Origin of the sequence: Bradyrhizobium sp. Arg237L (genome assembly GCF_029990105.1) — a bacterium.
GTDB lineage: Bacteria > Pseudomonadota > Alphaproteobacteria > Rhizobiales > Xanthobacteraceae > Bradyrhizobium.
Window position 1 is genome coordinate 1 of sequence record NZ_JAQMIL010000077.1, and the last position, 48,760, is coordinate 48,760.

Below are 48,760 nucleotides of genomic sequence, written 5' to 3' on the forward strand. Positions count from 1 at the left end.
CCGCGCGTTATGATGGCCGTTCGCCTTCCGCATCGGACTCGCGTGCACTCGAGGCCGACTGCTTTTGGCCCGAGGGCGAAGTCCGGATGAGCTCTAAAACGGTCTGCTTATCGGGGTAGACCGGAAATGCTCGGCCGACTTCTCGAACGGCGCTTTTGACCCATTCCGGACTTCAGGCCCCAAGAACTCCTTCCGGAACGGCAGGCTACCGTTCACGATGTCGGGGTTGCGAGGACGAGTCTAATTTTGCGTTTACACTCTCACCCTACAGGCAAGATACATTGAACGACTGTACCCGGGGCGGCAGTAGCAGAGGCCCATATTCGTCCCCCATGAGCTTCGACGATCGATCGGCAGATCGATAGTCCCATGCCCATGCCACCAGGCTTGGTAGTGTAGAATGCGTCGAACAGGCGGGCCAAACTCTCCGGGTTCAGTCCCGGGCCCGAATCCCGCACGGCGACAAGCACCCAGCCCGATGCATCTTTTCCGGTGCTGATTAGCAACTCTCGCGCCCCTTCACTGACCGCGCTCATCGCTTCGACGGCGTTGATGATCAAGTTGAGGATCACTTGTTGCAGTTGGACTCGATCTCCTTGAATGAGCGGCAAGGCCTCCGCGAGTTGTGTCTGCACCGAGACGCCGTTCTTCACAATTTCGCCGCGGGTCAGGGCAATGACCTCAAGGATTGCTCCGTTGATCTCCAAGGCATCCTTCCGTGGGGGCGCCTTCTTGATTAGGGCACGGATCCGGCCTATGACGTCGGTGGCTCGGTTGCCTGCCTCGACGGTGTTGCCGAGCGCCTGCCGGGCCCGCTCCAGATTTGGCGGCTGGGCGTTTAGCCAGCGCAAGGCAGCTCCGGCATTGGTAACTGTCGCCGCGATTGGCTGCATGACTTCATGGGCAATCGAGGCCGACAGCTCTCCCATCGTCGTGACGCGATTGACGTGTGCCAGCTGCGTCTGCGCCTCACGCAGCGCTTCCGACGCCAGCATCAGCTGGTTGGTCCGTTCTACGACACGTTGTTCGAGTTCCTCATTGAGCCCCTTGATTTCGGCCTTGGCTCGCTTGAGCGCGGCGGTTTCGACAATGTCCCAATTCCCGTGTCGCCTTGCGAGGACAAACTGGTGTGTACGCACCACATCCAGGATTTCATGAGCTCCGCACGTCGCAAGCGGGTACGTGCACAGCAGGGCAAGGCTCTGATTGCTGATAACCTCGTTGAGACTATCTTCATAGTCGCAAAAGTGTCTCCAGAAGTCCTTCTTTGCTACCCAGGTTGTATCCCCGGTCGCTCTCATGCCGGCGTACCCTCTGGCCGATACGCTAGCGAGCTTCTCATACCAAGCGTCTGTCAGTCTCTTGCCATCAAACGTGCCGCCCTGGAGAAACCAATCGCGGGCCGACGCAATTTCCATCCTGGAGTCCGCCAGGTGTCGATCAAGGTCAGGCATAGCGGCTTTCAACGCAGCTGTGGCTTCTTCGATCGTCAAAGGCTCGGCAACAACCCACAGGCAGTACTCCTCCCTTCCCAAACCCGACTTGAAGAATTCGATCAACGTGTCGAGGAGATCCTCTCTCGTCTCATAAAAGAGGCAAAAGTGGGCACCCCAGGCCACCATGTCGCCAACGACGTCGATTCCGGTCTTCCGCATCTCTGTTGTCATTGGGGTCACCTCCAATTTCCAACGTTCCGGTTGCGCAAACCAAAGTTCTACTGCGGCCGCAGCAGCAGTAGCGATTGGCGTTTTGATCATAATGGTGCTCTAGGTCAGTATCGAATTCCGACCCGAGCGGTCAGGAAGGTTAAGCCGACTTCTTGTGGTCGGCCATGAATTTCCTCGACGAACCTTTTGTTGCTGAGGCACGTCAGTGATGCTGACAGTAGATCCATCGTCTGAGACGAATCGGGGCTTTACCACGGGGCGCATCCTCGTCGGCTAAGGTCGTGGGTTGCTCATCGCCGCATCCACCAATGATCGATTAGGCGACGACATCCGCTTGTGGCCCGAATGCGAAGTCCGCGCGGGATCGGAAATGGTCTGCTTACCGGGGTAGATCGGAAGTTACTGGTCGACCTTCCAATCGGCGCTTTTGACCCCGAAGGCGACATCCAGCCTGGTCGGGTTAAGAGCCGCGGGTTCCGTTGACCTATATTGCTGGCGTAGCGGTCAATGCAGTGCACTTGGCGACAGCGGCTGAGCCTAAGCCACCCGTGGCCTATTTTCTTGACCAGAGATCGGACGCTACTGATGTGCCGATCAATCTTCCTCGCCGATGCAACGGATGTCGTCGTCGAAAAGGTGTGCTTTGTTGAAAGGCCAAGTTGGATAGGTGGCCGTCACGGCGACGGGATGACCAACGATATCCTCTTCACTCCCGTCAAAGTCATCGAGGTCAAACGGGGCCAAGTCGAAATTGGCCAAGCATTTATGTCCGAATGGGATTGCGAAATGACTATCGAGATTTTGCCTATCCGCACACGCCCGATCAACGCCGTCATCGAATGTATCCTGAGCCGCAGCGCCGAACTCTATCCGGCCGCATCGACGATCTCCGAGGGTGCTTGGCGGTTTTATGTGATGCGAGCGTAACGACAGAGCCCGGATGCGCCCAGGAAAAACTCTTGGGAACGCGTCCGGGCTTTTGGTATGTGCCGACGAGGTCAGGATCGCGCGAGATCAGCCTGATTGCAAAGGCGACGACGGTCGCGACGATCGCCACGATCCAAAAGGCGACGATGATCCAGAGGAGCGCAAAACCACGCGGCCCCGAGTCCTCACGGACGAACGCGGATGATCGTCTTCCCGCTGATCCGCTTGGTCGGATTGAAAGCGACGACGGCATCGTCGAGGGTCGCGATGCTGCCGATGTTCGTCCGCAGTCGTCCGTCCCGCACCCGCTGGACGATCTCACCCAGTTCGGCGCGATCGGACACGAGAACAAAATCGATCGCCAAACCGTCGGCAGGCCGTGCCTCGCTGGGGCCGGCGATGGTCACCAGCGTTCCTCCGGCTCGAATCAGGCCTGCGGACCGCTTCGCGATGTCGCCGCCGAAGATATCGAAAACCAGATCGACTCCGCCGACGTCTTCGAGGACGTCGTTGTCGAGGTCGACAAACTCCTGCGCGCCGAAGTCGAGCGCCGACTGACGGTGGGCGGCGCGTCCGGTACCGATGACGTAGGCGCCGGCCAATCGCGCGAGTTGCGTCACCATCGAACCGACTGCGCCGGCCGCGCCGTGCACGAGGACGCTCTGCCCCGCCTGAAGGCGACCGTGCTCGAACAGTCCCTGCCACGCGGTCAGGCCCGGCATCGCCACGCTCGCGCCCACCGTGAAGTCGACATCGCCCGGCAGCGGCGCGAGGTTGCGCGCCTCCACGGCCACATACTCGGCCAGCGTGCCGCCGCGATACGAGTCCGTGAGGCCGAACACCCGCTGTCCCACCGACAGCCCGGTCGTGCCGTAGCCGAGGGCGGTGACCACTCCGGCCAGCTCTTGCCCGGGAATCACCGGCGCCCGGTCACGACCGAGGCGATCGGTCCAGGTCGAGGGCCACGTCAACTCATCCCAGGTGAATCCCGACGCATGAACCTGAACGACAACGTCATTGATCGCTGCGTACGGCTCGGGCCGCTCCATCAGCTTCATCCCCGCCGTTCCCGCGGCCTGATCCGTTACCACAATCGCCTTCATGTGAATTGTCTCCTCGTTATTCGTGACGCCTTCATGCTGCGTAACGCGGTCTACAACAAGACCGACACGCTCAAGCCGAACCAGAAGTTGGGGCTTCCTGCGCCGCCGGTTATCACGGCGCCCGCCTAATTGAATAAACCTGCGTCCTGCGGGGCTCGTCTTGGGCCCCGCAGGATGAACGAGGATCAAATGCGAGAACATGATCCATAGGCGAGGTGCAAGCGGACCCTGCGCCTAATACTCCGATGGGTTTCACACCGTACTTTTGATAGTAGGTGCTCGGCTGGCGCATATGTCAGGCGGGCTTTCGCACCACCGTCCCTTGATTGTTATCGATTATGAACCGCCAGATTCCGTCCGCGCCGCGGCGCACGATATCGCACGCCGTGCCTTTGAGGTGCACCTCCTTGCCGTCGCGACCCGTGCCCTCGATCCACCAGTCATACACGAGCTGGGCGATATCGTCGCCGACGAACACATGGCGCATCTTAGTCACGAGCGGCACGCCGGGCCCGACAAAGCGCTCGAGTCGGACGGAGATGTCTTTGTGACCAGTGACGGTTCGCCCGTCATCCTCGACGAACGTGCACTTCGGGTCGAACAATTCAATCAACGCGCTGACCTTGCCGGAGTTAAGTCGCTCGATCAGCGACGGGACAACGTCTTCGGGTTTAGTAGGGAGTGGAAAGGACTCAGACATCATTGATCTCCTGTTCGTGCTGGTTGAAACCGTTTGGCGGGCGCTTCGATCGCGCCACCACCACACAGTACGGTCGGCGATGCAGACTTCGAGACTGGATCAGCTCAATAAGATGCCCAAAAGGATCAATCTGACACTTCTAGGTCTCGGACCACGCCCGATTGCTGGCCATTGTGCGCCAGTCGGCGCCATTCCCCTGGCGTCATCCCCATCCTTTCGGCAAACACACGCCGGAATGCCGAAACAGATTGGTACCCGACTGTCTCGGCCACAGCCTCGGTGCTGATCGCTGGCTTTTTCAACTCGTTGGCCGCCAGACTCATGCGGAGATCGGTCAACAGGTCGAGGGCGGAGCAACCTAGCCTGTCTTGAAAGTGCCTCATGAACGTTGCGCGTGACATGCCGCACAAGTCCGCCAGATCAGGCAGTTTCCAAGACCGCGTCGGATCGGCGAATATCGCTGCAATTGCTGGAGCCAGCCGCGGATGGCCGGCCAGGGCCAACAAGCCTTCGGGTGGTCTGTCGCCTTCGCTTGCCGCGCGTAATACCAACGTGAATAGGGCCGAAGAAAGTGCGTTGAGCATGGCACGTCCTCCCGCTCTGTCACTCGAGGACTCCATTCGCATCAGACTCACCAGGCTGGCGAGTTGGTTGGAGGCGGAGTCGATTCCGTCTTCTCCATGACCATTCATAGCCCGCGTCACCAGATCCGCGGGCATGTAGTTGCGGATCAGCCGATCATGTGGTGGCGCGATGAAAAATCGCCCACACATTAGATCGAGTTGCTCGCCCTCGCCCTCGTTCTCGCTCAACACCCATCCGGCAGACCCCCGGTGTTCCTGGGTACGGATAGGCGTTTGCCCACTACCGTCGTGCAGCACATGCGCCGCACCGTGAGGTAGCAGCACGATGTCTCCGCTCACCAGCTCTCGTGCTGTTCGCGTCTCTGAGTACTCGATAATGGCGCGGCCCTTGACTATGACGTGGTAGGGAATTTCGCTCGCGGCGGCTTGGCTCCAGGTAACGCGCCACGGCGCACCATAGGCGCAGCGCACCTCGAGCTGACCGGTTATGGTGACGATTTGTAGGAGATGGCTTAGCCAGTCGACTTGGGACATAAGAACTCGGGAGCTTGAAACACCTCAAGAATTTTATCACATTCGCAGGCCGTTTGAGCACCGTATGCTCGATTGAGATCGCCGGCGTGTGGACGTCCGGATACTTTTTAGATCATGACGCGAGAATTGGCTGATGTCCTGCGGGGCTCGTCTCGGGCCCCGCAGGTTGAACGAGGATCAAATGCGAGAACATGATCCATAGGCAAGGCGCAAGCGGACCCTGCGCTTATACTCCGATGGGTTTCACACCGTACTTTTGATAGTAGGTGCTCGGCTGGCGCATATGTCAGGCGGGCTTTCGCACTGCCGTCCCTTGATTGTTATCGATTATGAACCGCCAGAATCCGTCCGCACCGCGGCGCACGACGTCGCATGCCGTGCCTCCGAGGTGCACGTGCTTGCCGTCGGGCCCTGTGCCATCAATTGACCAGTCCACCACGAGCTGGGCGATCTCGTTGGCGACGAACACATGGCGCACTATGGTCTTCACCGGCAGGCCGAGCATGATATCGCGCTCGAGTTTGGCGGCGATCTCTGCGTGACCAGTGAGGGTTCGCCCGTCATTCGCGACGAACACGGCCTTTGGTTCGAACAAGGCCATTACCTCGCTGACCCTCCCGGATTTAAACCGCTCGATCAGCGACGGGACAACGCCTTCGGGCTTAGTAGGGAGTGGAAAGGACTCGGACATCATTGATCTCCTGTTCGTGCTGAAACGGTTGCTCTGTGCGTTACTCCCAACGCGACTGTGGCAACTGTTGATCATTGCGGGACGAAATTTTCCAATAGCTGGCACGTATCGTTTCGATGGCGGCCAGGAATAGTGCAGCGCATTCTTCGGCACCGACGAAGGATTCCTTCGGCGCCAACGAAGGGCTCCAGTCGTGAGGACTGTCGCGCCCTTCGTTGGTGCCGAAGAATCCCTTCGCATCGAGGCGCAGGCCGACGAGTCATTACGAATCCTTTTGAACGTTGAGCCAGCGCTTAGCGGCGCCCTCACGGTCAAAGATTTCAGACGGGCCCGTGATGCTTATCAGCAGTCAGCGCCGGATGCGAAGAATGGACCAGAATGAGATCAAGCTTGGATGCGTCTATTACTGCCGCGGCGGCTGGTATAGGCGGCCCGCAAGTCCGCTTCTGGCCCATCGGCGAAGTTGCGGTCCGCCGCTTTGAGGCCTGCTTTGTGGGGTATGGCGCACCAGAATTGCTCACGGTCAGTCCTTCCCATTTTGACCCTTACCGGACGTGGCAGCACTCTCCCTCATTCGATTATGTTATCAGCGCGCGCCTGAACCCGCGGCGGAATCCTTGGCTCAGCCGTCCCTCAGCCAGCGGCGCGACAACGGCCTTCAGCGTCGCCGCGTCGACTGCACCGGTGATCCGCATCCAAGCCCCGGCCGTAAATTCGATCTCGATGCCCCGCTGCCGGCCGACTTGCCTGGACCTACCGCCGTCTCTGAGACGGGGACCACCCGCGCTGGTCCGGAAATCGAATCTGGGCCGTGTGCACAAGTGCACAGACGCGCTGCCCGCGCTGGGCTTGGTTCGGTGGGCCGACCTCCCGACGATCATCCAACCTCCCTCAGCCTAATGATCGAACGGAGAGGAAGCGCGGCCCCGGCGCTTCTCTCCCACGAAAGTCGCGCCGGGGCAGCTCTCCTGAGACAGGAAGTGATAGACAGGAAGTGATGATGACGCCGCGCGAGAGACGCGACATGCCTTATATCGTTGGGCTCGCCTGTGTGGCGGCGGCGCTAATGGTCGCCCTTGCTGCGTTGTGGAGATAGCGTTCAGCCCGCACTCAGTCGAGCAACGTGGCAGAGCCGGTGTCGGTTCGCGCGCGACCGGCCGGCCGAAAGACGCAATCGATTTTTTCTTAGCCCTTGGTTACAAAGTGCACAGACACGCTGCATCGAGTGTGCCCTGTTTCGGCAAGCGACTCTCCCGCTGATCACCAAGGGTCCTTCAAAAGGGGCAGCCGAGAGCAAGCGACGCCCCGGCGCAAACCCTGCTGATTCCTCGGGCGCCGGGGCGGTCAAACTCCGCCTTCCTTAACGTAAGTGATTGAACTCCCCGGTGGCATGGCAGGCTGGCTCCGGCTGATGGGGATACATCTCCGTTACCCTTCAGTGTGACGATGCAGGAGCCCCCGATGGAAGCCGGGGGATCTCTTTTTATTGGGACAAGACTTGCTGCGCGGAATGCGACAGCGTCGACTGGGAAAAATAGGAACACATCATTCAGCGATCAGTTGTTGGACCTCTGCATCTTCCAACGAGGACTACAACAAATGAAGCGTACCTTACTTGCAGTGTTAGCGACTGCGGTGCTCTCAGCGAGCCCGGCGATAGGGCAAAATCCCCCTGCCCAATCTGGCCCGAACAACAGTGCTGTCAACAGCTCGGGACAAAACAATTCGAGCGCCCCCGTGGCTGGCCGCAACAGCTTCACCGAGAGCCAGGCAAAGTCGAGGATCGAGCAGGCGGGCTACTCGAATGTTACATCTCTGAAAAAGGACGACGACGGCGTGTGGCGCGCCAAAGCCAACAAAGGCGGTTCGTCGACCGATGTCAGCGTGGATTTTCAGGGCAACGTAAACTCAGCTAAGTAAGAAGGCACCTTGACATGACCGTTACAATTTCGCGCCTTTATGACAACTACGCCGATGCGCAACGGGCCGTTACCGGCCTGGAGGCGGCAGGCGTGCCTCACTCCGACATCAGCATTGTCGCCAATAATTCGGACAACTGGTACAGCGCCGATAGAAAGATAGATCGTGATGCCGACGGCGTGGATGATCGCGCCGAAGGTGCCGGTAAAGGCGCCGGGATCGGTGCTGGAGTTGGCGGTGCGGCTGGATTACTAGCGGGGCTCGGGTTGCTCGCCATTCCGGGTCTAGGACCGGTGGTTGCTGCCGGGTGGCTCGTCTCCACGGCGGCCGGCGCGGCTGCTGGCGCTGCCACCGGCGGTGTTGTTGGCGCCTTGACCCAAGCAGGGGTCTCGGCGGAAGAGGCTCCGCTGTACGCCGAGGGCGTTCGTCGCGGTGGCACGCTTGTATCAGCGCGGGTTGCTGACGCCGACCGCGGACGGCTGGAATCAATCCTCGACCAGTCCGCTGTCAATCTCCGCGACCGCAGCTCCGCTTGGCGAAAGTCGGGCTGGAAGAGCTTCGATCCGTCGAGCAAACCCTATGGAGCCGAAGAGGTACGCAAGGAGCGTGAGCTATATACTGCGAAAAGGCGATAGCGCCCGACGACCCGCTTCGGTGGGTCGTTCTTTCTTCCGCCTAAAGGGCGCTTGGTTCATTTACCTCCCTCAGCCAAATGACCTTACTATATCGAGGGCTTCCACGACTGCCATGCCGGAAGTGGCGCGATACTCAACGCCGCCCCGGTCAGGGACTGTCAGGTTATTCGGCCGCGATCGGGTGCACGGTTCCGCTCTGGCCTTGGCTCGCGAACGCAAAGCCCTCGTAGCCCTTTTCGGCGACCTCGGCGCACTTCCTGCGATAGCCGCCGACGCCTTCCGGGCCGAGATACGGCAAGAAGCGGTGCGCCTTGCCGTCGATGTTGGCGCCCATGTACCAGGAATTGGCGGTGATCATGAGGGTCGAATTCCACGCACCGCGACCACGTCCACTAACGTTCACGCAGCCAACGGAGACTATCGTGACCAAACAGAGCATCGTTTTCGCGCATGGACTCTAGGCCGATGGATCATGTTTCAGCAAATTGATCCCCTCGCTCCAAGCCGAGAGCCATGACGTGATGGCCAGTCAGCACGGCCTGGACTCCCTCGCGACCGACGTTGTCGCCGTGAAGGCGTGCCTTGCTCGGGTCGTCAGCCATGCGATCCTCGTCGGTCATTCCTATGGCGGAACACTGATCACGCACGCAGGTACCGACGCGCGAGTAGCCGCGCTCGTTTATATTGCGGCCCTCGCGCCGGATGCCGACGAAACCTCTCAGAGCCTGCTTGGTAAGTTTCCGACGACCTCCGTGTTCGACCACCTCGATGCCCCGGAAGGACGCATCTGGCTCAAGCAAAGCGGCGTCAAGCACTTCGCGGGCGATCTGCCCGAAGCGGAGCAAAAGCTGGTGTATGCGACGTAGGGTGCGCCGGTGGCGGACCTCCTCAACCAAAAGGTCGAGGGTACAGCGTGGAACGCCAAGCCGACCTGGTATGTCCTCACCACCCAGGACCAGACGGTTCATCCGGAACTGCAACACTTTGTCTCGAAACGGATGGAAGGCCGCCACGACCGAAGTCACGTCGTCTCACGTTCCCATGCTATCCAAGCCCAGACGTGGTTCTCGATGTGATCCGCAAGGCCGCGAGCGCAGTCTCAGCGTCCTGATCGCGATCGGCGATTTCGGCTGTTGGCCCCAAAGCTGGCGATTGTGCTCGGGCAGAGCATTTCCGCTCTGCCCGGGTAGTTCAGACGTCGACTTGTTCTGCTATCGCGAGCGCGTCGTCGACCTCAATTCCCAGATATCGAACCGTGCGCTCGATTTTGGTATGCCCAAGAGTAGCTGCACGGCCCGGAAATTGCCTGTGCGCCGATAGATAAGCTTGGCTTTCGTGCGACGCAGCGAATGCGTTCCGAACATGTGAGGATCCAACCCCTATGCCGGCAATCCAACCCGACAACAGCCGCGCATACTGCCGAGTGGTTAAGCTGTAATCGGATCCCCTCCGGCCGATGAACAGACGGTCGCCCGGCTCGCTGCCGCAATAGCGTAGAAGTAATTGCATCATAATTGCGCGGCGATTTAACGTTGAGCATTGCGGTGCGCGTCATCGCGTTCTCCTGTTGCCTTTATAAGAAATCGTAGCGGACAGGCGGGAAGAGTTCTCGGCGCAAACAACCGAGATGAAACCGTCTCGTTGGTCTTCATCTTAGGAGCGCCAAGTATGTCGGAATCAGGAGATGGCCATGGCCAAACGTGAACCAAGTCAGCTTGCATCATGCCCAATTCCGTTGATGTCACTTCGATCTTCAATTCACGTAGCTGTGCTTTGACGATCAGTCTAATATCTAGGCCTCGAGACTTGCATAATATGGCACAATCTATATTATTATCCCGGTGCCTAACTTGGATGCCGATCCACCCTTCGATCGTGGAGATGTCTCCTGGTGTTCCTGAGGGCGGCGTCCCAAAGAACTGAGACGGCGTGAGGCTGGATTATGTGCGTGACGAGCTATCGTGGCTTGCCGCGCCCCTTTTCGGTGCGTGACGCTTTGCGGGACATTCAAATGAACGAACCCACAAAACCGCAATCGCCCTTACCAATCGGCCGAACATATCCGATCACGGATCATACATTTGACGTGGTTGTATTGGGCGCAGGTGGGGCGGGTCTTCGGGCAGCAGTAGGCTGCGCCGAAGACGGACTTCAGACTGCGTGCATTTCCAAAGTCTTTCCCACCCGATCGCACACCGTGGCAGCTCAAGGAGGGATTTCGGCGGCATTGGGTAACATGGGCGAAGATGATTGGCGTTGGCACATGTACGACGTCGTGAAGGGCTCGGACTGGCTCGGCGATCAAGATGCTATTGAGTATCTGTGCCGCAACGCGCCTGCAGCTGTATACGAATTGGAGCATTGGGGCGTCCCCTTTTCGCGTACCTCAGAAGGGAAAATCTATCAGCGACCGTTCGGCGGTATGACGACCGAGTTCGGCAAGGGTATCGCCCAACGAACGTGTGCCGCAGCCGATAGAACTGGACATGCCATACTCCATACTCTGTACAGTCAAGCTTTGCGCCATCGCGCCCACTTCTTCGTAGAGTACTTCGCGCTCGATCTGATCATAAACAGCGAGGGCCGTTGTACTGGTGTTGTCTGCTTGAAGATGGACGACGGTACAATTCACCGTTTCAATTCAAGAATTATGATCCTCGCTACGGGAGGATATGGCAGAGCCTACTTTTCTGCAACGTCCGCTCACACCTGCACGGGGGACGGATCGGCCATGGTCTTGCGAAGCGGATTGCCGCTCCAAGATATGGAATTCGTCCAATTCCATCCAACTGGGATATATGGTGCAGGTTGTCTCATAACCGAAGGCGCGAGAGGTGAAGGAGGATACCTCACTAATTCGGAAGGGGAACGGTTCATGGAGCGCTATGCTCCAACTGCCAAGGACTTGGCATCCCGCGACCTGGTCTCTCGTGCAATGGTCTTAGAAATTCGGGAAGGCCGTGGTGTAGGTAGGCACAAAGACCACATCTTCCTTCATCTTGACCACCTAGACCCGAAAATATTGAAAGAGCGCCTACCAGGTATTTCCGAGAGTGCAAAGATTTTCGCGGGCGTAGATGTTACCAAATCTCCCATTCCCGTACTTCCTACGGTTCACTACAATATGGGGGGTATCCCCACAAACTATCACGGTGAGGTTCTGACTAAGAAGGACGCCAACCCGGATACGATAATACCTGGTCTTATGGCAGTCGGCGAAGCCGCCTGCGTTTCTGTGCACGGAGCCAACCGACTTGGATCGAATTCCCTGAACGACCTCATCGTATTCGGTCGAGCGGCTGCTCTTCGCGCGTGTGCGCTCGTGAAAGATGGAGCTCTACCCGAACCCGTATCCAATTCGGCAAGTCTTGCACTTGACCGGCTGGATCGATTTAGGTGGGCTTCTGGATCCACTCCGACTGCCCGCATACGCGAGAAAATGCAAAGAGTCATGCAGGAGCACTGTGCCGTCTACCGCACGGGCGAGCTTTTGGCCGAGGGCAGTGGTTACTTGACCAATCTGTGGAAACAGATGTCTGACATAAAAGTGTTTGATAGATCGTTAACTTGGAATTCCGATCTCATCGAGACAATGGAACTAGACAATCTCATGTGTCAAGCGATCGCGACGACGGACTCGGCTCTCAGTAGAACGGAGTCGCGTGGAGCCCACGCGCGTGAGGACTTTCCCGAAAGGGACGACGTCAATTGGATGCATCACACTCTTTGCTGGTTTAACGAAGCCGGCGGTTCAACTACAATAGATAAGCGCCCTGTTCACAGCTACACGCTCACCTCGGACGTGCAATACATTCCACCGAAGAAACGGGTGTATTAGATTTCCCAATAGATGCTTGGACGTCGACGGCATTAGCTCAATTTGATCAAATCAACTTTCGTAAGTTGGTTTATGCCTCCTCACTCTTTAAAGGCATCGACGATGAAGTTGCTAAATTCATCAGCAACAGTTGTTTTCGGTCGGGCTAGAAGGCGAATGATCCCCAGATGCCGAACTAATTTCGGGTGAACGAGTGGCCTTAGCTCAAGCCGAAGCTTGGAAAACAGATCGGTTGCGCTTGATGGAACAAGAGCGACGCCCACGCCGGACGAAGTGATTGAAGCCAAAGTGAGAAGCTGACTCGCTGTGAACGAGTGTCGAAGCGAAAACCCGGCTGTAGCAGCCGCAGAATCGACAAGCTCCCGCATTTTGGCCCCTCTCGGAAAGGAAACCAGCGATTGGCCTTTCAAGCGAGAAAACGGCACTTGCTCCAAATTCTGAAATTCATGTGGCTTGGCAAACCCGACTAAGACCTCTTCGGTAATTAGTTTCCTATTTTCGAACTCTGTTGCCGCCTTATCAATTGCGGCAATCGCGATATCAGCTTTTCCACTCCGAATGTCCTGTTCGACCTGCTCCTGGATGCCTTCCCTTACGTGAACTTCGGTGCTTGGGAATTTTTTGTGAAATTTAGCGACCGCCCGATGTAAGCCGCCAGGAACCACAGACATTAGGCACGACACGATGACCTGACTTCTCTTTTGGTTACTATAGCTGGCCATGTTATCGAGCGTGATGTCTATGTCCCCAATTATCCGTTCTGCCATCGCGATGAGGTCAATTCCTGCAGGCGTCAGCTCAACACGCCGAGTCGTTCGAATAAATAGGCTCGTGCCAAGCATCTCCTCCAGCGATTGAATCATCCTTGAAAGCGAGGACTGCGATACATGAAGTTCGTTGGCGGCAGCAACAAAGCTTGCTTGCTTAGCCACGCAAACAGCCGCTCGCAGATGAAACAGGTTTAGATTCAAGTCCGATTGCATTTTTCGTGCTAACCCAGGCGCTTTAAGTATCCGATCTCGGAGAATAATGGCACTTTCGAGCGAGGGCATCAATTAGACTCCAAATCGGACGAGTAGCTGCGCGAATTGCCGCCGCCAATTTCTGCTGAAATCGCGCGCGCGGTGCGAAGCACAATTTTCCCGAGATGCGGAAGCCGCTCCCCACCGAAACGGAGAGTTGGGCCGGACACCGATACGGGCGGCGACGGCTTCCCCGTTTTCGTCAAATACAGGTGAAGCAATGCACCGCAGACTTGCCGATAGCGGGATAATAGCGTAGATTATGCCATGTACGGCAAATATCAGGAGGCGTGACGTGTTCGGCGAAGCTGGCGAACACGCGCGAGTCGCATTCGGGGGACTCCCTTTCAATGCGCCGGTCGAGGTGCAAGTGTTTTTCGAACCTCAATGATGTAGGAGCGTGCCATGGATGAAAAATTACCAGAAGTGACGCAGCAACGCGTGTTGCCGGGTTGGACGGTCAGTCAGTGGGCGGGTGGGCTGATCGAGCACGCTGGAGTGGGTGTGACCATTCTCGACCGAGAGGGTCGGGTGATGTTCTACAATCAATGGGCCGCGAACAGGCTGGATCGTAAGCCGGAGTACATCGGCAAGGACGTTAGAAACCATCACAGAAGAAAGATCACGAATCCTCGCTTCGACGCGATGCTGAAATTGTTTGAGGAGGGTAGAACAGATCCGGTCCACTACGTGGCTCGCCCGTATGGCAAGATCACCATTCTGGTGACGGTGTCGCCGATAAAGGTCGACGGTGAACTCGTGGGCTACTCACAAATCGTTCTCATGAAGGACGAAATCCAAGAGCTCTTCAGACGCTTCGATGAAAGCGGTCGGGAATCTTTCGAGAAGGATATGCTGCCTGCTTGGCCATTCAGCGGTAACGACTGACAAGTGAAGCCTGTGCTAGCCAAGATCCTATTGGATCGCGCCAAGTACGCGGTCGTAGTGATCGCTCCGACTGGATATTCCTTCAATCTGGACGGAGCGAACATCTGCATGACCTTGGTAACACTGTTCATCGATCAAGCTGTGGCATAGAGCACAGCATAGCGCGGCAGCTAAGGACTATCGGAGTCGCTGAGCTCATGTCGAAAGTGAGCGGCGTTGCGGGAACTGGGTTTGTTGCATCGGCCGTGACCCTTTCTGCGGTCGATCCCTCACTCCTTCCCGGTATCGCTAACCTGCCCGGTATCGATAGGTTCACGAGTGAGTGTAGGAAAATCACGAATTCCATTGGTAATGGTCTCGGGCAATTGTTGTGTCGATCTAGTCGACAAAGCCTCGTGCAACCGCACGCCGGGTGAACGCTGTGTCCAACTGAGAGCCAGGGAGCGGCTGAATATGCTCACGTACTGCGGATCCGTACAGTATTGGAAATGCGATCACATAGGACATCTTAACATAACGGGCTATGGCCTATGCGAAGGTGGACAAGCCGCACGATCCGCAACAGATGAAAGAGGAGAGATCACGGTGACCGACATCCTGATCGACAGACTAATCAATTTCGAGACGGCGGCTGACGGCACTGCGGTCAGGTTGATCATCAAGGATGTTGCCGGCCAGACCGTCGGCCTCCTAATGACGATCGACACATTGTCGTCGCTTCTGATGACAATGCCGACGATAGCGTCGTCTGCAGTGAAACGAGCGCACGGCGACCCGCGAATGCGCATTACTTATCCGGCGGAAGAGTTTCAGATTGAGAAAGGCCCAGACGATCTTCGCATCCTGACGATCGGCACGCCGGATGGGTTCAATGTATCCTTTTCCCTGACCGAAGAATTCTCCTACGAACTCGGAGAGGCCCACCTATCGGGCTTCGGTCAGCACCCTCGGAGGCATTGACTGTCGCAGAAGGTCGAAAGGGATGCGAAGGTCGACGCCGAACGATTCCGTCAGGCGGTTACCCTTTAGGCGAGCACGCCAGCGCTACAGACGCAAGCCCCATGAAATACTCATTCAACAAACTTTGCAAGAATGAGAGCGCCGTAACAAGAACTGCGCTTAACGCCGCGATCAAGCCGCTCTATCTCTAGTCCGCAACAAATCAGGCACAGCAGCGTCACGGAGAACGAGGATGTGCGCCATATTCCCAGCGTCAACTGCATCGCCTAATGGAGCCGATGCGACCGTCAAGGACACCAAGCGTGGCAATGCAAGATTTGGACGATCGGACACGTGTTTCGGATCCTCGGATTGAGCTTGTCCTAGTCTTGGGGACACGACGATACTTATCGCTGGTCTCGCGGTTACGATATTCTACGCAACCGCGACGTTAAAAGGAAACAATGTCGGTCAGAACACTTTACCGCAAGATGAGAAACATTTCCGAAAGGCGCGGGTCGACAATTCCGAGCCGGCACACAATATCTGTTTCCGCGGGAGCTCCGCGACAAACCGCTTGACCATCGCCCCCGCCTGCTATCGCAACGAACTGGAACGATCCGAACCACGGCAAAACTTGCGAGTATGAGTATGCGGCTGCAGCTTTATCAGGTGCGATATTTCTTAGCCCTAGCAAGGACGCTCAATTTTACGCAGGCTGCGAAGCAATGCAATGTGACGCAGCCGGCGCTGACAAAGGCGGTACAAAAGCTGGAGGAAGATCTCGGTGGCACGTTGATTCACCGTGAACGTCACCTCACCCAGCTGACCGAGCTGGGCAAGATGATTTTGCCCACGCTGGAGAAAATATTTGCCGCCGCGGAGGCGGTACGGCTTCAGGCGCGCGGCTATCAAAAGAAGACAATCGCCCCGCTCAAGATCGGGCTGGTGCCGTCAGTCTCCGCCGCACTCCTCACGGAATTGCTCTTGGAGCTCGTCAAGATCATCCCTGACCTTCGAATTGATCTGCGCGAGGCAGACGCCAACGGGCTCGTTGCAATGCTTTTGGATGGCGAGATCAATGCCGCACTCGTCGGTGGCGCCGTGGAGCTACCTGAGCGTATCGATCGCTGGCCCCTGTTCGAGGAGCGATACGTGCTCGTCCTGTCACGGAAACATCCGATGGCGAGGCAGACCGTTATCCCACTCCAAGACTTGCATGAGGCGGTATTTCTCGAAAGGGTCGGATGCGACGTCGCAGGCCGATTCAAGCAGGCTTGTTTTGCCGACCATCCAGGCCCTAAGGTTGTGCACAGGAGCGCTGAGGAAAGGCATCTTCAGCAAATGGCATCCGCCGGTTTTGGAGCCATCCTGGCGCCAGAGCACGCTCCCAGGCTGCCGTCGCTCGCCGCTATTCCAATTGAGGGCGACCCCGTCCGGCGAGAGGTGCAGCTTTTGGCCGTGGCGGGAAGGCAGTATTCGCCAGCGCTTGACGCCTTTATCAAGGTCGCTCGCGTTCGGGACTGGACGAATGCGCTGGGCAAACTCCGCAGCGCATCTGCCACTGGCTCGAAAAAGGACAATGTTGGCAAGGCTGACGCAAAAGGTGCGGGCGCCTTGATCCAAATCACGGGCCCCGGTCCCGCCTCCTCATGCCCGAGCTCGTCACGGGCATCCAACCGTCGTTGCTGAAGTGACGCGAAGTTGTGGATGGTCGGGACAAGCCCGGCCATGACGCTGTTGCAGTCGCCTCGCGTAGCCTCTTGAATTGACTCGTCGCATTTCCGGTCAGGCTCTAAGGGCGAGGCTTAGGGCCATCCAATTCGGACAGGGCAGCAAGCACGATTTCGGTCGCCGCTCCCGTGATGGAGTCCGGCCCGACACACGCTCGACGGATGATCCCCCGTTGGTCGAGGACATAGGTGGCCGGTATTGGCAACATCCAAAAGGAGAAGCCATGGGGACCGGAGAGATCAAGGCCGCGCTGCAAGAGACGGCTCTTTATCTGCGCCGGCACCACGGAGACCAAGCCGAACGAAAGGCTCACCCCAAGATCTAGGTCGGAGAGGATTTCCAGATCCAGTCGGTGATCGCGTTTGAAATTGCGTGGCAAGTCTCCGGTCTCAGGCGTTATGGCAATTGCTCTGGCGCCGGCAGCGCGGATACTGGGGGTGGCTCCGTGAAGAGCGCGTAGTCCAGCTGCGCACAATGGGGACCAAATCCCGTAAACGAAGGTAACGATCAACGGCGCAGTTTGTCGCAATTCCAAAGATGAAACGAGCGTTCCATTTGCCTCAGGGAGAAGGAAATCGGGAGCAGGTTCGTTCGCCCTCAGGGCGCCGTCAGGAACGCACGCCTCTCGCAGCCATGATGAAAGCAGCCGGTCGGTTTGGATGTCCAGCGTGCGAAAGCCGCTCAAGGTCTCCGCGGAGGCTTCGATCGGCGTACTGGCCGGGTGCCCCTTCAAAACTTTGTCGTCCATTCTAGTGCTCCCCCCAACGGTGCCCCTCGCGGCACCTGTCCGCGTAAGTTTCTTGCATGGTGACCGTGCGTTCTGGAAAACGAAAATTCAACTTTGGAATGGTAGTCGTTGACGAATAATTGCCAGGAATAGTCGGCGGCTCCAAATATCGCGATGTGCCGCGGCGCACACGAAGCACTAAGCGCCGCGTCCGTAGAGGAGGCCGCGACCGAAGACTCTCTTATAGTCACCGCGCCCGTGCTCCCGCATACAGAGCGAGAGGATGAGGAGGCAGAAGCCAATCATGGAACTGGACGCACTGCCATGACTAATCCTCCGAACCGACGCCCATCGGGAAGTTCACGGCGAATAACTTCGAGAAGACGATAGGCACCGTAGCAAAAATGAAACGATATCGTGAAGCCGGACTGAATTCGTAGGAACTTGAATGCGGTAAGTCCAGACGTTGCTCAGTCGTTTTCCCGAGTCTGTCTGTTCCAGCTAGCCACGCCGCGTGTCAGGCACGCGCTTTTTTGCGTTACGGCACCTCCGAACGGCGACAGGCGCGCTTTCCTACCGGGAGATGTATGCGGCAGCCAAAGAACACTTCTTGGATCGAAAACTGAAGAAGGCGACAGATGAAAACTACGTTCGCCATCGGGCGTCGTCGATTAAATGGATAACTAGAAAGAATTTTGGGCCGGGTACCCAAGAACAAGCGCGACGACTTTCTCGGCCCGCATTTCGCAGGGACGCAAAGAGTCCTCGCCCGACCTCAGCCGGTAAAGGTTGAAGCTGACGACGTCGTCGCCGGCGAGCGCTCGCGCCTACAGGCTGGTCCGCTTTCCATCGCGAGGCTTCCGCACGGTGACGCGGTACCGCAGCCCATCGTGCATGCCTTCGCCGTAGCGCTCGGTACGGGGAGCGCCGATTCAAAGTTCTGTTCCAGCAGTGTCAGACCCGTCGCCTGGGCCAATGAATTGGCCCGGCAGATTGAAGCACGTCCGGTGTCGATCCGCATGGCATCGTTTCGATAGCCGGAGGTAATTGGACGGTCGACCACCCGGTGCCTATCTTCAGTGCTGAGCAAAAAGGAGTACGGCGAATGCCGGCCTACAGGAAAAACCCCGACGCGGTCTCAAAGCTGACTCCCGAGCAGTACCGCGTCACGCAGACTGACGGGACAGAGCGCCCCTTCGCCAACGAATACTGGGACAACAAAGAGCCTGGCCTCTACGTCGACGTGGTTTCCGGCGAGCCGCTCTTCGCATCCTTCGACAAGTTCGACAGCGGGACGGGATGGCCGAGTTTCACGCGGCCTCTCGAGGCCGCGAATGTCGTCGAGAACGTGGACAGCTCGCACGGCATGACACGGACCGAGGTTCGCTCCAAGCACGGCGACAGCCACCTTGGCCACGTTTTCCCGGACGGGCCGCGCGACAAGGGCGGGTTGAGGTACTGCATGAACTCGGCCTCCTTGAGGTTCATCCACCGCGACCAGTTGGAGGGCGAGGGGTACGGCGAGTACGCAAAGCTCTTCGCAAAGCAGGAGGCTTGACGATGGCAGCGACTACAGAACGCGCGATCCTGGCAGGGGGGTGCTTCTGGGGAATGCAGCAGCTGGTGCGGCGCTTGCCCGGCGTTGTCTCGACGCGGGTTGGGTACTCGGGCGGCGACGTCAAGAATGCCACGTACCGCAACCATGGCACGCACGCAGAAGCGATCGAGATCACGTTCGATCCGAGTCAGACGAGCTTCCGCGACCTGTTGGAGTTCTTCTTCCAGATCCACGACCCGACGACGCCCAACCGGCAAGGAAACGACCGAGGCATAAGCTACAGGTCGGCGATTTTCTACACGAGCGAGGAACAACGCCACGTCGCTGAGGACACCATCGCCGACGTCGAGGCCTCAGGGCTGTGGCCGGGCAAGGTGGTGACCGAGCTCGCGCCCGCTGGCGATTTCTGGGAGGCCGAGCCAGAGCACCAGGATTACCTGGAACGCTACCCGAACGGCTACACCTGCCACTTCGTCCGTCCGCAGTGGAAGTTGCCGCGGAGGAACGCCGCCTGACGGCGACCGCGGTGTCTGTGGCCTGCGGCGCGCAGCCTCACGGCGTGTGCACCGTAAATCGTTTGCCAAGTGTCCTCGCCGCCCCGGCGAAGTCGCTCACAACGCGACAAGGTGGCGAGTTTGGACGGCCCGGACACAGCTTTGAGGTTCTCGACGTGAATATATCTAATTCGGCTGCAACCACTACTCGGTCGGCCGCAATTGGATATTCGTTCGTCTTCAATCGAAGGCAACGAAGATCGAACCGATCAAGACCCCAGACCAGGTTGGAGCGTGGAAGGGCCCTTCACCCGCAGGCTGGATGTCTGCGTGAGATGGCATCGTCCCGCTGTGCCGAAGCCGAGCTGATATGGGCCTGAGCACGATAAAGGCTTCTGGACGTGGCAGGCGAGCCGTTCTGGCGTATATCGCGAAGCCCTCGACAAGTTGATGACCACCCTGGACGTCACCTTTGTCACACTGTCGGAGTGCGCGCTTGCGGCGGGTGCGCACTTGGCGGTCGCCCGCACCAACGCCTCCACCATCCACTACTGTCTTCGAGGCGCCAGGAGTCATCCTCCTGGACGACGAAACGCCCATACGCCTGATGCCGCACACGCTGGTGATCGTCCCGTCTGGGCGGACAATGACAATCGCGGCGACGGAGCACCCGACCGCACCACGGGAACACCAGCAAGCACGGCCAACGGATATCCCGTCCTGCGTCACTAGGCGGTCGCGTGCTAGGAGCTCTCCTCTGTCATGGTGCATGGACTGAACGCGATGGACGACTATCTCGACCACGCCCAAGCGCTCGAGCGGACCAAGGGGTTTGAGCCTGGGAGGATACTTGGCGAGCGGCTCGCGCCCGACATGCTGACTTTCGGAGAACAGTTCTCCGTGAGCTGCAACAAGGTCGACGCACACATGGCGAAGTTGATACAGCACGACCCGCCAGCGCCCCGTAGCACCCCGATGATGTACCCGGCATCGAGACTCGCGGCTTCCTGCGAAACGTGCAGCCGGACGAGATTGCCGGCGCGCAGTCCCACACATACGAGCTAACGCCGCCCAGCCTGCGGATGGTTCGGCGGCGACGACTACATCCGGTACCTGGTGCTGCCCGGCTTCTTCTTCCACATCTCGCTTGCGCACGCGATCCTCAGGCACCTTGGAGCGAAGATTGCGAAGCGCGACTATCTTCGTAACCTCACTCAACAGAGCGGCGGTGACTACTCGTGAGAGACGAGCGCGGGGCGCGGCACGGACCGAGCCCTTCAAGGCAGGAAAGTAAGTTTAAGGGATGCCGCTAGTGAGCGAGTTGCGAGAGATCATCGGCGCGCTGCAAAGCGAAGCGAAATTCGAGGCTGCTGTAAGCGAGTTGGGAGCCGCGGGGATCGACCGCGCTGGCGTAAGCTTCCTGACGCAGGAGGAAATTGCAGCCTCCTGCGCAGGAGCCGTCGGCTGCGAGATCACGCAGCTGCCCCGCGTCGAGATCGGCTTGAGCGACGACCGGCGGCAGGTTCGCACACTTGCGACCTCGCTTGCGGCCACCGCCTTCCTGGCGGCGACTGGCGCAGCACCCGCGTCGGCCCTGCTGGCGGGATTGGCTTCTGCGGGTAGTGTCGGTGGGCTGGCAGCCTTGTTCGGCCAGAGCCACGAAGCCCACGTGCACGAGTGGTCCGAGAGCCAGATCCTCAACGGCGGCATCGTGTTGACCGGCCACCCCGCCAGTGCGAAGCAGTTCGAGGCCGCCGCTATTATGCGCCGGCGCCACGGAGGCAACGTCTTCGCCTCGCCATCAGCCTAGCAACGAGTCTCGCCCCCGATTCATCGTGGGCGCTAGCAGACGGATCAGTTCTTCTTCTCGGCAGTCCGCGGCTTCTGGAACGTAGGGGCCGACGGCGCCGCCAGTGCACGATGTGGTGAAATGCGACCGTTCGAGCAATGGAGGTAGAGCTGAGCCATGTTCCGCGTCCATGGTAGCTTCCTCTCAAAACCGCCAACAGCCAAGTTCATCCGCAAAATGGACCCGATGCCGAAGTTGGCTTAACCGTTTCTGCCATCGTTGCGTGAATAATGCTATACGCTATATTTCGCGCATCAGGCTTTAAGGCCTAGCCTTTTTGTCACGTCCGGCTCCGTTGTTAGCCGGATTAGACAGAGGCGAAAGATCTTCCAGACCATTAATTCTAATTGAGAAAGCTCACGCGCGGTTTAGAAGGCCTGACCAGGCGCAGGAGTGAGGCCCGCGGACTTGAATCGGATACGTATGGCATCGGATCGATTGCGGATCGGCACGCGCAAAAGCGCAATGGCGATCGCCCAGACTGAGGAGATCGCACGACGCCTGAAAGCCGTCGGCACCGAGGTCGAAATCGTCAAGTTCGAGACCACGGGCGATATCGACCAGGTTGGCAAGCTCTTGCCGCATGGCGGCAAAGGTGGGGCTTTCGTGGCGCAGATTCGCGAGGCGGTGCTCAACGGAAGGCTCCATGCCGTGATGCATTCGCTTAAGGACATGCCGGGCAATGAGGACACGCCCGGGCTTGTGATCGGCGCGACGCTCTCGCGCGATCCGCCCGGCGACGTCCTGGTGCTGCGGCCGGGCACCTCGGTCGACGAGCTCAAACGCACGCGTGGCAAAGGATTCCAGATCGGCACCAACTCCGTCCGCCGCGCGGCCTATGTGCGGCGGCTGTTTCCGGAGATCAAGGTTATCCATTTCCGCGGCGCCGCCGACAGCCGCGTGCGCAAGCTTGACCAGGGCGCAAAGCAGAAGCTGCCAGATGGTGGTGCGGTGGGGCCCGCGGATGCGCTGATCATGGCGCGCTCAGGCCTCGAGCGCGTCAGGCTTACGAGCCGGATCGCGTACGAATTTTCGATTGCCGAGATGCTGCCGGCAGTGGGGCAGGGGATCGTCGCAGTCGAATGCGCCGCGCGCGATTTCGAGACGCGCCGTATCCTGTCAGCGATCGACGACGCGACGACCCACACGTGCGCCGACGCCGAGCGCGAGGTGCTGTGGGTGCTCAACGGCCATTGTAACTCGCCGATCGCGGGATTTGCGGAAGTCATGGGCACGGAGATGCAGCTCGCCGCATCCGTGCTCGATCATGCGGGCAGTCGGATCATCGAGGCGTCGCGTGTTGGCCGAGCAAGCCGACCGCGCGAACTCGGCCGCGCAGTGGGAATGGAGCTGCTCGCCAGAGGCGCTGCCGAGATCATCGAGCGCGGCCGGCCGGTCTGATAGAGCGTCATTGCGGGGAACGCAGCGACGAAGCAATCAAGAGTCACAGGTGAGGCTCAGGATTGCTTCGTTTCGCTCGCAATTACGGCCGGACAACGACGAGCGCCAACCGCGGCTGGTGGCGGAATTTGCTTGGCTAATTCTCGACTAATTGGTTCGGCGCTTTGCCATCTCAGGTTACCCGAAGGACGTAAGAGAGCAGATAGATGCTCCGCGGGGCTCGGCATCGATGAAGTCCTCCCTCCTTGCAATTCCATCCGCAGATCGGTTCGCTCGGCGCAAAATGTGATACGCGATCTACGCGCGTCCTGATGCGAACACGCTCTAACCCCGCAACAGTGACCATCGAGGGATGATCCGCGCACCGGTAGTCTAAATGAATCGCCGCCGTTCACGTGCAGAGCGCGACATTGCCCTTGTAAAAGGCAGCCGCGAGTTCAAATGCGGACGCTCCGCAAGATTTGGTGATCGGCGCGCACTGCAACCTCGCAATGATCCACGGGCAGCTGACTTCAATCGCTCTCTCGATTTCAACACTTCTCCTTAGGGCTTCGGCCGCCTCGTAACTGATCACCGCCCATAACGCTTCCACCAAGGCGATACACGTCTACCTGTACTATCTTGTTGCCATCAGCCCGGTAGCGCTAGCCTGTGTGCTTGGGCTTGGTATTGCTCACCCTGCAGCAAAATTGCTGGCCGTCGTTACGGGGGTGGCGGCGTTTATTTTCACCGTGTTCACGGATCACAAGACGGGTGTAATCCGCATTTCGCCTACTCGCTCCATCTGGCCGTCGATGCACTCGTCGGTGTGGTCTATTTATCCGCCCGGAGCCATCGACCGAAAGACTTCGTCGTGCAGATAGAAGTGGTGGAAGAGAGCCGCGGCCGCATGCACGCCGGCAACCCAGAGGATGGCGTTGCCGAGGGTGGTGTGTATTTCCATGATCAACTGCCCCAGTCCATGCGCCTTCGCGATCTGGGGGGCGATGTCGAATCCGGGAAGGGTGACGGGAATCCCCTCTAGCCAGGTACCGAGCACCGCCGTTGCTGGAATCGCGATTAGGAGCGCATAAAGCGCGAACTGGACGAGCTTCGCGGCCACTGCCATCCATCGCGGCATCGGCTGCTTCGCGGGCGTGCTGTCGATCAGTCGCCATAGCAGCCGCAGCGCGACGACAATGAAGACAAGCAGCCCGAGCGTCTCGTGAATCCTGCGGAGCCCGTCCGCGCCGGCGGAATAGAGCGAATCGGGGTCGCCCTTGCTCAGCACATAGGCGGCGAGAACCAGGATGACGGTCAGCCAATGAAAGGCCTGGGCGCCGGCGCCGTAGCGAGAGGAAGTGCTGCGCAAACCGATTGTCTCCAATCTTAAGCCCGCCGCAGCGGTTGATGAACGGTGGCGGCGCGTCGCCAGAGATTTGAGCGCTTGGTAAGTTGGCCGGTTCCCCGGGGCGCCTAACTTTACCCTGGAAGTGCATAACCAGTCCTTATCGGTAGCATTCCCAATCTTCATTTCAGCATGTGCTCGCACTCTGGGATGGTTACATCCTGGATGCGAGACACTTCGCTCTCAACGAAAAGTCCGACGAGATGGCTCGGTGACCTGGAAACTCTCATGAGTCATCTTCAGCAATGATGTGTTCCGCAAAACCTGCGAGACCAAATTGGCGATGGCGATAAGTGCACAGGGCGAAAGAGTTGAGGAAGAGCAAAAACGCGACCTTGGCTCTTCTCGGCGCGAGAAGCCGAGAAGAACTTGCAAAGGCGCTTCTCGGGATCGCTCTTCAGCGGTTACGAGCGTCAGGTGGGGCTGTGCTATTCAACGAGAACGGTCAGTTCGTACCGTTCGCCACGTCGAACTGGGCTGAGAACCCTGTGAGGGGTGTTCGGTTTTGCTCCTCCTGGTTTGCGTTGGACCTTGGGGCGCTTGAGCATGCTGCAAGAATGCCCGATCCCATTTCGATGAACGAAGTTCTTTTCAGGTTCGGTGGCATCGAGCTTTCCGTCCTGTGGATACCTCTAAGGTATCGAGGGGACAGAGTGGGTCTGATCTACCTCGAAGCGGATCGAGGCGGGAGCTTCGAAGCAACCTCCATCGAAAGCTTCAGCGCCATCGCAATCCAGGCTGCTGCGGTTCTGGCCAACCTTCGATTAACCGATGATCTCGCGCGAGAAATACGGCTAAGGCGGCACGCAGAGGCAAGTCGCGACGAACTTCATGATTCCATGCGTCGGCATCAATGCACAGGAAAGATAGGTGATTTCAAGTTCAACCCCACGAGGGGAGCGTCAAGCGGTTCAAGGGAGTTTTTTCGAATATTCGGTGTCTCATCCGAGGTAGAGAAGTTCGATCTGGAAATCTGGATCGGCAAACTGCATCCGGACGATCGAGCTCGTGTCAAACGCGTCACCTCCATTGCCGTCGCGACCGGGAGCACTCTTCAGCTGGAATACCCGATCAAAAAAGATGGTAGGGTGCATCACGTCTACTCGGAAGGTTATCTGGAGACGAACGGGGATGGATATGTCCTGTATCAGGGAAACGTCATCGACATTACAGAAAGGAAGGCCGCTAAAAGGTTGTTTGCTGAAACTCAGGCCGAGCTTTCGACCGCTTCGCGCCTGGCGGCTTTGGGCGAGCTCGCCGGCTCGATCGTGCACGAGGTGAATCAACCACTGACCGCGCTGATAACCAGCGCGGAGGCCTGCTGCCGTTAGCGGTCAACATGTCCAATGGAGATGTCCGAGATGGTCGAAGCCGCTAACCAGGTCGTAAACAAAGGAAAGCGGGATATTGCGATCGTGGGTGGATTGGAAGTGCTGGCCAAGGGGGCGCAGGCAAACCTTAGCTTCATCAGGATCGACGGCGTCATTTTGGAAGTATTAGGCATGTTGCGTGACGAATTGGAGAAGTCATCCATTTACGTGCGTGCCGATATCGATGAAGGGTTGCCGGAGTTGAAGGGAGATCGCTTACAGCTACAGCAGGTTGTTTTCAACCTGCTGCGAAACGGCATCGATGCGATGAAGAACGTGCACGGCCGGCTACGAAGGCTGGAAATATCGTGCCGTGCCGACGACGTCGAAATGTTAACGGTATTTCGCCATTGCGATGGTGGCTCAGGAACAACCACAAACGATATGAATCGTTTGTTCGATCCATTCTTCACCACAAGAGACTCTGGAATGAGTTCAGGCTTATTCATAAGCCGGCGCATCATAGAGGCGCATCGTGGACGGATCTGGGCAGAAAGGAATGAGGATTCCGGCCTGACTATCCGGTTAGCGCTGCCGCTATGAGGAAGAGCCGGGAGCGCTCAGGGCGCGCTACAGTGTTTCCGTCTGTTTACGAAGTAGGCAGCTAGGGGTCCCAGCTGCGAACAACATCACCGTCTGCCGTTCAGGATAGTCCAGTCGAAGTGAACCAATCTAATGACGGGTGATTATGAAGTGTGTTTGTCTACCTCAAGTGCGGGCACCGAGTGTAATCGGTTCACCTCCGATCCGTATAAGCGTCGACTGAGCCTGCGGCTAGATGGGAGCGGCGGCCGGATCACTAGAGTTGTCGGGTATGCAGCCCCTCGATTGAGCAGCCGTGTAACCTCGGTCGCGATCATTGATGACGATGATGGCATCTGTGCAGTACGCGGAGCGCTCGTGCGGTATGACGGGTTGACGTGCGTTTCGGTGGAGCTGTTTCTTTCTTCGAGGTCGACAGCGAGGCTGTCGATCATCACCCGGATGTTGGGTTGCCTGGCGTGAAGGGATGGGACACGACCGACATTCTTACACGTGCCGCGCCCAGTCGAGGGCGATACCTTGAGGCAACTGATACGGCTTATTGTGATCGAAGGGACCCGAGTTACTCAACGCGTGCGCGAGCCGAACGCCATGGCCGCGTTCGAAAGCACCAGGCGATGGGCGGATGGCACGCAGATTGTGAAGGAGTTCAGCGCGCTGAAGACGGGCGCAGGATGCGATCCGGGTACAGTTTGTTGCAAAGGTGGATTCGGAGAGGGTGTCCTCGAGACGGGACGTGTCGGGTGGGCATGATGAAAGGATGCCAAGAGGTTTGCGCGAGCGCAAAGAAACCGGGTGTATTTCACGGTTGGTCACGGGCCGACCCCTTACGACAAAACCGCCATGCCAAGCGAAAAGCGAAAGTGCGAAGCGTCCAGCATCAATCTTGCATCGGATACAGACTATGTCACGCGTATATATCGGACTAGTTGAATGAGTGAGAAAAACGACAAGAGAACCAGAAAATGACATCGCCCCAAGACGGCTGGATGGGCAAGATTGCTCAAGAACATGCTTCCGGAGGCACGAATACAGAGCATTTCTACGCCGATCTGAAGCCATTCGACAACTTCTCGCAACTGACGAATTTCGATCGCTATCTTTCCCTGCCGGACGATTGGTTCATCGGGATAGCCGATGTTGTCCAATCGACTCGGGCGATCGAGACCGGTCGATACAAGGCTGTCAACACAGTAGGTGCTGCGGTGCTGGTCGCCATAACCAACGCGTTGCCTAAACTCCGCTTTCCTTATGTTTTTGGCGGCGACGGAGCGACCGTAGCCATTCCGGGCAAGTATCTCGATGAAGTGCGGTATGAATTGGCGCGAACTGCGGCTTGGGCCGAAGATTTTCTCGATCTTGTGCTTCGAGTCACGATCGTTCCCGTTTCCGAAATCCGCGCAGCCGGTCACGATGTCCGTGTCGCGCGATATGCCGCATCCGAGAACGTCTCGTACGCCATGTTCACCGGGGGTGGCGTTGCGTGGGCGGAGACGCAGCTAAAGAAAGGGGAATTCGCGATACGCCGCGCACCGTTGGGTGCCAAGCCTAATCTATCAGGGCTCTATTGCGGGTTCGGCCCAATCCCTACCGAGCAGGGGATCATTCTGTCTATTATTGCCTCGCCGATCGAAGAGCGAGGGTCGTATACGGCGTTGGTGGCAGATGTTTTGGCCCTGATTGAATTGTCGTCGCGCCGTTCGGGACATCCGTTGCCCGAGGGCGGTCCGCTACCCAGCTGGCTCGGAGGCGAGATCCAGAGATTGCTTAGTAGGGGCTCCCGACGCGCGAACCTCCTGACGGCCGCCGCAGATGCATTACGAGCAATCAAGACGCGAATCGTTCTTGCAGCGGGCATTCGCATGGGCCGATTCGAACCCTTCAAGTATCGACGAGAGATCTGGCAGAATACGGACTTCAGGAAGTTCGATGATGGACTGAAAATGACGGTGGATTGTTCGCCGGAAATCGCAGATGCTATCGAAGCTCGACTGGTTTCCGGCCAGCGTTCTCGCGTTTGTTTGGCGGGTACACATCGTCAGAAAAGCGCACATCTCACCTGTTACGTTCCTTCAAACATTCAGTCCGATCACGTCCACTTCGTTGACGGGGCCGATGGAGGCTATGCCGCGGCAGCGGCCAAACAAAAAGCGGCGAGGCTGCCGCGCGGCGCCAATGGTCGCCATAGAGCGAACAGGAGCATCAGAGCGGGCGAGCGGCCGCACGGTGATTGAGATCGGAAAGGATTGTCGCGTCATTGTCGACGCCGAGGTCGATACGGCCGCGCTGGCGCAGCTGCTCGCCGTTCTGATGATTCGGGCCATCCGCAGGTTAACTGCGTGCTGCTGATCGCCACTAGTATGCGTCCGACACCAAACAAGAACGTGGGGTTAGTTGTTCGATTGGTTGACGAACCAATGATCGCAACACCGGGATTGAGCGGGATGTCGGGCGCACTTCGCCCAGTCTGGGCGAAGCCTACGCCAGGGACCGTCATGAGAGCGCCGCCCGGTTTCATCCGATTTTACCGGTTGGGAACTTCCTCATCAAACTTTCCTTGCTGCTGGAACGTCAACGCGTCGGGGTTCGTGCGAAAGCCAGCTCGCCATTGCGCCGGTCTCAAACCCGATACGTTCAGCATTTGGTGCACGCTTGCGAGGCAGTTCAGTCAATGCGCCCGGCTTGGAGTTAGCTTTGCCTTCGAACGGTACCCGCCCGCTATAGTCGATCCCGTATGCTGAAGTTTCCTTTTGCGAGACGTCGAGCCCGACGTACCGCGTCATGGTAGCGCTGCGTATCGGTTGATTGCGAGAGCTCGACGATAATAGGATGACCTTAGTCCAGAATCGTCGATCGCAATTACGTCATCGCTCCCAAATTCTGCATGCCGAACGACACCGTCGTGCGAAAGCCGCACATCCAAGACGGGATGACGGATGACGGCTTCGGATATCGCTGGAAAGCTTGGCGCGCGTCGATGTGGTTGCCCAACAGCTCCTGGAGACGCTCCTAGAGCCTGACTGCCAGGATCGAGGTTGGAAGACGAAGTCGACCCGCGTCGGATCCTGGGAATAAGGGAAAGATCGTCGGAGCGAAGCCGCTACGTCACCCGAAACACGTCTGGTCTATCCGCACAAAGCTTCAGGTGGAGGTCGGCTTCGAGGCAGTGCTCGGTTCAATCTCGCCATCGACAGTAAGCTCGCTGGCGCTCAACGCCCGTGGTTCGCAGACGTCAAAACCGGTTAGGCCGGTCAGGTCATTCGACTGCGCTGATACGTGGCAAAGGGTTCCATTCAGATGCACCAACGGCATCGAAACGATAATCGATTGTAATTGGCGAAGTTGCCGCGGATGCATTGTATTACGCGTGAGGCACGCCACCGACTTTGCTGATGATGCAATTGGGCACTAGCCGTTGGCAACCAGTCTCGCAAGAGCTTTCGACCCACACATCCGGGGCTGTCGATTTCAGGAGATCGGAAACTTGAAGGTCGCTTTCATCGCCTACGCCAATCCCACCAATTTTCTGCACATTGCCGCGAGGCTGCTGCCGTGGCTGTGGGGCTTGACGGCGTTAGCCTTTGCGCTCGGCCTCTTCGGTACGTTCACGGCACCACCCGACTACCAGCAGGGCGAGATGGTGCGCATCATGTACATTCACGTTCCGGCTGCCTGGGTGGCGATGCTGGCCTATACGCTGATGGCGGTTTCGGCGGTCGGCTCGTTGGTTTGGCGCCATCCGCTTGCGAATGCGGCGCAGAAGGCTGCCGGGCCGCTCGGTGCCGCCTTCACTTTTATTTGCCTTGTCACCGGCTCCCTCTGGGGCAAGCCGATGTGGGGCACGTACTGGGTGTGGGACGCCCGGCTTACTTCCGTGCTGGTTCTTTTCCTGATCTATCTCGGTCTGATCGGACTCTGGCAGACAATCGAGGACGCCAGCAGGGCCGCGCGGGCTGCATCGATCATGACGCTGGTCGGGTTCATCAATATTCCTATCGTCAAATTTTCGGTCGACTGGTGGAATACCCTCCATCAGCCAGCTTCCGTGTTCCGGATTGAAGGCTCGACGATCGCCGGCCCGATGCTTTGGCCACTGCTCGTCATGTCGCTTGCATACACGCTTCTATTCGCGACGCTCCACGTTATGGCGATCCGCAACGAAATCATGCGGCGCCGTGCTCAGCGGCTTGCGATCACGCTGGCGGCCGTTGGCGAATCCGCTGGGGCCCGAATGCAATCGGTCGAAGCGGTTTTCTGAGGGTGCGATGGCTCAGCATGGCGGGTTCATCGTGGCGGCTTATCTGGTGACGGGCACGGTCCTGATCGGGGCGATCGCGGCCGTTCTCTTCGACTATCGGCATCAGATCCATGCGCTGGCTCGCCTTGCACCAGGCCGTCTCGGCAATCGCTCATGAGCGACACTCCTACCTCGAAATTCCTCTCGCCCGATGTCGCGGCCACTCGGCACCACCTGGTCCGCATTATGGCGGCGGTCCCGCTTCTGGTCTTCATTGGAATTGCCACACTGCTCGAAGTGCGGCTCGGTGTCGACAACCCGTCGCTCGTGCCTTCGGCCATGATCGGCAGGCCGGTGCCGCAATTCGCGTTGGCGCCGCTCGAAGGGCTCGCCACGCCCGGGCCGCCCGGCCTGTCGAGCGCCGACCTGAAGGCAGGACATGTGACGCTTGTGAACGTATTCGCGTCCTGGTGCGTCGAATGTCATAACGAGCACGAGGCGCTCATGGCCTTGTCGCGCGACCCGGCGCTGCGGCAGCACGGGGTAAAGCTTATCGGCATCATCTACAAGGACGACCCAGGGAGCGCGCGGAGCTATCTCAACGCCAAGGGGAATCCATTCGCACAGGTCGGCATTGACCCGTCCGGCAGGACCGGTATTGATTTCGGGGTCTATGGCGTCCCCGAGACCTACGTAGTCAAAGGAAATGGTACCATCGCCTCCAAGCTGGTGGGCGGCATCTCGGACGCGACCCGTCCCGCTTTGATGGCGGCAATCGCAAGCGCGCAACGGCCATGACGGCTACCTTGCCAAGTCTCGATCCATATAGGTCCAAAAAGTATGATCTTGTCTTTACGCGCGGCGTCGCTGGCTTGCGCCACCGGCTGGCAATCGATCAGCTCGAAGGAGCTACACTGCAGCAGCATTTTGGTCGTGGAGAATGGCGAACGTACCATGTTTTGCAAGGTCACGCGTTTGCGGACGTCGGCGGTGAAGGACCTTGAGACATGCTTTGGCTTGCCTTCGCAATGATGACGGCCGCGGTCTCGCTGGCGCTGCTCCGGCCGCTCTCGGCGCGGCAAGAAGAGCGTAACCCACGCGCTTCTGACATCGCTTTCTATCGAAGCCTATTGGTTGAAGCGGATGATGATGTCCGCCGAGGCTTAGTCGCGGCTGAGGATGCCGCAGCGGCGCGAGCCGAAATTGCGCGCCGGCTGCTCGCCTCCGTCGACTCCGTGCCGAAGGATCGGCCGCATGCATCGGCGGGACCGAGGCGCATCTGCGCCGTTCTGGCGGTTGTTGTGGTGCTGCCGTTTATCGCGCTGGCGCTTTATCTTAGGGTGGGCGCGCCTAACCAACTTGACATGCCGGCATCCCGCCGGACGGGTGCGGAGTTCAACCTCACGGCCGTAATCCCCAAGATCGGAGCGCATCAGGCGGCCCACCCCAACGACGGACACGGCTTCCAGGCGATCGCGGTCGAGCTAGACGGCAGCACAGAAAAAGCGAGGCAACTCTGGGAGGTGCTACGAGCGGATTCGCTATCCAACGCGCCGTGGACGGATGCTGTACATCCGCATTTGGCTGCTGTTGCCGGAGCGCCGCGGCCGGGCGTGGAGGCCGCGCGGTCCGGCCTAGACAGGACTGGCGTTGCGGCGCCGCCTCCAGAACAGAGGACAGAGGCGACCACTGGGATGGTGGAGGGACTCGCTGAGAAGCCCGCGAAGGGCGATCACGATCTTGACGGGTGGCTGCGATTGATCGATCAGGGCCTACGCGGTCATGTGTAAGCAAGAGAAGATCGAGGAGGCCGTGGCAAATGCGCGGGCTAGGCATTCGGGCAACATGAAGCGTTGGCACGCTTGATGGGCTCGTCAAATAGCTCGGGCTGAAAGGATAAATTTTGGCAAGAAAGAAAAGGCGCCTCCTCTTGATCGGCGCGGCCGGCATAACTTTGGCGATCGCGATAAGTCTCGTACTCTTTGCGCTACGCGACAGCATCGTCTTCTTCTACGGGCCGACCGAAATGGCCGAGAAAGCGCCGCGGCTGGGAACCCGGCTGCGCATCGGCGGGCTGGTGGAGCAGGGCTCACTGATCCATGAGGGGCCGTCGACCGTCACTTTCGCGGTGACCGACCTTAAGAAGCACATCAAGGTCGTCTACACAGGATTGCTACCCGATCTCTTCCGGGAAGGGCAGGGTGTCGTGGCCGAGGGCACGGTGGAAGGCCCAAGCCTCTTTCATGCCGACACTGTGCTCGCCAAACATGACGAGCGCTACATGCCCAAGGACGTTGCGGACGGGCTCAAACGGCACGGCATTTGGCGTGACGGCGAGAAATCCGCGCAGAGACAATAGAGTTGCCGTTTATGGTTCACATCAGCCTCCAGGAGTGACCGGGTGATCGTCGAAACTGGACATTATGCGCTCGCCCTCGCCTTGGCGGTCGCGCTGCTGCAGTCGGTTCTGCCGATCTGGGGTACTCGCCGCGGCGATCTCGGCCTCGCCTGCACTGCGGTGCCTGCCGCGATTATCCAATTTGCGCTGGTGGCCTATGCCTTTGCGGCGCTGACCTACGCTCATGTGGTGTCCGACTTCAGTCTCGTAACGGTCGTCGAGAATTCGCACACCACCAAGCCGCTCGTCTACAAGATCGCGGGCGTCTGGGGCAATCATGAAGGCTCTATGCTGCTCTGGGTCTTAATCCTGGCTATCTTCGGAGCCGCGGTGGCGAGCTTTGGCCGCGGCATGGCAGATGAACTGCGGGCCAATACGCTGGCGGTCCAGGGCTGGATCGCGTTTGCCTTCCTGCTCTTCATTCTGCTCACATCCGACCCCTTCGCGCGCCGATTTCCCGCACCCTTTGAGGGGCAAGACCTCAATCCGTTGCTTCAGGACCCTGGCCTCGCGATACATCCGCCGCTGCTCTATCTCGGCTATGTCGGCTTCTCGATTGTGTTCTCCTTCGCGGCGGCGGCGCTGATTAGCGGCCGCGTCGATGGCGCCTGGGCCCGATACATTCGACCATGGGCGCTGATCGCTTGGAGTTTCCTGACGCTCGGCATCGCGATGGGTTCCTACTGGGCCTATTACACCCTGGGCTGGGGTGGATTTTGGTTCTGGGACCCGGTCGAGAATGCCTCATTGATGCCCTGGCTCGCTGGCACGGCGCTGCTGCATTCTGCGGCCGTCATGGAAAAGAGAGACGCGCTCAAGATCTGGACCATCTTCCTCGCGATCCTCACCTTCTCGCTTTCGCTGCTCGGCACGTTCCTGGTCCGCTCGGGCGTGCTTACCTCGGTGCACTCCTTCGCCAGCGACCCATCACGCGGCCTCTTCATCCTCGCGATCCTTATCCTATTTATCGGCGGGTCGCTCGTTCTCTACGCTTGGCGCGCTCCGGCCTTGCGACCCGGCGGCCTGTTCGCGCCTGTGTCTCGGGAAGGTGCGCTCGTGATCAACAACCTAATGCTAACCATCTGTTGCGCCATCGTGCTCACCGGTACCCTTTACCCTCTGGTGCTTGAGACCTTGACCGGCGACAAGATCTCGGTCGGCGCGCCTTTTTTCAATCTGACCTTCGGCCCGTTGGTCATCCCTATCCTGCTACTAATGCCGATCGGCCAGTCGCTTGCCTGGAAGCGCGGCGACTTTCTGGGCGCCGCGCAACGGGTGATGGTTGCGGCAATGGCGGGCGTGGCGCTTTCACTAGTTCTGGCTGCGGCCCTGCGCGGCGGTCCGGTCCTCGCCCCGATAGGTGTGGGCTTGGCGGTCTATCTGATCGTCGGATCGTCCAACGAATTAGTGTCGCGAACCTGGGGCAGAGGGCAGCCCTGGCGCGTGACTTTGGCCCGCGCGACTGGGCTTCCGCGTTCGGCTTGGGGCACGGCTATCGCCCACGCGGGGCTCGGCGTGACATTGTTGGGGCTCGCCGCAACCGGTTGGGGCGTGGAGCGGATTGCGGCGGTCAAGCCGGGGCAGACGGTCGATCTCGGACCCTATCAAGCCACCATAGTCAAGCTTGAGGAGCGACAGGGCCCCAACTATTTCGAAACAGGGGTACGTGCGATTATCAGCCAGAATGGGTCGACGGTGACGACGATTGAACCGGCCAAGCGCACGTTTCCGGTGCGCCAGACTACGATAACGGAAGCCGGCATCGTGACCCTAGGTTTCGGGCAGGTCTACATTTCGCTCGGGGACCAGCATCCGGATGGTTCGATCGATGCCCACATGTTCTGGAAGCCGCTCGTTACGACAATCTGGATTGGCGCTATCGTGATGGCGATCGGAGGAATTGTGTCATTGTCCGATCGGCGTCTCAGGATCGGCTTTGCGCGTCGGGCCATTCACGGCCGCCTCACTGATCCTGTAGCGCCGCAGCCCGCAGAATGACCGCGCTCCGTCGCTTTTTCCTTCTTTTGGTTGTGTTCGCGGGGCTCGCGCCCGGTCTGGCGAGCGCGGTGCAGCCCGACGAGATCCTAGCCGATTCAAAGCTCGAAGCGCGCGCGCGGGGAATTTCCGTTGGGCTGCGCTGTCTTGTCTGTCAGAACCAGTCGATCGACGATTCGAGCGCGGAGCTTGCGCGGGATCTCCGGCTACTGGTTCGCGAACGTCTGAAAGCGGGCGACAGCGACGCGCAGGTGCGCGATTTCCTGGTACGGCGCTATGGAGATTTCATCCTGTTGAAACCGCCATTCGACTCGGAAACCGCCCTACTCTGGGGCACGCCGGCCCTCCTGTTTGCGGTAGGCGCGATCGCGCTTCTTCTCGGACTCCGCCGCCGCAGGCAGTCCACGCCGCCTGATCCGCTGAGCCAAGCCGAGTGCGACCGGCTGGCGTCGGTATTGAACGCCGATATTCCCTCTGAGTGATTTTGGCATTAGTCGGATCGTTTTATCTTGCGAGATGCACGTGCCGAGGTATTTTACCTCTTCGCTTCAATGCTCGACTCGAACGGTGGCGTTAGTCGCATCGCGCCGCAGATAGCCACATATTGGAGCGGTTTACTGACGTGATCCGCTTCGGAACGAACTTATTTCCACCGCTTGAATCCTTTATTCCCCCGCCCCGCGAAGCGCGGCGGCTGCAGCGATCGGGGCGAGCGCGAAGGACGCGAGACCAAGCGCACAGAGGATCAGAAACGGCGTTAGGAATGGCACCGTGCCACTCGCCGCCGCCGAGGCCGCCGAGACGCTAAAGATCATCACTGGCACCGCCAGCGGTACGACGAGAATCGAGAGCAGAAGGCCGCCGCGTCGCAACGTGACGGTAAGGGCTGCGCCGATCGCGCCCAGAAAAGTTAAAGCTGGTGTGCCTACTAGCAGGCTCACGGTCACTCCCCCGAGCGCCGGGCCATCCAGGGCCAACATCAGGCCGAACAGAGGAGAGAGGATCACCAGCGGCAGCCCTGTGACGCACCAGTGAGCTAGGCACTTTACCAGGACAACGAGTTCTAGAGGTGCCGGTGACAGAAGCATCTGGTCCAGCGAACCATCCTCGTGGTCGGCTTGGAACAACCGGTCAAGGCCTAGCAGGGTCGCCAGGAATGCTCCAAGCCACAGGATGGCCGGACCGATTCGCGATAGCAGGTTCAAGTCGGGTCCGATCGCGAAGGGCACGATCGTGACGAGACCGAGGAAGAAGATTATCGCGAGCGACCCTCCGCCGCCGATGCGGCGCGATAGCACGAGATCGCGGTAAAAGACGGCAAGAAGAGTCTCTGTCATGGCCCCCATCCGCCGCCGCCACAGCGGCGTGACCGTCTCCCTTGAAGAAAAGGATCGGCCCTGCCTTGTTTCTCGTTCCGGGACGCATGGAAGCGGAGCAGGCGGGTAGGGCGCCACGGCACTCCCCTCATTGCGCTTCAAGCCTCAGTTCGAGGGTCCCTGGCAGACCGAGTGGTTCATGGGTCGCCGCAAGCACCAAACCGCCGCGTTCAAGATGATCGGCCACAATACCCATCAGCATGACACGTGCGGCCCGGTCGAGTGCGGTCAATGGCTCATCGAGCAGCCATAGAGGGCGGTCGGCGACCAGGAGCCGGGCCAAGGCGACGCGGCGGCGCTGACCTGCCGAAAGATAGCCGACCGGCAGGTCGACAACATGGGCGAGCTCGACGCGGTCGAGCGCCTCCCGAGGGGTCAGTTGGGCTTGCCCTGAAAGTGTCAGACCGAATTGGAGGTTTTCGCGAGCGGTCAGCGCGGACTTCAACCCGTCGAGGTGACCCACGTAGTGGACGCGCTCTGCGAGAGGCGCCGGATCCTTGGCTCCCCACTCGTTCCACGACGCGCAGCCGGACGTCAGGGGTAAGAAGCCGGCGATCGCACGCAGCAGGGTTGATTTGCCCACGCCATTTGAGCCCGTTACTTCGCCAAACTGTCCGGTGTCCAGCCGTAACGATACGCCACGGAGTACTGTGCGCCCACCGCGCACGACCCAAAGGTCCGCGACTAGGAGATGGCAGGATTGTGTGTGGCTCATTTTCGCTTTCAGTCAGCTATGTCCCGCGCCGCTCGCGTTTTTTAGAACGCTCCCCCTGCTTGCCTCTCGCTCGCCGCGGCGCGGCACGAGCCCAGGTTGGCATCACATCGCGTGAGAGACTCGACTTTGCGACACGGGTGCCAGACGTGAGGCCATAGTTGGGCTGATGACCCGACCTCGTCGATGGCGGAACTTCGGTGGCTCGGCCCAGCTCGCCTCTCGGCCCAACCATCGGAGCGCCCTGTTCACATGTGGCCGAGCACCCCGCTGTCGAGGACCCAGCTCGCCCCGGGATACGGCTCAATCGAAAGCCAGAGTATCCCAGGTCTCCACGAGCGCGGCCGTTAGTTTGGCTATGTGTGCCGCCCCGTGGAAGGGCGAGGGCGTGATGCGCAGACGCTCCGTGCCGCGTGGGACAGTAGGGTAGTTGATCGGCTGGATGTAGATGGCGTGGCGCTCAAGCAGGTGATCAGCAGCTGCCTTGCACCGCTCTGCATTACCGACCATCACCGGCACGATGTGAGTGTCGGTGGCGAGCACCGGCAGACCGGCGGCCTTGAGCGCGGCCTTCGTTGCAGCGGCCTGTCGCTGGTGTGCCTTGCGCTCGGCATTCGAGTGTTTGAGGTAGCGCACGGAAGTGAGGGCAGCGGCGGCAACCGCAGGCGGCAGGGCCGTGGTGAAGATGAAGCCCGAGGCGAAGCTGCGTACCGCATCGCAGATTGTCGGCGAGGCCGCGATGTAGCCCCCGATGCAGCCGAAGCCTTTGGCGAGGGTGCCCTCGATTACATCCACGCGGTGCATCACCCCGTCGCGCTCGCCGATCCCGCCGCCGCGGGGGCCGTAAAGGCCGACCGCGTGGACCTCGTCGAGATAAGTCATCGCGCCGTACTGATCCGCAAGGTCACAGATCCTGCCGATAGGTGCAACGTCGCCGTCCATGGAGTAGACGGACTCGAACACGATGAGCTTGGGGCGGTCGCCCGCCTCGTGTAGCAAGGCCTCAAGATGGCCGTGATCGTTGTGGCGAAATATCCTCTTCTCGCAGCCCGATTGACGGATGCCTTCGATTATCGAGTTGTGGTTGAAGGCGTCGGACAGGATCAAGCAGTTCGGGATCAACTTGGCGATCGTCGAGATGCCGGCCTGGTTCGAGACGTAGCCCGAGGTGAAGACGAGGCTCGCCTCCTTGCCGTGCAAGTCGGCGAGCTCGCGCTCAAGGTCCACCAGTGGTGAGTTATTTCCCGCGATGTTGCGCGTGCCGCCGGCGCCGACGCCGCAGCACCGGGCAGTCTCGATCATTGCGGCCACGACCTCAGGCCGCTGCCCCATGCCGAGGTAGTCATTGGAGCACCAGACCGTGATCTCGGTGATCATCCCGTCGGGCCGGCGCCACTTGGCGACCGGGAAGCGGCCAGAAATGCGCTCGATGTCGGTGAAAACACGGTAGCGCCGCTCATCGTGCAGGCGATCGAGGGCCTTGCGGAAGTGGCGCTCGTACGCTTGGTCCGCGCCCTTCGTGTCCTCCGGACTGGACGCGACCCTCGCGGGCAAGTGCAAGGCTGGCGCTCCTTGCCCCGACATCGCGCCCAGGCACGGACATGCTTTGCCGGCGCGCGCGCGAGTTTGAAGTCTCGCCAGCAATTCCACTCCTCTAACGTGATCTCTCATCGTTGTCAGGCCCTAAAGCTGAAGCCCCGGTTGTTCATGGCTCATTATCTTTCAGGCCCTCTCGTCTTGCACAAGTTATTGTTTGTATGCCCTCTGATTATCGCTATGTGCATCGGCTAAATGCGAGTTTTGGTGTGAACTTGAGAAGCCAAGTAACGCGAGGACTAGGTGTTTAGCCCCGGCATTTGCTGGAGCGGATTGAGTTTGAATCGTTCGGGCTGGGAAGTCCAGCATTTGCAGATGTATTCGTTAGGTGTGAGGCCCTTCAGGGTCTTCAGCCGCCGAGCGTAGTTGCCCAGTGTCCGATTAGAAATAATAGCTTCACAAATCGCTGACTTACGTTTCACGAACCCCCGCGCAACTTGCTTTGATTTATGAACGACAGTGACGACTGTCGCAGCGCTATTCTCCGCCGCTATGAAAACTATACGCACCGGCTATTGGAAAATTTCGTCCCTCGCTGCGATCGATGGTTATCGTTGTCGCAGATTTTATCGAGCGACGCGCAGTGCAACCTGCGACGGATATTACTCAATTGCATGAAGCAGAAATGCACGGCTCGAAGCAAAACGTGGCACCAGTGATCAACGAGGCTGGCCGAGGCGGAACGCGCCAGCTGGCTTTCATGTCCGCCGTGGCGTCCCTGGTGGCCTCATTTGCTGCGGCGGCCGCTCCGATCCCCCTGTACAACATCTACCGGGCGGAGGACGGGTTCACCAATGCCGGCATCTCGATGGCTGTGGTCGCCTACGCCGTCGGCACCATCGCCGCACTGTTGGTGCTGGGGCGACTGTCCAATCATCTGGGCCGCCGGCTCACTGCGATCACTAGCCTCGGCCTGCTCCTGCTGGGCTGTCTGCTGTTGCTGAATGTGCACGACATCGACATGCTTCTGGCCGGTCGGTTCCTGGTGGGCGTCGGTACCGGGTTGGCCAGCAGCAGCCTGACCTCCTACATCGTCGACGCCGCCCCCAGCAGGCCAGAATGGTTGGCCTCCGTCGCCTCCAGCCAAGGACCGATGCTCGGCCTCACTGTCGGTGCCATCACCTCCGGCGCCTTGGTCCAGTTCGGCCCCTGGCCACGCGACCTCATCTACCTGGTTTGCGTCGGCTTCCTATTACTGTCTGCTGCACTTATCGCCATCAGCCCGGAAACAGCAACTCCGACGCCGGGCGTTTGGCGATCGCTGTTGCCCCGGGTGAGCGTACCGGCCCAGGTCAGGCATCTGCTCCCTGTCGCGGCAGCGGTGTTCTTGGCCACCTGGTCAACCGGCGCCTTCTACCAAGCCTTCGTGCCTGCGCTGGTCGAAGATCAACTCCACACCGGCAGCCCGCTCATCCTCGGATTGGTGTTCGCCGCCTATATGGCCCCCAGCGTTCTCGGTGCTCCCATTGGCGGCCGATTCACATCCGCGATAGCCCAACGCGTCGGCATGATCACCTTCTTGGCCGGAATGATCGGCATCATCACAGCGATCAACGCCGGCACACTGGCGTTATTCATCATCGCAACCATAGTCGCCGGCGCCGGCCAAGGCATCGCTATCACTGCCGCCACCCGTGGGCTGCTGCACGGCAGCACGCTAGCCGACCGGGCACCGATATTCAGCGCGATCTATCTCCTCTGCTACAGCAGCGCCACCTTCCCCAGCCTCATCTCCGGCAAGCTTTCCAACACCTTCTCGCTACCGCAGATCGCGTTCGGATACGGGGTACTTGCCCTCGGCACCCCCCTGTTCACTGTCCTCTCCGCACGCAACCCGCACACTGACAAGGCCGGAAACAACACCTGCGACAGCTCGTCGACCCCCACGGTCGTGCTCGGCGTCAAGGAATCTACTCGATGAGCACGCAAGAGCGACACCGTTATCAAATGTGTCCGGTGCTCGATGCGCCACGGGTCGGAACAAGCGTGTACCGAGGCCGGATCGTTTCCTGCTTTTTGGCTTCGCCTGCGGGCCAGCTCAGCACGCATCCAGGTGGAAGATTCGGCCATGTCCCGGCCCAGCTCGGCCTGCTCATCTAAGAGGAAGAAAGTGACGCTCGATCATTCGATTTTCACGCGCTGGCCGGCGCAGTACCCTGATCGGTTGCAACTCTTTTCCGCCCCGACGCCCAATGGGGTGAAGGTCGGCATCATGCTTGAGGAAACGAGCCTAACCTACGAGCCGCACCGGATCGACATCATCGCGAACGAAAGCCACGACCCGGCCTTTCTCGCGCTCAACCCCAACGGCAAGATTCCCGCAATCTACGACCCCGACGGGCCGAGCGGCACGCCGCTCGCGCTGTTCGAATCAGGCGCGATCCTCCTCTATCTTGCCGACAAGACGGGACAATTTATCTCGGCCGATCCGAACACTCGCTACGAAACGATCCAGTGGGTGATGTGGCAGATGGGCGGAGTCGGGCCGATGTTTGGCCAGGTCGGCTTCTTCAACAAATTCGCCGGCAAGGCCTATGAGGACAAGCGCCCGCGCGACCGCTACGCGACCGAATCGGCGCGGCTGCTCGGTGTCCTCGACGAACGGCTCGCGGGCCGCGACTGGGTGATGGGCGTCGACTACAGCATCGCCGATATTTCGCTGCTCGGCTGGGTGCGCAACCTCATCGGCTTTTACGAAGCACGCGAGCTCGTCGGCTTCGACCGCTTTCTTCATGTGAAGGCGTGGCTCGACCGCGGCCTGGCGCGTCCGGCAGTGCAGCGCGGGCTGCACGTGTAAGCAGGCTAGAGAGGGTTCGCGAAGAACGAAGCGAGGATATCTATGATTGAAATCACTGCCGACATGGAGGCGATCATCAAGCAGGCGATACTGTCGTTCGTCGCGACAGTCAACGAGGACGGAACGCCCAATCTTTCGCCGAAGGCGTCTTTGACGGTCACAAACGGCGTTCTCTACTTCGCGGATATCGCATCACCGCGGACGATACTGAACTTGAAGCGCAATCCCGCCGTCGAAATTAACGTAGTCGACATCTTCCAGAGGCGCGGTTATCGATTCAAGGGCCGTGCGTTGATACTGCCGCCAGACGATGACGAGTCTTTGATGATCGCCAACTGGGTTCGGGCGACGAATGGTCTAGAGTATCCTGTCGATCACGTTGTCAAAATCGAAACCACTTCGATCACCCCGTTGCTGTCTCCAGCCCATGTCTTTGCCCACCCTCCTCGAAGTCAGGACGAAATCAGGAGCACCTACTACCAAAAGTACGGTGTGAAACCCATCGGGGCATAGGTGCAGGGTCCGCGAAAAACGAAGACCGACCTATAGGCAGAAGGAGAAAGCCCATGAAGATCCGAACCATCATCGCCGCCACCTGCGCCGCCCTCGCCGTCTCGATGGCCGGCCCCATCCACGCCCATGATAGCGAAGCGCAAACCGTCACGAAGAACTTCGAGGCGGCCATTCCCAATATCCCTGGCAAGTCGCTGATCGTCGTGGAGGTCGATTACGCGCCCGGCGCGGCCTCCCCGTCCCACACCCACGCGAAGTCGGCTTTCATCTACGCCTATGTGATCTCGGGTGCGATCGAGTCGAAGGTGAATGACGGCGAGACGCGCATCTATCGGGCGGGTGAGAGCTGGTCCGAACCGCCGGGTGCGAGCCATTCGATCAGCCGCAACGCGAGCAAGACCGAGCCGGCGAAGCTGCTCGCTGTCTTCGTCCTCGATACCAATGACCGCACGCTGACGACACCCGTCAAATAAACCTTCAGACGCATTGAGAGGAACGAGGGTCTTCCGTCGCGAGGCGGAGGGGGTCCTCATCCCGCCGAATTTTATCCTGCAACGCCTCAATGGCGACGGTAGGAACTCCCGTGGGCGCGCGCCGCCCGAGAAGTTTTCTTTCCTGGCTTTCTGCCGTACCATCCCAGGAAAGAGCGCTGCGTCTCATCTCGCGGCGTATCGAAACGACGATGAGCGTCGGGCGACCGAGGAAGGAGAGTAAACCATGAAGATAGTCGTGATCGGCGGCACTGGCCTGATTGGCTCGAAGACCGTTGCCATTCTGCGCCAGGCCGGCCACGAGGTCGCCGCGGCGTCGCCCAAAGTTGGCGTCAACACCGTCACCGGAGAGGGGCTCAAAGAAGCCATGGCCGGCGCACAGGTGGTGATCGACGTCTCCAATGCGCCTTCATTCGACCCCAGGTGGCGTTGGAATTCTTCGAGACCTCTGGCCGCAATCTTGTCGCGGCGGAGGCCGCGGCAGGCGTTCAGCACCATGTCACAGTATCCATCGTCGGGACGGACCGGTTACCGACCAAGGCTATTACCGCGCCAAAGTGGCGCAAGAGCAACTGATCGAGGCTTGCGGTATGCCCTACACGATCATCCGCTCGACCCAGTTCCTGGAATTCCTCGGCGGCATCGCCGATGCAAGCACGGATGGAAGCGTCGTCAGGCTTGCGCCGGGCCTGTTTCAGCCTATCGCGGCTGAGGACGTTGCTGCCGTCGTCGCCGAAGTGGCCTTCGCTGATCCGCGAAACGGGATCATCAGGATCGCAGGCTCGGAACGAGCGCCGTTCAACGAAATCGTCGCTTGCTATTTGAAGGCTGTCGGCGACCCGCGCAAGGTCGTGAAAGACCGAAGCCCGATATTTCGGCGGGCGACTCGAGGAAAAGTCGCTCGTACCATTGGGCGAGGCGCGTCTCGGCCGTCTCAATCTCGAGGAGTGGTTACGCAGCTCGCAGAAAAGAGCCTGATCATGCGGTCGCGGGCCGCGTCGACACTGCGCGAGCCGGCCACCACTGGCGCAGCCGCGTAAAACTTGTCCCATAGCGCATCCTTCGAATCGTGCGACAAGAATGCACCATCAAAAACTGGGACTAAACACCTAGCCGTTCCCCGCGTGGGCGCTGATGGCGTTCTGATCGCCAAGAAGTGCGCAGCGGGTGGTCCGTGATCATTGTTCGCACCATGCCGCGTTGCAGGTTTCGGCTTCAGGTTCCGGCTCGTACTTGCCGCGCGGGCTGTTGGCCCATCGGATTACTTTCTTGATTCCGGTCGCTCCATGTGCCGGTGAGGACGGAACATGGGTCTTCCGATCTCAGCCTCTGCGTCTGCAATCTCTGCGATGTCGCCCTCGGAAAAGCGCCTCAGATCGCTCTTGTTTGAATTGATGCATTTGCACTCACCGGAACGATGAGGCAGCGGCTCAACGCCAGCGCGCTTGAGCGGGGCGTCACGAGCATCCGCGTCATAGTCTACCATCGGAGCCAGCATCATCCGGCCGCCGTGATTTTCGCTTCGCACGAGGTATTCCGGGAATTTGGCAAGGGTGCTCAGCGGGTCGGCAGCTTCATCCCGTCGCGCCGACGATGTAGATAGCGCTTTTGTGTGGGTCGTTCTCTTCGAGCCAACGCATGCCAGGCTCGATCTTGAGGATATAGGAGCACCACTGGTAGCGCTGCGTCGGGAATCCCCTTTTTGTCACGGGCGAGCTGGCGGAAGCCGATCGCATTGGTCCGGTAAGGCGCCAAACCAAGCGATCGAACCCATTCCTCCTTTTCGAGGACGCGCTTTTCCCAGCCTTCCGTAGCCCAGCCGATGTCAGAGTAGACGACCGCAACACCTTCCAAATCCCATTCGCGCGCCCACTGGATCAGCGCGCAGGAATCATTGCCGTAGCTGGCGAAAATGACGAAGCGATTAGTCATGGTGTGGACGTTTCAACCTTTGAGCGCGATTTGGTGGCTGGGTTGTTCTGGTGACGTTTCAACCTCGGGTGGCTCAGAGCCGAAAATCTCTAGCCGTATCTCAGTGCTACTGGCTTTTGGACTGGCTGGACAAAGTACGCGTTGGACTCTGTCCAAGTGCGGCTCCCGCATCATGCATCATTGGGCACATTTGACGAAACCGACTTCTGTCGCGCCCTTAGCGATGATGGCGATCCTCGATAGGAACGCTTCCGGGTCTTTCATCATATGCGGTGAGGTCGCCGTCGGCCAATTTACCGATCTTGCGTTCACCGCTGAGATACCAGATGCTCGCCTTGGCTGCGCTGCTGCGCGGTAAGTTGATATTGTCCTGGTGCACGAGCAACATTGTCAGCGCGCAGTTTGGCAATGCCTATAACCGCCGCCTTGAAATTGAAATTCGCCGAGGACGGTATTGGCTTTTCTCTTGTGAGCGTTGGCTCTGGTGATGCGGTCGATTGCTCGTGAAGCTGGCCGGATCCCAGACCGGATCGTCGGCGACAGCCCACGAACCAGCAGTACAAACGATTATAGTTCGATTGCCGATCAGCCGTCGTTCCGATCGAATGCCTTAGAACGCCTGCACAGCAATTGCTCCAGAGGGATCGAGGGGCTCCTTATTTCGAATAGAGCTTACCAAAGTAACCGTTCAGTTCGCGCAGCACACCACAACAACCGCACGAGTCCTTCTCAGCGGATGGTTCGGCGGCACCAACATTCCGGCGGATGTACGAAAGCGGCGGCCCTGATCCACAAATGTGCCCCGCATACGAGCTTCCACCAATTCGTGATAAAAAAGGTGAAGCAGCAAATTCTCGCTACGGCGAGGGGGTATTTCAGCACACTGCTAGTGAGTGCTGGACTAGGTGCGCGCTTGCTACGTTGAGCGTAGAAATCGGCTCGTCGAGTTGCAACACAATTGCCGCCGCCTTGCGAGGCAGCAAGGTGCCTGGCTAAGGGAGTATCGTGTCTCGAATCATAAACTGCCCGGGATCCGCATTCCCGATGAGCATCGATTCGATGCCCACATTCGATTTCCGCGACGCAGGCACCTGGGTTAAATCTCGCCTTGCTGGGCAGAGGCTCATCGCCGACGCGAGCGAATCGCGGTTTGACTGGAGAAAAAATTATGAAACACACGGTGTCAGTATTACTTTCCAGCGTTCTTGCTGTCAGCGCGATCGCAACAGCGGTATTCGCGCAGCAACCAAAGCTTCCTCCACCGGACGACTGGCATGCGACTGGGCGTTATCTTCCGGAATACACGAGTGATGGTGCTCTCGTACTGCCGAAAAACTTCCATGAATGGGTTTATGTTGGCTCGCCTCTGACACCAAACATATTGAACAATGGGAAGGCAAACTTCCCAGAATTCCACAATGTATACATCGAGCCTGGTTCCTATGAAATCTATAAGAAGACGGGCGTCTTCCCCGAAGGAACCATCTTCGTAAAGGAGCTACAACTTATGCTCCCCGCCGATCGTGCAGACGGCTCGAGACAAGAGCCCTCTGGGCGAGGATTTTTTCCGGGACCCTTTAACGGCGCCGATGTAACCGTCAAAGACACCAAACGGTACCCCGAGACCAATGGCTGGGGTTACTATAACTTCAACCACTTCGAGCCGAAGGCCGCCACCGCCAAGGTCAGGCCGCTGGAGGAATGCGCGTATTGTCATATCGCTAGTGCTAAACGCGATGACGTATGGACGCAGTTCTACGCGTTGCTCGACCAGGTGCCGGTGCCGCCCGCCGAGAACAAGACTATAAAAAAGTAGGAGGCTGCGATGAAGATTCTTGGGTCAACGATGGCGGCTTTATCGGCGTCCATAATCGCAACAGGCATTGGATGCCTTGTCTCGCTGCCAGCAGGCAGTCAGGCCGCTTCTGAGAAAGTTCAACTCGTCGACGCGGCTGGCAATATGCGCATACCGGACAATTACCGCACCAGCTATGAATACCTGGGAAGTTGGTCTGTCGCAGGCGACGAGAAGGGTGCGAAAGAGATGCACACTGTTTACGCCTCGCCGGGAGCTGCGGAGGCGTATCGCGCCACGGGCAAGTTCCCTGATGGATCGGTTTTAGTAAAAGAGGTCCAGAGCACAACGACTGCAGTAATGACCACGGGCACCGTCAGCCATGTAGATCGTCTCAAGGGTTGGTTCATGATGGTGAAGGATAGCAAGAACAGCCACCCTGACAACAAGTTGTGGGGTAACGGCTGGGGTTGGTCCTGGTTTGATGCTGACAATCAGGTCAAGACCACCTCGAAGGATTTTCGTGCTGATTGTCTGGGCTGCCACGTCCCAGCCAAGGCAACGGATTGGATCTATGTCTCAGGTTATCCCGGACTGAAGAAGTAGGTGCGAAATCGCCACAAATGGTAGTCCGGCACAAGGCCGGCTACGAAAGCCGGTGATCGGAGCGATTATGAAATCCAGCAAACCCCTCGGGAAATGCGTTTACGGACCGATGATGGTTCTTCTTGTGTCTTTACTCGCGACTGAGGGGAGTTCGGCGGCCGATACATTGGCCGAAAAGAGAATCACCAAGCTATTCCTCACGTCAGGCCAAGTCGATCTTGCAAGAGAAGTGGTAAGATTGCCGCTTCATCGCGGTCGCCTTTCCTCCGGAGAGACGGTTTGGTTCGTTCTCACCGACGTAAGCGATCTCGCCGCTTCCAAAAAGATGGGCCTCACATGGGCGCCGAGCCTCAGTAAGGCAAAGGATCTCGTGAGCACGCGGGTTGCAGAAATGGATGAGTCCAATAACTTCGCCTTCAAATCGGGGCGGGTTGATTTCTCACCAGTTCAAACGTTGACAGCCGGAGAGACGCCAAACTTCTTCCCGCCTAGGTTGGCGCGGGCCGGGTCTGTTGGGGATGCGCACTACAGCCCGTTGGTCCGGGTGGCAAACCGTAATGACATTGTTTTCAACGCCCCCATGATCGCCTTCAACGTCGGACCAGAGAAAATCTCGTTCTGCGGCGGCAATCCCGATTACTCCGTTGTGACCGACTCCGTGGCAAGCATTTGCCCTGACAATGGCACCGTCGATTTGAAGCTGCGCTTCGGATTTGCGGACGGCAAGCACCTGCGGTACCTCAGCTTCGACGCCAACTCCGAGGAATCAGCAGCGCTCGAGGCATCTACCTTTGCGCCTGCCGAAAGCGACATCCTCCAAAGCGGCGCGACGGAGATTATCTACACAATCGTAAATGGTAGGACCGGCCCGAAGGATCCCGAGCGCCAAGGGCTTAACAGCGCGCTCAGTGGCGAAGGCCCTGCACTCGACATCCTTGCGAATTTCAAGGAGATCAGTGCCGGATATTCACCGATGTGGGATGTTCAACTGGCCGAGTGGACCAAAGAGGCTGTTGAGAATAATCAACGGAAGCTGATTACTGACGGCAACGACATTACAGCAAAAAGCGAAGCTGGCTTATTGGTAAGCCCTGTCGGAGGTCCGGTTAAAACGATTGAACATCTGGTGAACTGCCCAGTGGTGGGTTTCACCAATGAATGATTCTTCGATGAAGGAGAGGTCGAGTTGGTGCGGCAGAGCAGCTTGGTGAGTCATTAGTCGTCCGTACAAACCCAGCAATCGGGTCGGCAGCCAAAATCGCAATCAAGCGCATTCGGTCGGCATCGTGCGATGGGCCGTCGGCGGTTCTTTTGATGCAGTGCTACGTCTCAGGCGCCTCCGTGGGCGCGGACTGAAACAAGTCAATCATCAAACTCCGGGGTTGCACCACGTCTGCGGCAGCAGATCGTCGACATGGTCGCGTTCTTCCAGATCACGGAAGTTCCCAACGAGGGACTCCGTGCGCAGCTTCGCGACTTCGTCGAAGTAGATGATGGAGGTGTCTTTCGCTGAGGAAAGCGACGGGCAAAAGAGAACGGCGCGTTCAAGTTTTTTCGATCGGCCGCAAACATGCCAATGTGATCGTGCGAATGTGAAAGCGGGTGCTAGTAAACAGCACCTGAAATCCGGTAACTGTTGAAGTAGGGCGAGGTGCCGGTCACAATTAGAGTCCGGCATCGCGCGGAGTACGCTAACGAGTAGCGAACCTGGTTTAGGAGCGCGCCGCGATGAAGGAAAACCCTGAGCGAAAAATTCCTCGGCGTGATTTGCTTCGTCTGACCATCGCGGGTAGCGGCGCGG

43 protein-coding genes and 5 pseudogenes are annotated in these 48,760 nt (G+C 58.9%); 30 read left to right on the forward strand and 18 right to left on the reverse strand.

The features are described from left to right. Positions 1–260 precede the first annotated feature (260 nt). Positions 261–986: pseudogene (locus OZ411_RS34470) on the reverse strand (ATP-binding protein); the annotation flags it as partial. 150 nt (positions 987–1,136) lie between these two features. Next, positions 1,137–1,757 (reverse strand): annotated as a pseudogene (locus OZ411_RS34475) (MEDS domain-containing protein); the annotation flags it as partial. A 495-nt stretch (positions 1,758–2,252) separates the two neighbouring features. Between OZ411_RS34475 and OZ411_RS34480 the strand changes: the two are divergent. Further along, positions 2,253–2,594, forward strand: a complete 342-nt coding sequence (locus OZ411_RS34480; protein ID WP_282531499.1) for a hypothetical protein — start codon at positions 2,253–2,255, stop codon at positions 2,592–2,594. Positions 2,595–2,779: 185 nt separating this feature from the next. Here the strand turns inward: OZ411_RS34480 and OZ411_RS34485 are convergent, their stop codons facing one another. From OZ411_RS34485 to OZ411_RS34500, 4 genes are all read right to left on the reverse strand, one after another. Further along, entirely contained in the window at positions 2,780–3,697 is a 918-nt protein-coding gene (locus OZ411_RS34485) for an NADP-dependent oxidoreductase (protein ID WP_282531500.1), read from the reverse strand. A 295-nt stretch (positions 3,698–3,992) separates the two neighbouring features. Continuing rightward, complete coding sequence (locus tag OZ411_RS34490) at positions 3,993–4,397, reverse strand: nuclear transport factor 2 family protein (RefSeq protein WP_282531501.1); 405 nt, start codon at positions 4,395–4,397, stop codon at positions 3,993–3,995. 125 nt (positions 4,398–4,522) lie between these two features. Beyond that, complete coding sequence (locus OZ411_RS34495; protein WP_282531502.1) at positions 4,523–5,515, reverse strand: AraC family transcriptional regulator; 993 nt, start codon at positions 5,513–5,515, stop codon at positions 4,523–4,525. 286 nt (positions 5,516–5,801) lie between these two features. Further along, the gene (locus tag OZ411_RS34500; RefSeq protein WP_282531503.1) at positions 5,802–6,206 is read right to left on the reverse strand and encodes a nuclear transport factor 2 family protein; all 405 of its coding nucleotides are present in this window, start codon (positions 6,204–6,206) and stop codon (positions 5,802–5,804) included. 1,599 nt (positions 6,207–7,805) lie between these two features. On the opposite strand from OZ411_RS34500, the gene OZ411_RS34505 reads away from it, so the two are divergent. Both OZ411_RS34505 and OZ411_RS34510 read left to right on the forward strand, forming a co-directional pair. Continuing rightward, a complete protein-coding gene (locus OZ411_RS34505; RefSeq protein WP_282531504.1) occupies positions 7,806–8,126 on the forward strand; it encodes a PepSY domain-containing protein in 321 nt (106 codons plus the stop codon). A 14-nt stretch (positions 8,127–8,140) separates the two neighbouring features. Continuing rightward, on the forward strand, positions 8,141–8,761 hold the full coding sequence (locus OZ411_RS34510) for a general stress protein (protein WP_282531505.1): 621 nt from the start codon (positions 8,141–8,143) through the stop codon (positions 8,759–8,761). Between the two features lie 163 nt (positions 8,762–8,924). On the opposite strand, the gene OZ411_RS34515 is transcribed toward OZ411_RS34510, so the two are convergent. Next, positions 8,925–9,119 (reverse strand): hypothetical protein, encoded by a 195-nt coding sequence (locus OZ411_RS34515; protein ID WP_349017063.1) that lies wholly within the window; start codon positions 9,117–9,119, stop codon positions 8,925–8,927. A 163-nt stretch (positions 9,120–9,282) separates the two neighbouring features. Between OZ411_RS34515 and OZ411_RS43440 the strand changes: the two genes are divergently transcribed. Continuing rightward, on the forward strand, positions 9,283–9,627 hold the full coding sequence (locus OZ411_RS43440) for an alpha/beta fold hydrolase (RefSeq protein ID WP_349017064.1): 345 nt from the start codon (positions 9,283–9,285) through the stop codon (positions 9,625–9,627). 325 nt (positions 9,628–9,952) lie between these two features. Here OZ411_RS43440 and OZ411_RS34525 read toward each other — a convergent pair. Further along, positions 9,953–10,192: pseudogene (locus OZ411_RS34525) on the reverse strand (tyrosine-type recombinase/integrase); the annotation flags it as partial. 580 nt (positions 10,193–10,772) lie between these two features. Here OZ411_RS34525 and sdhA point away from each other — a divergent pair. Continuing rightward, positions 10,773–12,599, forward strand: coding sequence for a succinate dehydrogenase flavoprotein subunit (gene sdhA / locus OZ411_RS34530; protein WP_282531506.1), 1,827 nt, complete (start codon positions 10,773–10,775; stop codon positions 12,597–12,599). Positions 12,600–12,679: 80 nt separating this feature from the next. Here sdhA and OZ411_RS34535 read toward each other — a convergent pair whose 3' ends face one another. Continuing rightward, a complete protein-coding gene (locus OZ411_RS34535) occupies positions 12,680–13,651 on the reverse strand; it encodes a LysR family transcriptional regulator (protein ID WP_282531507.1) in 972 nt (323 codons plus the stop codon). A 375-nt stretch (positions 13,652–14,026) separates the two neighbouring features. Here OZ411_RS34535 and OZ411_RS34540 point away from each other — a divergent pair, with 375 nt between their 5' ends. From OZ411_RS34540 to OZ411_RS34550, 3 genes are all read left to right on the forward strand, one after another. Then, the gene (locus OZ411_RS34540) at positions 14,027–14,509 is read left to right on the forward strand and encodes a PAS domain-containing protein (RefSeq protein WP_282531508.1); all 483 of its coding nucleotides are present in this window, start codon (positions 14,027–14,029) and stop codon (positions 14,507–14,509) included. A gap of 585 nt (positions 14,510–15,094) precedes the next feature. After that, complete coding sequence (locus tag OZ411_RS34545) at positions 15,095–15,469, forward strand: hypothetical protein (RefSeq protein WP_282531509.1); 375 nt, start codon at positions 15,095–15,097, stop codon at positions 15,467–15,469. Between the two features lie 630 nt (positions 15,470–16,099). Next, positions 16,100–17,140 carry a LysR family transcriptional regulator gene (locus tag OZ411_RS34550; protein ID WP_282531510.1) on the forward strand — a complete coding sequence of 347 codons (1,041 nt, stop codon included), beginning with the start codon at positions 16,100–16,102 and terminating at the stop codon, positions 17,138–17,140. Between the two features lie 103 nt (positions 17,141–17,243). Here OZ411_RS34550 and OZ411_RS34555 read toward each other — a convergent pair whose 3' ends face one another. Further along, positions 17,244–17,930 (reverse strand): redoxin domain-containing protein, encoded by a 687-nt coding sequence (locus tag OZ411_RS34555; protein WP_282531511.1) that lies wholly within the window; start codon positions 17,928–17,930, stop codon positions 17,244–17,246. A gap of 1,084 nt (positions 17,931–19,014) precedes the next feature. Between OZ411_RS34555 and msrB the strand changes: the two genes are divergently transcribed. The 4 genes from msrB (at position 19,015) to hemC (ending at position 23,211) form a co-directional block, all read left to right on the forward strand. Beyond that, entirely contained in the window at positions 19,015–19,467 is a 453-nt protein-coding gene (gene msrB / locus OZ411_RS34560; protein ID WP_282531512.1) for a peptide-methionine (R)-S-oxide reductase MsrB, read from the forward strand. Between the two features lie 2 nt (positions 19,468–19,469). Continuing rightward, the gene (gene msrA / locus OZ411_RS34565) at positions 19,470–19,982 is read left to right on the forward strand and encodes a peptide-methionine (S)-S-oxide reductase MsrA (RefSeq protein ID WP_282531513.1); all 513 of its coding nucleotides are present in this window, start codon (positions 19,470–19,472) and stop codon (positions 19,980–19,982) included. Between the two features lie 1,291 nt (positions 19,983–21,273). Continuing rightward, on the forward strand, positions 21,274–21,771 hold the full coding sequence (locus tag OZ411_RS34570) for a hypothetical protein (RefSeq protein ID WP_282531514.1): 498 nt from the start codon (positions 21,274–21,276) through the stop codon (positions 21,769–21,771). 462 nt (positions 21,772–22,233) lie between these two features. Further along, positions 22,234–23,211, forward strand: a complete 978-nt coding sequence (hemC, locus tag OZ411_RS34575) for a hydroxymethylbilane synthase (RefSeq protein ID WP_282531515.1) — start codon at positions 22,234–22,236, stop codon at positions 23,209–23,211. Positions 23,212–24,028: 817 nt separating this feature from the next. Here hemC and OZ411_RS34580 read toward each other — a convergent pair. Beyond that, positions 24,029–24,562, reverse strand: coding sequence for a cytochrome b (locus OZ411_RS34580; RefSeq protein WP_282531516.1), 534 nt, complete (start codon positions 24,560–24,562; stop codon positions 24,029–24,031). Between the two features lie 347 nt (positions 24,563–24,909). Here OZ411_RS34580 and OZ411_RS34585 point away from each other — a divergent pair, with 347 nt between their 5' ends. The 10 genes from OZ411_RS34585 (at position 24,910) to OZ411_RS34630 (ending at position 35,623) form a co-directional block, all read left to right on the forward strand. Further along, positions 24,910–25,929 carry a PAS domain-containing protein gene (locus tag OZ411_RS34585; RefSeq protein WP_282531517.1) on the forward strand — a complete coding sequence of 340 codons (1,020 nt, stop codon included), beginning with the start codon at positions 24,910–24,912 and terminating at the stop codon, positions 25,927–25,929. A gap of 30 nt (positions 25,930–25,959) precedes the next feature. Beyond that, positions 25,960–26,511 (forward strand): ATP-binding protein, encoded by a 552-nt coding sequence (locus tag OZ411_RS34590; protein ID WP_282531518.1) that lies wholly within the window; start codon positions 25,960–25,962, stop codon positions 26,509–26,511. 965 nt (positions 26,512–27,476) lie between these two features. Then, positions 27,477–28,745 carry a DUF3095 domain-containing protein gene (locus OZ411_RS34595; RefSeq protein WP_282531519.1) on the forward strand — a complete coding sequence of 423 codons (1,269 nt, stop codon included), beginning with the start codon at positions 27,477–27,479 and terminating at the stop codon, positions 28,743–28,745. A 1,250-nt stretch (positions 28,746–29,995) separates the two neighbouring features. Next, on the forward strand, positions 29,996–30,769 hold the full coding sequence (locus OZ411_RS34600) for a heme ABC transporter permease (RefSeq protein ID WP_282531520.1): 774 nt from the start codon (positions 29,996–29,998) through the stop codon (positions 30,767–30,769). Positions 30,770–30,776: 7 nt separating this feature from the next. Further along, complete coding sequence (gene ccmD / locus OZ411_RS34605; protein WP_282531521.1) at positions 30,777–30,926, forward strand: heme exporter protein CcmD; 150 nt, start codon at positions 30,777–30,779, stop codon at positions 30,924–30,926. Then, entirely contained in the window at positions 30,923–31,546 is a 624-nt protein-coding gene (locus OZ411_RS34610) for a DsbE family thiol:disulfide interchange protein (protein ID WP_282531522.1), read from the forward strand. Before ccmD ends, OZ411_RS34610 begins: the two co-directional genes overlap by 4 nt. Positions 31,547–31,755: 209 nt before the next feature. Continuing rightward, positions 31,756–32,538 (forward strand): c-type cytochrome biogenesis protein CcmI, encoded by a 783-nt coding sequence (gene ccmI, locus OZ411_RS34615; RefSeq protein WP_282531523.1) that lies wholly within the window; start codon positions 31,756–31,758, stop codon positions 32,536–32,538. 113 nt (positions 32,539–32,651) lie between these two features. Then, complete coding sequence (gene ccmE / locus OZ411_RS34620) at positions 32,652–33,107, forward strand: cytochrome c maturation protein CcmE (protein ID WP_282531524.1); 456 nt, start codon at positions 32,652–32,654, stop codon at positions 33,105–33,107. A 42-nt stretch (positions 33,108–33,149) separates the two neighbouring features. Next, positions 33,150–35,144: a heme lyase CcmF/NrfE family subunit gene (locus OZ411_RS34625; protein ID WP_282531525.1), complete on the forward strand. Its 1,995-nt coding sequence runs from the start codon at positions 33,150–33,152 to the stop codon at positions 35,142–35,144. Then, complete coding sequence (locus OZ411_RS34630; RefSeq protein ID WP_282531526.1) at positions 35,141–35,623, forward strand: cytochrome c-type biogenesis protein; 483 nt, start codon at positions 35,141–35,143, stop codon at positions 35,621–35,623. Before OZ411_RS34625 ends, OZ411_RS34630 begins: the two co-directional genes overlap by 4 nt. A 183-nt stretch (positions 35,624–35,806) precedes the next feature. Here OZ411_RS34630 and ccmB read toward each other — a convergent pair whose 3' ends face one another. The 4 genes and pseudogenes from ccmB to OZ411_RS34650 form a co-directional block, all read right to left on the reverse strand. Further along, positions 35,807–36,478 carry a heme exporter protein CcmB gene (gene ccmB / locus OZ411_RS34635; RefSeq protein WP_282531527.1) on the reverse strand — a complete coding sequence of 224 codons (672 nt, stop codon included), beginning with the start codon at positions 36,476–36,478 and terminating at the stop codon, positions 35,807–35,809. A gap of 127 nt (positions 36,479–36,605) precedes the next feature. Beyond that, a complete protein-coding gene (ccmA, locus tag OZ411_RS34640) occupies positions 36,606–37,232 on the reverse strand; it encodes a heme ABC exporter ATP-binding protein CcmA (RefSeq protein ID WP_282531528.1) in 627 nt (208 codons plus the stop codon). Between the two features lie 300 nt (positions 37,233–37,532). Next, a complete protein-coding gene (gene hemA / locus OZ411_RS34645; protein ID WP_282531529.1) occupies positions 37,533–38,789 on the reverse strand; it encodes a 5-aminolevulinate synthase in 1,257 nt (418 codons plus the stop codon). Between the two features lie 275 nt (positions 38,790–39,064). Then, a pseudogene (locus tag OZ411_RS34650) lies at positions 39,065–39,193 on the reverse strand (IS481 family transposase); the annotation flags it as partial. A gap of 176 nt (positions 39,194–39,369) precedes the next feature. On the opposite strand from OZ411_RS34650, the gene OZ411_RS34655 reads away from it, so the two are divergent. The 5 genes and pseudogenes from OZ411_RS34655 to OZ411_RS34675 all read left to right on the forward strand — a co-directional run bounded on the left by OZ411_RS34655 (position 39,370) and on the right by OZ411_RS34675 (position 43,604). Then, positions 39,370–40,746 carry an MFS transporter gene (locus OZ411_RS34655; RefSeq protein WP_282531530.1) on the forward strand — a complete coding sequence of 459 codons (1,377 nt, stop codon included), beginning with the start codon at positions 39,370–39,372 and terminating at the stop codon, positions 40,744–40,746. Positions 40,747–40,935: 189 nt separating this feature from the next. Then, positions 40,936–41,622: a glutathione S-transferase N-terminal domain-containing protein gene (locus tag OZ411_RS34660; protein WP_282531531.1), complete on the forward strand. Its 687-nt coding sequence runs from the start codon at positions 40,936–40,938 to the stop codon at positions 41,620–41,622. Between the two features lie 42 nt (positions 41,623–41,664). Further along, positions 41,665–42,135, forward strand: coding sequence for a pyridoxamine 5'-phosphate oxidase family protein (locus OZ411_RS34665; RefSeq protein ID WP_282531532.1), 471 nt, complete (start codon positions 41,665–41,667; stop codon positions 42,133–42,135). A 53-nt stretch (positions 42,136–42,188) separates the two neighbouring features. Continuing rightward, on the forward strand, positions 42,189–42,608 hold the full coding sequence (locus OZ411_RS34670) for a cupin domain-containing protein (protein WP_282531533.1): 420 nt from the start codon (positions 42,189–42,191) through the stop codon (positions 42,606–42,608). A 244-nt stretch (positions 42,609–42,852) separates the two neighbouring features. Then, positions 42,853–43,604: pseudogene (locus OZ411_RS34675) on the forward strand (SDR family oxidoreductase). 579 nt (positions 43,605–44,183) lie between these two features. Here OZ411_RS34675 and OZ411_RS34680 read toward each other — a convergent pair. Together OZ411_RS34680 and OZ411_RS34685 are read right to left on the reverse strand one after the other, a co-directional pair. Further along, on the reverse strand, positions 44,184–44,558 hold the full coding sequence (locus OZ411_RS34680; RefSeq protein ID WP_282531534.1) for a hypothetical protein: 375 nt from the start codon (positions 44,556–44,558) through the stop codon (positions 44,184–44,186). 217 nt (positions 44,559–44,775) lie between these two features. Then, entirely contained in the window at positions 44,776–44,946 is a 171-nt protein-coding gene (locus tag OZ411_RS34685) for a hypothetical protein (RefSeq protein WP_282531535.1), read from the reverse strand. A 780-nt stretch (positions 44,947–45,726) separates the two neighbouring features. Here OZ411_RS34685 and OZ411_RS34690 point away from each other — a divergent pair. The 3 genes from OZ411_RS34690 to OZ411_RS34700 all read left to right on the forward strand — a co-directional run bounded on the left by OZ411_RS34690 (position 45,727) and on the right by OZ411_RS34700 (position 48,121). Further along, entirely contained in the window at positions 45,727–46,374 is a 648-nt protein-coding gene (locus tag OZ411_RS34690; RefSeq protein ID WP_282531536.1) for a cytochrome P460 family protein, read from the forward strand. Between the two features lie 9 nt (positions 46,375–46,383). Continuing rightward, positions 46,384–46,959, forward strand: a complete 576-nt coding sequence (locus OZ411_RS34695) for a cytochrome P460 family protein (protein ID WP_282531537.1) — start codon at positions 46,384–46,386, stop codon at positions 46,957–46,959. A gap of 67 nt (positions 46,960–47,026) precedes the next feature. Continuing rightward, positions 47,027–48,121, forward strand: a complete 1,095-nt coding sequence (locus OZ411_RS34700; protein WP_282531538.1) for a hypothetical protein — start codon at positions 47,027–47,029, stop codon at positions 48,119–48,121. A 207-nt stretch (positions 48,122–48,328) separates the two neighbouring features. On the opposite strand, the gene OZ411_RS34705 is transcribed toward OZ411_RS34700, so the two are convergent. Further along, positions 48,329–48,760, reverse strand: a 432-nt coding sequence (locus OZ411_RS34705) for a hypothetical protein (RefSeq protein WP_282531539.1), incomplete at its 5' end; no start/stop codon positions are given.

What these genes read in the sequence shown, in the direction of transcription:
- OZ411_RS34670 (WP_282531533.1), top strand. Translation starts at nt 42,189, where the DNA reads ATGAAGATCCGAACCATCATCGCCGCCACCTGCGCCGCCCTCGCCGTC.
- OZ411_RS34480 (WP_282531499.1), top strand. Translation starts at nt 2,253, where the DNA reads ATGTGCCGATCAATCTTCCTCGCCGATGCAACGGATGTCGTCGTCGAA.
- msrB (WP_282531512.1), top strand. Translation starts at nt 19,015, where the DNA reads ATGCCGGCCTACAGGAAAAACCCCGACGCGGTCTCAAAGCTGACTCCC.
- OZ411_RS34590 (WP_282531518.1), top strand. Translation starts at nt 25,960, where the DNA reads ATGGTCGAAGCCGCTAACCAGGTCGTAAACAAAGGAAAGCGGGATATT.
- OZ411_RS34500 (WP_282531503.1), bottom strand. Translation starts at nt 6,206, where the DNA reads ATGTCCGAGTCCTTTCCACTCCCTACTAAGCCCGAAGGCGTTGTCCCG.
- OZ411_RS34485 (WP_282531500.1), bottom strand. Translation starts at nt 3,697, where the DNA reads ATGAAGGCGATTGTGGTAACGGATCAGGCCGCGGGAACGGCGGGGATG.
- hemC (WP_282531515.1), top strand. Translation starts at nt 22,234, where the DNA reads ATGGCATCGGATCGATTGCGGATCGGCACGCGCAAAAGCGCAATGGCG.
- OZ411_RS34665 (WP_282531532.1), top strand. Translation starts at nt 41,665, where the DNA reads ATGATTGAAATCACTGCCGACATGGAGGCGATCATCAAGCAGGCGATA.
- msrA (WP_282531513.1), top strand. Translation starts at nt 19,470, where the DNA reads ATGGCAGCGACTACAGAACGCGCGATCCTGGCAGGGGGGTGCTTCTGG.
- OZ411_RS34595 (WP_282531519.1), top strand. Translation starts at nt 27,477, where the DNA reads ATGACATCGCCCCAAGACGGCTGGATGGGCAAGATTGCTCAAGAACAT.
- OZ411_RS34505 (WP_282531504.1), top strand. Translation starts at nt 7,806, where the DNA reads ATGAAGCGTACCTTACTTGCAGTGTTAGCGACTGCGGTGCTCTCAGCG.
- OZ411_RS34680 (WP_282531534.1), bottom strand. Translation starts at nt 44,558, where the DNA reads ATGACTAATCGCTTCGTCATTTTCGCCAGCTACGGCAATGATTCCTGC.
- OZ411_RS34540 (WP_282531508.1), top strand. Translation starts at nt 14,027, where the DNA reads ATGGATGAAAAATTACCAGAAGTGACGCAGCAACGCGTGTTGCCGGGT.
- OZ411_RS34535 (WP_282531507.1), bottom strand. Translation starts at nt 13,651, where the DNA reads ATGCCCTCGCTCGAAAGTGCCATTATTCTCCGAGATCGGATACTTAAA.
- OZ411_RS34555 (WP_282531511.1), bottom strand. Translation starts at nt 17,930, where the DNA reads ATGGACGACAAAGTTTTGAAGGGGCACCCGGCCAGTACGCCGATCGAA.
- OZ411_RS34495 (WP_282531502.1), bottom strand. Translation starts at nt 5,515, where the DNA reads ATGTCCCAAGTCGACTGGCTAAGCCATCTCCTACAAATCGTCACCATA.
- ccmD (WP_282531521.1), top strand. Translation starts at nt 30,777, where the DNA reads ATGGCTCAGCATGGCGGGTTCATCGTGGCGGCTTATCTGGTGACGGGC.
- ccmB (WP_282531527.1), bottom strand. Translation starts at nt 36,478, where the DNA reads ATGACAGAGACTCTTCTTGCCGTCTTTTACCGCGATCTCGTGCTATCG.
- OZ411_RS34490 (WP_282531501.1), bottom strand. Translation starts at nt 4,397, where the DNA reads ATGTCTGAGTCCTTTCCACTCCCTACTAAACCCGAAGACGTTGTCCCG.
- OZ411_RS34695 (WP_282531537.1), top strand. Translation starts at nt 46,384, where the DNA reads ATGAAGATTCTTGGGTCAACGATGGCGGCTTTATCGGCGTCCATAATC.
- OZ411_RS34550 (WP_282531510.1), top strand. Translation starts at nt 16,100, where the DNA reads ATGCGGCTGCAGCTTTATCAGGTGCGATATTTCTTAGCCCTAGCAAGG.
- OZ411_RS34685 (WP_282531535.1), bottom strand. Translation starts at nt 44,946, where the DNA reads ATGTTGCTCGTGCACCAGGACAATATCAACTTACCGCGCAGCAGCGCA.
- ccmI (WP_282531523.1), top strand. Translation starts at nt 31,756, where the DNA reads ATGCTTTGGCTTGCCTTCGCAATGATGACGGCCGCGGTCTCGCTGGCG.
- OZ411_RS34610 (WP_282531522.1), top strand. Translation starts at nt 30,923, where the DNA reads ATGAGCGACACTCCTACCTCGAAATTCCTCTCGCCCGATGTCGCGGCC.
- OZ411_RS34630 (WP_282531526.1), top strand. Translation starts at nt 35,141, where the DNA reads ATGACCGCGCTCCGTCGCTTTTTCCTTCTTTTGGTTGTGTTCGCGGGG.
- OZ411_RS34515 (WP_349017063.1), bottom strand. Translation starts at nt 9,119, where the DNA reads ATGATCACCGCCAATTCCTGGTACATGGGCGCCAACATCGACGGCAAG.
- ccmA (WP_282531528.1), bottom strand. Translation starts at nt 37,232, where the DNA reads ATGAGCCACACACAATCCTGCCATCTCCTAGTCGCGGACCTTTGGGTC.
- sdhA (WP_282531506.1), top strand. Translation starts at nt 10,773, where the DNA reads ATGAACGAACCCACAAAACCGCAATCGCCCTTACCAATCGGCCGAACA.
- OZ411_RS34690 (WP_282531536.1), top strand. Translation starts at nt 45,727, where the DNA reads ATGAAACACACGGTGTCAGTATTACTTTCCAGCGTTCTTGCTGTCAGC.
- OZ411_RS34700 (WP_282531538.1), top strand. Translation starts at nt 47,027, where the DNA reads ATGAAATCCAGCAAACCCCTCGGGAAATGCGTTTACGGACCGATGATG.
- OZ411_RS34510 (WP_282531505.1), top strand. Translation starts at nt 8,141, where the DNA reads ATGACCGTTACAATTTCGCGCCTTTATGACAACTACGCCGATGCGCAA.
- OZ411_RS43440 (WP_349017064.1), top strand. Translation starts at nt 9,283, where the DNA reads ATGGCCAGTCAGCACGGCCTGGACTCCCTCGCGACCGACGTTGTCGCC.
- OZ411_RS34655 (WP_282531530.1), top strand. Translation starts at nt 39,370, where the DNA reads ATGGTTATCGTTGTCGCAGATTTTATCGAGCGACGCGCAGTGCAACCT.